At 76.4% G+C, this 55688-nt stretch carries 56 protein-coding genes, 1 pseudogene and 1 riboswitch (1 of these 58 running past the window's edge); of the genes and pseudogenes, 36 read left to right on the forward strand and 21 right to left on the reverse strand.

Features of this window, described 5'->3' with window-relative positions; all coding sequences use genetic code 11:
* Positions 1–190: 190 nt before the first annotated feature.
* Positions 191–814: a hypothetical protein gene (locus tag E9529_RS06750; RefSeq protein WP_236830367.1), complete on the reverse strand. Its 624-nt coding sequence runs from the start codon at positions 812–814 to the stop codon at positions 191–193.
* A 171-nt stretch (positions 815–985) separates the two neighbouring features.
* On the opposite strand from E9529_RS06750, the gene E9529_RS06755 reads away from it, so the two are divergent.
* Positions 986–1660, forward strand: coding sequence for a hemerythrin domain-containing protein (locus E9529_RS06755; RefSeq protein WP_236830369.1), 675 nt, complete (start codon positions 986–988; stop codon positions 1658–1660).
* A 1-nt stretch (position 1661) separates the two neighbouring features.
* Here the strand turns inward: E9529_RS06755 and E9529_RS06760 are convergent, their stop codons facing one another.
* Positions 1662–4916: a BTAD domain-containing putative transcriptional regulator gene (locus E9529_RS06760; protein ID WP_236830371.1), complete on the reverse strand. Its 3255-nt coding sequence runs from the start codon at positions 4914–4916 to the stop codon at positions 1662–1664.
* Positions 4917–4979: 63 nt separating this feature from the next.
* Here E9529_RS06760 and E9529_RS06765 point away from each other — a divergent pair, with 63 nt between their 5' ends.
* From E9529_RS06765 to E9529_RS06775, 3 genes are all read left to right on the forward strand, one after another.
* Complete coding sequence (locus E9529_RS06765) at positions 4980–5453, forward strand: NUDIX domain-containing protein (RefSeq protein WP_236830373.1); 474 nt, start codon at positions 4980–4982, stop codon at positions 5451–5453.
* A 67-nt stretch (positions 5454–5520) separates the two neighbouring features.
* Positions 5521–6519 carry a diguanylate cyclase gene (locus tag E9529_RS06770; protein ID WP_236830375.1) on the forward strand — a complete coding sequence of 333 codons (999 nt, stop codon included), beginning with the start codon at positions 5521–5523 and terminating at the stop codon, positions 6517–6519.
* Positions 6520–6711: 192 nt separating this feature from the next.
* On the forward strand, positions 6712–7812 hold the full coding sequence (locus tag E9529_RS06775; RefSeq protein WP_236830376.1) for a ScyD/ScyE family protein: 1101 nt from the start codon (positions 6712–6714) through the stop codon (positions 7810–7812).
* A 70-nt stretch (positions 7813–7882) separates the two neighbouring features.
* On the opposite strand, the gene E9529_RS06780 is transcribed toward E9529_RS06775, so the two are convergent.
* Positions 7883–8782 (reverse strand): SMP-30/gluconolactonase/LRE family protein, encoded by a 900-nt coding sequence (locus tag E9529_RS06780; RefSeq protein ID WP_236830377.1) that lies wholly within the window; start codon positions 8780–8782, stop codon positions 7883–7885.
* A 101-nt stretch (positions 8783–8883) separates the two neighbouring features.
* Between E9529_RS06780 and E9529_RS22625 the strand changes: the two genes are divergently transcribed.
* On the forward strand, positions 8884–9822 hold the full coding sequence (locus E9529_RS22625) for a Rieske 2Fe-2S domain-containing protein (RefSeq protein ID WP_236830378.1): 939 nt from the start codon (positions 8884–8886) through the stop codon (positions 9820–9822).
* Positions 9819–10301: a hemerythrin domain-containing protein gene (locus tag E9529_RS06790; protein ID WP_236830379.1), complete on the forward strand. Its 483-nt coding sequence runs from the start codon at positions 9819–9821 to the stop codon at positions 10299–10301. The genes E9529_RS22625 and E9529_RS06790 overlap by 4 nt, the downstream gene beginning before the upstream one ends.
* A 45-nt stretch (positions 10302–10346) precedes the next feature.
* Here the strand turns inward: E9529_RS06790 and E9529_RS06795 are convergent, their stop codons facing one another.
* Both E9529_RS06795 and E9529_RS06800 read right to left on the reverse strand, forming a co-directional pair.
* Positions 10347–10865 (reverse strand): C40 family peptidase, encoded by a 519-nt coding sequence (locus tag E9529_RS06795; protein ID WP_236830380.1) that lies wholly within the window; start codon positions 10863–10865, stop codon positions 10347–10349.
* A gap of 16 nt (positions 10866–10881) precedes the next feature.
* A riboswitch (cyclic di-AMP (ydaO/yuaA leader) is annotated at positions 10882–11038 on the reverse strand.
* A gap of 323 nt (positions 11039–11361) precedes the next feature.
* Positions 11362–12015, reverse strand: a complete 654-nt coding sequence (locus E9529_RS06800; RefSeq protein ID WP_236830381.1) for a helix-turn-helix transcriptional regulator — start codon at positions 12013–12015, stop codon at positions 11362–11364.
* A 385-nt stretch (positions 12016–12400) separates the two neighbouring features.
* On the opposite strand from E9529_RS06800, the gene E9529_RS06805 reads away from it, so the two are divergent.
* The 5 genes from E9529_RS06805 (at position 12401) to E9529_RS06825 (ending at position 17812) form a co-directional block, all read left to right on the forward strand.
* The gene (locus E9529_RS06805) at positions 12401–15568 is read left to right on the forward strand and encodes a carboxyl transferase domain-containing protein (RefSeq protein WP_236830382.1); all 3168 of its coding nucleotides are present in this window, start codon (positions 12401–12403) and stop codon (positions 15566–15568) included.
* Positions 15569–15669: 101 nt separating this feature from the next.
* Positions 15670–15831 (forward strand): hypothetical protein, encoded by a 162-nt coding sequence (locus tag E9529_RS06810; protein ID WP_236830383.1) that lies wholly within the window; start codon positions 15670–15672, stop codon positions 15829–15831.
* Positions 15832–15974: 143 nt separating this feature from the next.
* Positions 15975–16565 (forward strand): hypothetical protein, encoded by a 591-nt coding sequence (locus E9529_RS06815; RefSeq protein WP_236830384.1) that lies wholly within the window; start codon positions 15975–15977, stop codon positions 16563–16565.
* A 63-nt stretch (positions 16566–16628) separates the two neighbouring features.
* Positions 16629–16802, forward strand: coding sequence for a hypothetical protein (locus E9529_RS06820; RefSeq protein WP_236830385.1), 174 nt, complete (start codon positions 16629–16631; stop codon positions 16800–16802).
* 53 nt (positions 16803–16855) lie between these two features.
* Positions 16856–17812: a D-2-hydroxyacid dehydrogenase family protein gene (locus E9529_RS06825; RefSeq protein ID WP_236830386.1), complete on the forward strand. Its 957-nt coding sequence runs from the start codon at positions 16856–16858 to the stop codon at positions 17810–17812.
* Between the two features lie 5 nt (positions 17813–17817).
* Here E9529_RS06825 and E9529_RS06830 read toward each other — a convergent pair whose 3' ends face one another.
* Genes E9529_RS06830 through E9529_RS06840 form a run of 3 tightly spaced genes read right to left on the reverse strand, consistent with a single transcriptional unit; the run spans position 17818 to position 19876 of the window.
* A complete protein-coding gene (locus E9529_RS06830) occupies positions 17818–18126 on the reverse strand; it encodes a TIGR02611 family protein (protein WP_236830387.1) in 309 nt (102 codons plus the stop codon).
* 5 nt (positions 18127–18131) lie between these two features.
* On the reverse strand, positions 18132–18914 hold the full coding sequence (locus tag E9529_RS06835; protein ID WP_236830388.1) for a hypothetical protein: 783 nt from the start codon (positions 18912–18914) through the stop codon (positions 18132–18134).
* The gene (locus E9529_RS06840) at positions 18911–19876 is read right to left on the reverse strand and encodes an ABC transporter ATP-binding protein (protein WP_236830389.1); all 966 of its coding nucleotides are present in this window, start codon (positions 19874–19876) and stop codon (positions 18911–18913) included. The genes E9529_RS06835 and E9529_RS06840 overlap by 4 nt, the downstream gene beginning before the upstream one ends.
* A 162-nt stretch (positions 19877–20038) precedes the next feature.
* On the opposite strand from E9529_RS06840, the gene E9529_RS06845 reads away from it, so the two are divergent.
* The gene (locus tag E9529_RS06845; RefSeq protein WP_236830390.1) at positions 20039–21322 is read left to right on the forward strand and encodes a sensor domain-containing protein; all 1284 of its coding nucleotides are present in this window, start codon (positions 20039–20041) and stop codon (positions 21320–21322) included.
* Positions 21319–21966: a response regulator transcription factor gene (locus E9529_RS06850; protein WP_236830391.1), complete on the forward strand. Its 648-nt coding sequence runs from the start codon at positions 21319–21321 to the stop codon at positions 21964–21966. The genes E9529_RS06845 and E9529_RS06850 overlap by 4 nt, the downstream gene beginning before the upstream one ends.
* 94 nt (positions 21967–22060) lie before the next feature.
* On the opposite strand, the gene ilvA is transcribed toward E9529_RS06850, so the two are convergent.
* Positions 22061–23347 (reverse strand): threonine ammonia-lyase IlvA, encoded by a 1287-nt coding sequence (gene ilvA, locus E9529_RS06855; protein WP_236830430.1) that lies wholly within the window; start codon positions 23345–23347, stop codon positions 22061–22063.
* Between the two features lie 126 nt (positions 23348–23473).
* Between ilvA and E9529_RS06860 the strand changes: the two genes are divergently transcribed.
* Positions 23474–24013, forward strand: coding sequence for a hypothetical protein (locus E9529_RS06860; RefSeq protein WP_236830392.1), 540 nt, complete (start codon positions 23474–23476; stop codon positions 24011–24013).
* Positions 24014–24038: 25 nt separating this feature from the next.
* On the opposite strand, the gene E9529_RS06865 is transcribed toward E9529_RS06860, so the two are convergent.
* Positions 24039–24470, reverse strand: coding sequence for an ATP-binding protein (locus E9529_RS06865; protein ID WP_236830393.1), 432 nt, complete (start codon positions 24468–24470; stop codon positions 24039–24041).
* A gap of 84 nt (positions 24471–24554) precedes the next feature.
* Here E9529_RS06865 and E9529_RS06870 point away from each other — a divergent pair, with 84 nt between their 5' ends.
* The 3 genes from E9529_RS06870 (at position 24555) to E9529_RS06880 (ending at position 28355) form a co-directional block, all read left to right on the forward strand.
* Positions 24555–24905: an STAS domain-containing protein gene (locus E9529_RS06870; RefSeq protein WP_236830394.1), complete on the forward strand. Its 351-nt coding sequence runs from the start codon at positions 24555–24557 to the stop codon at positions 24903–24905.
* Positions 24906–24915: 10 nt separating this feature from the next.
* On the forward strand, positions 24916–27129 hold the full coding sequence (locus E9529_RS06875; protein WP_236830395.1) for a SpoIIE family protein phosphatase: 2214 nt from the start codon (positions 24916–24918) through the stop codon (positions 27127–27129).
* A gap of 341 nt (positions 27130–27470) precedes the next feature.
* Complete coding sequence (locus E9529_RS06880; protein WP_236830396.1) at positions 27471–28355, forward strand: DUF3048 domain-containing protein; 885 nt, start codon at positions 27471–27473, stop codon at positions 28353–28355.
* A gap of 432 nt (positions 28356–28787) precedes the next feature.
* Here E9529_RS06880 and E9529_RS06885 read toward each other — a convergent pair whose 3' ends face one another.
* Positions 28788–29405, reverse strand: coding sequence for a hypothetical protein (locus E9529_RS06885; RefSeq protein WP_236830397.1), 618 nt, complete (start codon positions 29403–29405; stop codon positions 28788–28790).
* A 103-nt stretch (positions 29406–29508) separates the two neighbouring features.
* Positions 29509–35430, reverse strand: a complete 5922-nt coding sequence (locus E9529_RS06890) for a DUF4011 domain-containing protein (RefSeq protein WP_236830398.1) — start codon at positions 35428–35430, stop codon at positions 29509–29511.
* A gap of 348 nt (positions 35431–35778) precedes the next feature.
* Here E9529_RS06890 and E9529_RS06895 point away from each other — a divergent pair, with 348 nt between their 5' ends.
* The 4 genes from E9529_RS06895 to E9529_RS06910 all read left to right on the forward strand — a co-directional run bounded on the left by E9529_RS06895 (position 35779) and on the right by E9529_RS06910 (position 38614).
* Positions 35779–36570, forward strand: coding sequence for an enoyl-CoA hydratase/isomerase family protein (locus E9529_RS06895; RefSeq protein WP_236830399.1), 792 nt, complete (start codon positions 35779–35781; stop codon positions 36568–36570).
* Positions 36571–36717: 147 nt separating this feature from the next.
* Positions 36718–36936, forward strand: a complete 219-nt coding sequence (locus tag E9529_RS06900; RefSeq protein WP_236830400.1) for a hypothetical protein — start codon at positions 36718–36720, stop codon at positions 36934–36936.
* Between the two features lie 150 nt (positions 36937–37086).
* The gene (locus tag E9529_RS06905; RefSeq protein ID WP_236830401.1) at positions 37087–38061 is read left to right on the forward strand and encodes a ferritin-like domain-containing protein; all 975 of its coding nucleotides are present in this window, start codon (positions 37087–37089) and stop codon (positions 38059–38061) included.
* 139 nt (positions 38062–38200) lie between these two features.
* Entirely contained in the window at positions 38201–38614 is a 414-nt protein-coding gene (locus E9529_RS06910) for a hypothetical protein (protein ID WP_236830402.1), read from the forward strand.
* Positions 38615–38632: 18 nt separating this feature from the next.
* On the opposite strand, the gene E9529_RS06915 is transcribed toward E9529_RS06910, so the two are convergent.
* The gene (locus E9529_RS06915; protein ID WP_236830403.1) at positions 38633–38914 is read right to left on the reverse strand and encodes a DUF427 domain-containing protein; all 282 of its coding nucleotides are present in this window, start codon (positions 38912–38914) and stop codon (positions 38633–38635) included.
* Positions 38915–39046: 132 nt separating this feature from the next.
* Here E9529_RS06915 and E9529_RS06920 point away from each other — a divergent pair, with 132 nt between their 5' ends.
* A complete protein-coding gene (locus tag E9529_RS06920; protein WP_236830404.1) occupies positions 39047–39283 on the forward strand; it encodes a hypothetical protein in 237 nt (78 codons plus the stop codon).
* 9 nt (positions 39284–39292) lie between these two features.
* On the opposite strand, the gene E9529_RS06925 is transcribed toward E9529_RS06920, so the two are convergent.
* Both E9529_RS06925 and E9529_RS06930 read right to left on the reverse strand, forming a co-directional pair.
* On the reverse strand, positions 39293–39448 hold the full coding sequence (locus E9529_RS06925) for a thioesterase family protein (RefSeq protein WP_236830405.1): 156 nt from the start codon (positions 39446–39448) through the stop codon (positions 39293–39295).
* A gap of 2 nt (positions 39449–39450) precedes the next feature.
* Positions 39451–39675: a PaaI family thioesterase gene (locus E9529_RS06930; RefSeq protein ID WP_236830406.1), complete on the reverse strand. Its 225-nt coding sequence runs from the start codon at positions 39673–39675 to the stop codon at positions 39451–39453.
* Positions 39676–39859: 184 nt separating this feature from the next.
* Between E9529_RS06930 and E9529_RS06935 the strand changes: the two genes are divergently transcribed.
* Positions 39860–40486, forward strand: coding sequence for a hypothetical protein (locus tag E9529_RS06935; protein WP_236830407.1), 627 nt, complete (start codon positions 39860–39862; stop codon positions 40484–40486).
* Positions 40487–40544: 58 nt separating this feature from the next.
* Here E9529_RS06935 and E9529_RS06940 read toward each other — a convergent pair whose 3' ends face one another.
* Both E9529_RS06940 and E9529_RS06945 read right to left on the reverse strand, forming a co-directional pair.
* Positions 40545–41237, reverse strand: coding sequence for a hypothetical protein (locus tag E9529_RS06940; protein WP_236830408.1), 693 nt, complete (start codon positions 41235–41237; stop codon positions 40545–40547).
* 41 nt (positions 41238–41278) lie between these two features.
* Positions 41279–41623, reverse strand: coding sequence for a hypothetical protein (locus E9529_RS06945; RefSeq protein ID WP_236830409.1), 345 nt, complete (start codon positions 41621–41623; stop codon positions 41279–41281).
* 92 nt (positions 41624–41715) lie between these two features.
* Here E9529_RS06945 and E9529_RS06950 point away from each other — a divergent pair, with 92 nt between their 5' ends.
* Genes E9529_RS06950 through E9529_RS06975 form a run of 6 tightly spaced genes read left to right on the forward strand, consistent with a single transcriptional unit; the run spans position 41716 to position 47815 of the window.
* Positions 41716–42729 carry an iron ABC transporter substrate-binding protein gene (locus E9529_RS06950; RefSeq protein WP_236830410.1) on the forward strand — a complete coding sequence of 338 codons (1014 nt, stop codon included), beginning with the start codon at positions 41716–41718 and terminating at the stop codon, positions 42727–42729.
* An 8-nt stretch (positions 42730–42737) separates the two neighbouring features.
* Positions 42738–44339, forward strand: a complete 1602-nt coding sequence (locus E9529_RS06955) for an iron ABC transporter permease (protein ID WP_236830411.1) — start codon at positions 42738–42740, stop codon at positions 44337–44339.
* Positions 44336–45445 carry an ABC transporter ATP-binding protein gene (locus tag E9529_RS06960; RefSeq protein ID WP_236830412.1) on the forward strand — a complete coding sequence of 370 codons (1110 nt, stop codon included), beginning with the start codon at positions 44336–44338 and terminating at the stop codon, positions 45443–45445. The genes E9529_RS06955 and E9529_RS06960 overlap by 4 nt, the downstream gene beginning before the upstream one ends.
* 20 nt (positions 45446–45465) lie before the next feature.
* Positions 45466–46269: an aldolase/citrate lyase family protein gene (locus E9529_RS06965; protein WP_236830413.1), complete on the forward strand. Its 804-nt coding sequence runs from the start codon at positions 45466–45468 to the stop codon at positions 46267–46269.
* Positions 46266–47117, forward strand: a complete 852-nt coding sequence (locus tag E9529_RS06970; protein WP_236830414.1) for an NAD(P)-dependent oxidoreductase — start codon at positions 46266–46268, stop codon at positions 47115–47117. Before E9529_RS06965 ends, E9529_RS06970 begins: the two co-directional genes overlap by 4 nt.
* 26 nt (positions 47118–47143) lie before the next feature.
* Positions 47144–47815, forward strand: coding sequence for a glycosyltransferase (locus E9529_RS06975; protein ID WP_236830415.1), 672 nt, complete (start codon positions 47144–47146; stop codon positions 47813–47815).
* 10 nt (positions 47816–47825) lie between these two features.
* Here the strand turns inward: E9529_RS06975 and E9529_RS06980 are convergent, their stop codons facing one another.
* Together E9529_RS06980 and E9529_RS06985 are read right to left on the reverse strand one after the other, a co-directional pair.
* On the reverse strand, positions 47826–49271 hold the full coding sequence (locus E9529_RS06980; protein ID WP_236830416.1) for a glycosyltransferase family 39 protein: 1446 nt from the start codon (positions 49269–49271) through the stop codon (positions 47826–47828).
* A 65-nt stretch (positions 49272–49336) separates the two neighbouring features.
* A complete protein-coding gene (locus E9529_RS06985; RefSeq protein WP_236830417.1) occupies positions 49337–49795 on the reverse strand; it encodes a GNAT family N-acetyltransferase in 459 nt (152 codons plus the stop codon).
* A 105-nt stretch (positions 49796–49900) separates the two neighbouring features.
* On the opposite strand from E9529_RS06985, the gene E9529_RS06990 reads away from it, so the two are divergent.
* Positions 49901–50140, forward strand: a complete 240-nt coding sequence (locus E9529_RS06990; protein ID WP_236830418.1) for a hypothetical protein — start codon at positions 49901–49903, stop codon at positions 50138–50140.
* Between the two features lie 14 nt (positions 50141–50154).
* On the opposite strand, the gene E9529_RS06995 is transcribed toward E9529_RS06990, so the two are convergent.
* Together E9529_RS06995 and E9529_RS07000 are read right to left on the reverse strand one after the other, a co-directional pair.
* Positions 50155–50655: a PGPGW domain-containing protein gene (locus E9529_RS06995; protein ID WP_236830419.1), complete on the reverse strand. Its 501-nt coding sequence runs from the start codon at positions 50653–50655 to the stop codon at positions 50155–50157.
* Positions 50656–50803: 148 nt separating this feature from the next.
* Positions 50804–51082, reverse strand: a complete 279-nt coding sequence (locus E9529_RS07000; RefSeq protein WP_236830420.1) for a DUF2277 domain-containing protein — start codon at positions 51080–51082, stop codon at positions 50804–50806.
* A gap of 77 nt (positions 51083–51159) precedes the next feature.
* On the opposite strand from E9529_RS07000, the gene E9529_RS07005 reads away from it, so the two are divergent.
* The 6 genes and pseudogenes from E9529_RS07005 to eutC form a co-directional block, all read left to right on the forward strand.
* Positions 51160–51561 carry a hypothetical protein gene (locus E9529_RS07005; protein WP_236830421.1) on the forward strand — a complete coding sequence of 134 codons (402 nt, stop codon included), beginning with the start codon at positions 51160–51162 and terminating at the stop codon, positions 51559–51561.
* Between the two features lie 79 nt (positions 51562–51640).
* On the forward strand, positions 51641–52540 hold the full coding sequence (locus E9529_RS07010) for an SDR family oxidoreductase (RefSeq protein ID WP_236830422.1): 900 nt from the start codon (positions 51641–51643) through the stop codon (positions 52538–52540).
* Between the two features lie 111 nt (positions 52541–52651).
* Positions 52652–52972: pseudogene (locus tag E9529_RS21895) on the forward strand (ethanolamine permease); the annotation flags it as partial.
* Positions 52973–53072: 100 nt separating this feature from the next.
* The gene (locus tag E9529_RS07015) at positions 53073–54116 is read left to right on the forward strand and encodes an amino acid permease (protein ID WP_308195257.1); all 1044 of its coding nucleotides are present in this window, start codon (positions 53073–53075) and stop codon (positions 54114–54116) included.
* Positions 54113–55528: an ethanolamine ammonia-lyase subunit EutB gene (locus tag E9529_RS07020; RefSeq protein ID WP_236830423.1), complete on the forward strand. Its 1416-nt coding sequence runs from the start codon at positions 54113–54115 to the stop codon at positions 55526–55528. The genes E9529_RS07015 and E9529_RS07020 overlap by 4 nt, the downstream gene beginning before the upstream one ends.
* On the forward strand, positions 55525–55688 hold the beginning of the coding sequence (gene eutC / locus E9529_RS07025; protein WP_236830424.1) for an ethanolamine ammonia-lyase subunit EutC. It continues 565 nt past the right edge of the window; the window shows 164 of its 729 coding nt (coding positions 1–164); its start codon is at positions 55525–55527; its stop codon lies beyond the right edge, outside the window. Before E9529_RS07020 ends, eutC begins: the two co-directional genes overlap by 4 nt.

A 55688-nucleotide genomic window follows, 5' to 3' on the forward strand; every position in this document is an offset into this window, starting at 1 on the left:
CTGTGAGGGAGCTGGCACCGACGGTAGGTGGACCGCGTCCCGGCGAACAGGGACCGACGTCCCGAACCCGGACGGGACCGTTCCGCACGACGGGGTGCGGACGAGGGCCAGGAGCCGCACGAAAGGCGCCGAACGCCGGGCTTCCCGGACGCACCGGCGCCCGGGAAGCCCGGGCGCCGGTGGCGAGGGGTCAGGCGGAGGGGCGGGACACCCACCCGGCGGCGGCCATGCCCAGCCCGAACAGGACGGTGCCCGGGATGATGCTCCAGCCCTCGGCCGGCATCGCGGGCACCAGCAGCGCGCCCGCGGTGATGCCCGGGATGGCCAGCGCCGCCCACAGCGGCAGCAGCCGGTGGCGGACCGCGGCGACCGCGACCAGCGCCGGGCCGATCAGGTTCGAGAAACCGGCGACCATCGTGAACGGCAGCATCGCCTCCTCGATCGCGTGGAAGGCGGAGTGGTCGAACAGCGGCCGGACCCACGCCTCCACCACCGCGCCGGCGGGGATGAGCACCATCCCCAGCCACAGCACGCCGAGGCCGACGACGCCGAGCCGCGACCCGCGGAAGCGGCGCAGCAGCACGCCCAGCGAGGCCGCGATCAGCAGCGCGCCGATGCCGAACAGCACGTGCGCCAGCTCCCAGGTGGCGGCCTGCGTCGCGGCGTCGTCGTGGGTGAGCGGGTGCAGGGCGTTGCCGACGGCGAACAGCACTCCGCCGGCGACCAGCGCCATCGCCCTCAGCGCGTCGGAGGGGCGGTGGTCGCGGAGCGCGGGGGATGTGGTCGGGGTGGTCAGGGGCAAGGCGGTGGTCATGGCGGTCCTCGGACTCGGGGTGCATCGGGTCGGGCGACCCGGTCGGCGCCGACGCTCGCGCCCGCCACTTGCCGGTCGCTGACGGCCGGCTTGCCGCCCCGGCGGCAAGTGGCCCGCAAGTGCGCCCGCGCAGGGTCGGCGCCGACCCCGATCCCCACCGAGGAGCACGCCATGACCCCCGTCACCCCGCGCACCGAGGGCGACCCGCGCCCCGACACCCTCGGCATGCGCCTGGCCCACCGCGCGATGCTGCGCGACGTCCGCCGGCTGACCGACCGGCTCCAGCAGGTCGCCGCCGGCCGCACACCCGTCGACGCGTGGCGGGCGCGAGGCATCGCCGGCTACGTCGCCGACTACTGCGACTCCGTGCACCACCACCACTCGGCCGAGGACGACGTCCTGTGGCCGGTGCTCGCCGCCTCCGCCGGGCCGTCGGTCGACCTCGGCGAGCTCAGCGACGACCACGCCGCGCTCGACCCGCTGCTCGAGCGCATCCGCGCCGGCGCCGCCGCCTTCGCCGCCCGCCCGGCCGACGAGGACACCGCCACGGCGCTCGCCGTCGACCTCGCCGAGCTGCGCGACACCCTCGAGGAGCACATCGCCGACGAGGAGGCCTCGGTGCTCCCGGCCGTCGAGGAGCACGTGTCGGTGCGCGACTGGGCCGCGGTCGAGGCCCGCATCCGGAAGCGAGCGAAGCTCTCCTTCGAGGTGCCGCGGGTCGTCGACGTCGTGACGCCCGCGGAGCGCGCCGTCCTCGTCGCCGAGGGCGGGCTCGCCGTCCGGCTGATGCTGGCGCTGCTGGTGCCGCCGTTCCGCCGCCGGGAGCGCCGCGTGTTCGGGAGCTGAGTCAGAGGCCGACGGCGGCGAGCTCGGCCGCGAGCCGCCGCCGCACCTCGGCCGCCCCCGCGCGGTGCGCCGCGGCCGCCCCGTCGTCGCCCACCAGCCCGGCGACCTCGGCCAGCGCGTCGTCGACCGGGCCGAGCACCAGCGTGCCCGAATCCAGCCCGGCGACCCGGCCGGCCCACGGCAGCAGCGCGTCGCGCGCGGCCACGGCCACCGCGACGTCGCCGAGCCGGACGGCGGCGTGCGCGCGCAGCGTCGTCGTCACCAGCCAGTAGTAGTCGCGGGCGATCGGCCGGCGCCGCGCCCACACCGCCCGGGCGTCGGCCTCGCGCCCGGCGTCCAGGAACGCGAGGACGACGGCGTCGCCCAGCGCCCCGGGCATCACGCTGTCCAGCCACTCCAGGTCGGGCACCGACGGCGTGAGGTCCCCGCGGGCGAAGCCGGCCACGAACCGGCCGATCAGCGCCATCAGCCCGCCGTTGGTCTGCCCGGTCTCGGCCAGCCGGGTCGCGATCTCCTCGTAGCGGGCCAGGCCCTCCTCCACCCGGCCGGCCAGCACCAGCAGCGCGCCCGCGTGCACGCCCAGCGCACCGAGCACGTGCCCGAGCTGGCCGCTCCCCGACAGCGCCACCGCCCGGTCGCCGTGCCGCCGGGCGAGCGCCAGGTCGGTGCGCGCCGAGGCGGCGAGGAACAGCAGCCAGTGCGCGACCGCCTGGTGGTCGGGGGCGACGGCCGCGGTCGCGGCAGCGAGCAGCTCCTCGGCCAGCTCCTCCCGCCGGTCGGCGAGGTCGGGGCCCAGCGCCGCGTACGCCCGCGCGTTCAGCGCCAGGCAGAGCAGCCGCGGCTGGCCGGGCACCCGACGGGCCAGGGCCAGCGCCTCGGCGCTCGCCCGCTCGGCCCGCGCGTCGTCGACGCCCTCGACCTCGCGGAACAGCGCCACCCAGAGCCGGGCGCGGACGTCGTCGGGCAGGTCCTCGCCGGCGGGGGTCTCCAGCAGCGCCAGCAGCGGGTCGAGCAGCTCGGGGTCCTGCGCGCCGTCGTCGCGGACGGTCCACACCAGCGGCGCGTCCCACGTGGCCAGCGCGGCGACGTGCAGGTCGCGGCGGCCCAGCCGGGCGGCGGCCCGCACCGCCAGCCGCTGCTGCTCCCGGGCGACGACGGCGTTCCCGGCCCGCGCGTGCGCCGGGATCGAGGGCAGCAGCAGCGCGAGCAGCGCCTCGTCGCCGCCCGCCCGCGGCCCGGCCAGCTCGTGCAACCGCAGCGCGGTCGCCCACTGGCGGGCGGCGTCGGCGTGCGCGCCCAGCCCCTCGGCCTCCCGCGCGGCGGCGACCACGTACCGGACGGCGTCGGCCGCGGTCGCGGGCCCGGCCGCGGCGACGGCGTGGTGCGCCAGCGTCGTCGCGTCGGCGCCCCGCGCCTCCAGGGCGGCCAGCGCGGCGGCGTGCACGCGGGCGCGGCGCATGAGCGGCAGGTCCTCGTAGAGGGTGTCGCGCACCAGCGCGTGGCTGAACCGCACCTGCCCCGGCGCCGGCTCCACCAGCAGCCCGGCGAGGACGGCGGTCTCCAGCGCGTCGAGCAGCTCGTCGGGGTCGTGCCCGGTGACCGCGGCCAGCAGGTCGACGTCGGTCTCGCGGCCCAGCACCGCCGCCTGGCGCAGCGCGGTCACCGCCGGGCCGGGCAGCCGCTCCACCCGCCGGCGCAGCACCTCCCGCACGCCCGCCGGCACGCTGGTCCGCGCCGCGGCCGCGCCCTCGGAGACGATCAACCGGGTCAGCTCGCGCACGAAGAGCGGGTTGCCGCCGGTGCGCTCGCGCAGCAGCGCGACGACGTCCGCGGCCGGCTGCTCCAGCCCGTGGGCGCGGGCGAGGACGGCGACCCCGGCCGCGTCGAGCCCGCCCAGCGACAGGTGCGCCGCGGTCGCGGTGGCCAGCGCCGCCCGGGTCGCGGCGAGCGCGTCGTCGTCCTCGGTCGTGCGGTGGGTGGCCAGCACCAGCACCGGCTGCCCGCCGAGACGGCCGACCACCTGGCGCAGCAGCTGCAGAGTGAGGTCGTCGGCGCGGTGCACGTCGTCCAGCACGACCAGCAGCGGCTGCCCACCGGCCGCGGCCGCGAGCCGGTCGGCCACCGACCGGGCCAGCTGGAACGGGTTGCCGTCCTCGGGCAGCGCGGCGTCGTCCAGCTCGCGCACGACCTCGCTCCACGGCCAGGCCGGCGGCGCCCCCTCCACCTCGGGGCAGCGGCCCCACGCGGTGCGCCAGCCCCGCCGGCGCAGCTCGCCGGTCACCGCCTCGACCAGGGTGGTCTTGCCCGCGCCCGCCTCGCCGCCGATCCAGACCACCCGGGCGCCGGAGCGCGCCTCGCCGGCCGCGGCGAGCAGCCGGCCCAGCTCGGCGGTGCGGCCGACCGACGGGGGAGCGGGTGCCGGTGCCGGCGTCGGGGGAGCCGGCGCGGGCGGGGGCACGACCGCGGCCGGCGCGTCGAGCCCGGGGTCCTGCGCGAGAAGCGCCGCCTCCAGCTCCCGCAGCTCGCGGCCGGGGTCGACGCCGAGCTCGTCGGCCAGGTGCTCGCGGGCCCGGCGCAGCACGCCCAGCGCGTCGCCCTGCCGCCCGCCGCGGTAGAGGGCCAGCGCCAGCAGCCGCACCGCGCGCTCGCGGCCGGGGTGCTCGCGCACCAGCCGGTCGAGCTCCGGGACGACGGCGCCGGCGCGGCCGAGGTCGAGGTCGGCCTCCGCGCGGGCCTCCAGCGCGGTGAGCCGCAGCTCGTCGAGGCGGGCCACCTCCGGTGCCGCCCACGCGGTGTCGGCGACCTCGGCGTAGGCCGCCCCGCGCCAGCAGGCCAGCGCCCGGTCCAGCAGGTCGCGGCGGGCGGCGGCGCCGGCCCCGCCCTGCGCCCGGACGACCAGGTCGGCGAAGCGCCAGGCGTCCACCGCCTCGCGCGGCAGGTGCAGCGCGTAGCCGGGGGCGCGGCTGACCAGCACCGTCGCCTCGGTCCGGGTGCGGCGGCCCGGCTCCAGGGCCCGGCGCAGGTGCGAGACGTGCACCTGCAGCGAGGCCAGCGCCTTGGGCGGCGGCTCGCCGTCCCACAGGTCGTCGACGATCCGGTCGGTGGAGACGACGTCGCCGCCGGCCACCGCCAGCCGGGCGAGCACCGAGCGCTGCCGCGGCCCGCCCAGCACCGCGGGCGCGCCGGCCACCGCCGCCCGCAGCGGGCCCAGGAACGAGAGCTCGACGGGGGGCGCGTCGGGGAGCGGCGAGGCCATGGCGGGGGGCAACGTAGCCGATCCACGGCCGGGCGTCCCACGGTTTCTGCCAGGCTGACGCTCGTGCCGCCCGTCCGCAGCTCCGGGATCCTGCTGTACCGCCGCGGCGCGGGCGGCGTCGAGGTGCTGCTCGGCCACATGGGCGGGCCGTTCTGGGCGCGCAGGGACGAGGGCGCCTGGTCGATCCCCAAGGGCGAGCACGAAGCGGGCGAGGAGGGGGAGGCCGCCGCGCGCCGGGAGTTCGCCGAGGAGCTCGGCCTGCCGGTGCCGGACGCGGAGCTGCACCCGCTCGGCGAGCTGCGCGGCCGCAAGCTGCTCGCCGTCTGGGCGGCCGAGGGCGACCTCGACCCCGGCGCGGTCACCAGCGGCACCTTCCCGCTGGAGTGGCCGCCGCGGTCGGGGCGCGTGCAGGAGTTCCCGGAGATCGACCGGGCCGCCTGCTTCGACCTCGCCGCCGCGCGGGCCAAGCTGGTGAAGGCCCAGCTGCCGTTCCTCGACCGGCTCGCTGCGCACCTGGCCGTGCACCCCGCCGGCTGACCACTGCGAGGGGGGTCACCCCCTGCCGGGTCTCAAGGTCGGACCGCGCGGTTCCGATGTCCTGGCCGTGAGCCGGTCCCGAGCGCCCGAGGTGGCGACGCTGCGCGTCATGGCGCAGACGCTCGCCATCTTCTACGGCTTCGGCGGCGTGGCCGGGCTGCTCGTCACGGCCGGCGCCGGGCCGGGCCCGCACCGCCCCGTCCTGCTCGGCCTGGCGCTCTCCGCCCTGGCCGGGGCCGCCGTCGTCGCCCGGTGGGGGGCCCGGTGGCCGCGCCCGGCCTTCGACGTCGTCGTCGGATCGGCGACCGTGCTCGTCTCGGTGGGCATCCTGGTCAGCCCCGACCCGGCCACCGCACTCGCCGCCGCGGCGCTCATCACCTTCGTCGTCGTCGACGCGCACCTGTTCTTCTCCGGTCGCCGGGCCTGGCTGCAGCTGGCCTTCGCCGTGGGCGCCGTCACCGCCGCGCTGCAGGCCTCCGGCGAGGTGCCGCCGGCCACGGCGCTCGCCCTGGACGCGGTCCTGGTCGGCCTGGGCGTCGTCATCCGCCGGCTGGTCATCCGGGCCTCGGGCGCCAGCCGCGACCCGCTGACCGGGCTGCGCAACCGCCGGGGCTTCGACGAGGCCCTCGACGAGCTGCTGTCGGAGGCGGCCCGCACCCGCGAGCCCCTCTCGGCCGCGCTCCTCGACGTCGACCACTTCAAGCAGGTCAACGACACCTACGGCCACGAGGCCGGCGACCGGGTGCTGCGCCGGGTCGCCGACGTCTGGCGGGCCGAGCTCCCGGCCGGCTCGGTGCTGGCCCGGCACGGCGGTGACGAGTTCTCGCTCCTGCTCCCGGGGATGCGCGGCGTCGACGCGCTCGCCGTCGTCCGCCGGATCTGCGCCCTGCACCCCGACGTCCCGCTCTCCTGCGGGGTCACCCAGCACGCGCCCGGCGACAGCGCCTCCCAGCTCATGCGCGGCGCCGACCGGGCGCTCTACGACGCCAAGCTGCTCGGCCGCGGCCGGACGGAGCTCTTCGACGGGCCCGCCGGCCGCCCCACCGGCGTCCGGCCGCGCGGCTGACGAACCCGCAGGTCAGACTTCCGTCGCGGACCGGTTCCCGAACCGGGTCACGCAGGAAACCCGGGTGCGTCGCGGTCGGTGACGGCGCGCAGATCCGTGATCTCGGCGAGACGAGATGCTTGCCTCCCGCACCGATCTCCCTGGCAGGTTCCCCCGCGTTCCACGGGGGAGTCGATCGAGGGAGAACGAGGGATGCGGTACTTCAAGGCGGCGGCGGGTGCAGCCGCGGCCATGGCGCTGGTCGTCGTGTCACCGACGGCGGCCGGTGCCGACGACGGCACGGGGCACGCCCCGCACGGGGACGTCACCACCGTCGTCGGTGGGCTCGACGGACCACGGCAGCTGAGCGAGTACAAGGGGCGCCGGCTGATCGTCGCCGAGTCCGACACGGGGGAGGTGAGCTGGATCGACCCGCGCGGGGGGCGGTCCGCGACCATCCTCTCCGGCCTGGGCAACGCCCAGGGCGTCGACTACGTGCGCGGCCTGATCTACGTCGCGATCGGCGAGTTCGCCGGTCCGCCGGAGGCCGGCGAGGGCCTGCCCAGCCAGCAGGTGGTCGAGGCGACGCCGGGCGGGGAGATCCTCCGCACCTGGGACCTGCTGCAGTACGAGCTCGACAACAACCCCGACGGCCAGGTCCAGCTGGTCGACGGTGAGCCCGTCGACGCGCTGTCCAACCCGTTCTCGGTGCTCGCCCAGCCGCACCGGATCCTCGTCTCCGACGCCGGGGCGAACGCCGTCCTCTCCATCGACCGCAGGTCCGGGGAGATCAGCACCTTCTTCGTCCCGCCGGTGGTGGACGACGTCGAGGGGTGCGTGGGCGCGCCGAACAACCCCGGCACGACCGGCTGCGACCCGGTGCCCACGGAGATCACCGAGGGGCCGGACGGGAAGATCTACGTCGGCACGCTGGGTGCGGAGGTGCCCGGGGCGGCCCGGGTCTACGTGCTCGACCAGCACGGCAACCAGGTCGGCGCGATCGAGGGCCTGACCAGCGTCACCGGGGTGGCCGTGGACCGGAAGGGCACGGTCTACGTGTCCAACGTGCTCGAGGGCGCGCCGATGGGTGAGGGCCCGCCGCCGGAGGGCTTCGACCCCTCGTCGGTCGGTGAGCTGACCCGCATCGAGCGGAACGGCGACCGCGCCACCGCCCAGGTGACCATGCCGACCGGCCTGGAGATCGAGGCCGGCGACCTGTACGCCTCGGCGTGGAGCATCGCCGCGTTCCTCGGCATCCCGTCGGCCGGGGAGATCCAGAAGGTCGGGCCGGGGGCGTTCACCCCGGCACCCTGATCCGCCGGTAGGGCCGTCGAGGGCGGTCGGGGGTGGTCCCCGGCCGCCCTCGCGGTCGTCCGGGGCGGGGTCAGGGCAACCCGGCGTGCGGGACGGCGACCTCGGTGGACAGCAGCACGGCCTCGCGCGCGGCCGAGCGGGTGTGCTCGTAGAAGTCGGGCGCGCAGCACAGCAGCAGGGTGCGGCCGTCGTCGCCACCGAGCGCGCAGGCGTAGACGCCCAGGCCGTCGGGTGCGGCGATCTCGTCGACCACCTGGCCGCCGGGCGCGACCCGCAGCAGGCGGGAACCCAGGCCGTCGGCCACCCACACGTGCCCCTCGGCGTCCAGCGTGCAGCCGTCCGGGGCGACGGCGACCTGGGCGATCAGCTCCTCGACCGACCCGCCCTCGGGGACCGGGCCGAACTCCGCCCACGTGCGCCGCGGGCCGAGCGAGCCGTCGGGGGCGATGTCGAAGGCGGAGAAGCGGTTGCCCCAGGTCTCGCCGACGACCAGCGTGCCGCCGTCGGGGGTGATGACCGAGCCGTTCGGGAAGCGCAGCCCCTCGGCGGCGACGCTCACCGTGCCGTCGGGGTCGACCCGCTTGAGCGATGCCGGGGCGGGCGCGCCACCGCCCATGAGGTCGAAGCCGAAGTCGCCGACGTAGGCCCGGCCGGCGGCGTCGACCACCATGTCGTTGAGCAGCCCGCCGCAGACGGCGGAGAGGTCGGCGTGGGTGCTCACCTCGCCGTCGGTGACCCGCAGCAGCCGCTGGTCCTTCATGGACACGACCAGCAGCGAGCCGTCGGGCAGCCAGCCCAGGCCCGACGGCTGGTTCTCCACCTCGAGGACGACGGTCTCCGGGCCACCCGGGGCCACCCGGCTCACGGTGCGACGGTAGAAGTCCGACACCCACCACTGCCCGTCGCGCCACCGCGGACCCTCGAAGAAGGAGCCGCCCTCCAGCACCGTCCGGAACGCTCGATCAGCCATGCCGCGGGACGCTACGACCATCCGCCCCCGCCGACCACCTGCCGTTTTCCCCTCCGCCGTCCTGGGCACGGTCGGTCCATGGCGACGGAAGACGTGCACCGGTGAGCGTCCGCGGCCTGCTGGAGCGCCTGACGAGCCGGGTGGAGGCGCTGCAGGTGCTCGACACGCCCGGCTACCAGCTGGAGCACGGGGTCTCGCTGACCTTCCTGCTGGCCGGCCGCTGGGCCCGCCCGCTGCAGGACCTGCTGCACGGCGTCTGGCTCGGCCACCCCCTCCACCCGGTCCTGGTCACGGTGCCGGTCGGTGCGTGGAGCGCGGCGGCCCTGCTCGACGGCCTGGACGCCTCCGGCCGTGGCGGACCGGGTGCGGCGCAGGCGGCCCGCGCGGTGGTGGGGCTGGGCATCGCCGGCGGGGTCGGGTCGGTCGCGACCGGGTTGACCGACTGGCAGCACGCCCACGACGAGGCGCGCCGGGTCGGGATGGTGCACGGTGCGCTCAACAGCGCAGCGCTGGCGCTCTACGCCTGGTCCTTCGCCGACCGGGGCCGCGGGCGCGCCGGGCGGGCGCGGGTGACAGCCGCCGCCGGCTACGGCCTCGTGCTCGCCAGCAGCTACCTGGGCGGGGTCCTCTCCTACCGGCACCGGCTCGGCGTCGACCACTCCGCGGCCGGCCGCGAGCCGCGCGTGTTCACCCCGGTGGCCCGGCTCGCCGACCTGCCCGACCGCGAGCCGGTCGAGGTGGCGGCCGACGGGGTCCCGGTGGTGCTGGTCCGCACCGACGAGGAGGTGCGGGCGCTCGCCGGGCGCTGCCCGCACCTGGGCGGCCCGATGGCCGAGGGGTGGCTGCACCGCGACGAGCTGGTCTGCCCCTGGCACGGGTCGCGGTTCGACGTCGGCACCGGGGAGCCGGCGCAGGGGCCGGCGACGGCGCCGCTGCCCTGCTACGACACCCGGGTCCGCGACGGCGCGGTCGAGGTGCGGCGGCGGGCCCGCTGGCGCACCCCGACGGCGGTCACGACGGTGGAGGAGGCATCCCGGTGAAGGCCGACGAGGTCCTGATCGCGCACCACGACGTGCTGCGCGGGCTGCTCCGCGAGCTGGCGGAGACCCGCGACGACGAGACCGGACGGCGGGAGGAGCTGCGCGACCGGTTCCTGCGCGAGATCGAGGTCCACGCGCAGATCGAGGACGAGCTGTTCTACCCGGCGGTGCCCGACGTCTCGCCGCTGCTGGCGCTCGCGCACGCCGAGCACCGGCAGATCGACGACCAGGTCGCCACCGTCATGCGCATGGACGTCGCCGACCCTGAGTTCACCACCGAGGTGCGGATGCTCGAGAACACGGTGCGCCACCACACGATGGAGGAGGAGCAGCGGATGTTCCCCCAGTCGCACGCGCTGGGGGAGGAGCGGCTCGAGGAGCTCGGCGAGCAGTTGCGGGCCCGGAAGCGGGAGCTCGAGGAGTCCGGCGGGATGCGGCTGATCGTGCGGCTGAAGCGGGCCACGCTGCGCCACGTGTAGGGGCGGTCCCCCGGCCGCGCGGGCACGGCCGGGGAACCGGGCCCGTCAGACGACGCGACGCGCGGTGTTGTAGCCCCACATGGAGTCCACCGGCACGACCGCGACGGGGTTGCCGTAGGTCGAGGAGTGGACCATCAGGCCGTCGCCGATGTACATGCCGACGTGGCCGACCGGGTCGTAGAAGAAGATGAGGTCGCCGGGCTGCAGGTGGGCGCGGTCGACGTACACCCCGGCCGTCGACTGGGCGCGCGAGGTCCGCGGGATCTCCACGCCCGCCGCCTGGTAGGCCGACCAGGTCAGGCCGGAGCAGTCGTAGCCGCCCGGGCCGGTGCCGCCCCAGACGTAGGGCTTGCCCTGCTGGGCCAGGGCCGTGTCGACGGCGACCTGCGCGGCGTGGTTGGGGGCGACGACGGTGCTGGTGACGACGGTGCCGGTGCCGCCGCCCCCGTCACCGGTGGAGGCGGTGGCGGCGAACGGGGTGAGGGCGATGCCGGCACCGGTGAGCAGGGCGAGGACGGCCCCGCGGGCGGAACGACGGGTCGTGGACGTGCGAGTGGTCGTCATGGACGACGGTTTCTCCTTGTTCTCCGTGACCGCCTACCGGGTGAGCTGACGGGTTCGGGCGGGGAACGCGCCCGGCGCCCCGGACAGGCCGGTGGCGCTTCACCCCAGAACTGCGGTGGGTCCCCGGTCCGGGCGACGGCGGGTGCCGGCGCACGGTTCGGCGGTGTCCGTCCGGGTGTCACCAGGGGCGGTGACGGCGTGGGCCCGGCCGGACCGCGGGGAACGCTAGGTCGGTCACGAGAAGGTCACAACGCGGCCGACACGCCGCTCGCCGGGGGCACGCGGGGGCTGCCTCGCCGGGCCTCGCCGAGGGCGACTCGCGAGCCGACCACCGGGCTTGCGCCGGGCGCCGGGAAGTGGGACCCGCCGTCCGTGACGGAGCGCGGTCGACCGTGTACTTCCTCCGACGACGGCGATCCCCGACGCTGCGTGCGCGACCCCTCGCGCGACCGTAGCCGGGTGCCGGCCGGGATCCCGCCGACCGGGACCCTGGTTGTCAGCCGACATCGCAGCGGCACGGGCAGTCCTCCGCGTGCACCGGCCGGCCGTTCCCGTCGTCGAGGTCGTCGCACTCCGGCGGGCACGTGCAGGTCCACCCCTCGTCGAGGTGCCGGAAGGCGCCCGCCTCGAAGAGCCGCTGCCGCTCCTCCTGCCGCCGTCGCGCGGCGGCGGCCCGCCGGGCCGCGGCGCGCTCCTCCGGGGCGTCGCCGGGCTGGGGGAGGAGGTGGTCGTCCGGGCGGTCGCGGGCGCGGTCTGCGGCGTCCTCCCAGGGTCTGCGCCGGTCGAAGGTGTACGTCGGCTGCCGCAGCCGCGGCCGGTGCTCCCACCGCCACACGCGTTTCTCGCTCAGCATCGTGTCGAGGTGGGCGGGGAACCGCCGTCCGGCCCGGTCGCGGACGGCGGCCGCTGACATGCCGGCGACCGGCCGCCCCGCGTCGTCGAGCAGGCCGAGGTGGAGACCGGCCAGCGCCGCGGCCGTCGCGAGCACCGTGGCGTCCATGCCGCGGGCGCCGGACTCCACGGCGGCGACGGTCGACTTCGAGACGCCCAGCCGCTCCGCCATCTCCCGCTGGGAGAGGTCGGCCCGGCGGCGGATCCGCCGCAGCAGGCCGCACAGGTCGAACTGCGCTGGTGCAGCGTCCTCGGGCACCGGCCGAGCCTGTCGGTCGAGGGGGCAGGGCTCGACCCCATGTGCCTACCTGTGGACAGTCGCCCTCTGCCCACACCCGCGGGGCAGAGCGCGACTGTGCTGGCGGTATACCGCTCTCGGACTAGGTCATTGCCCACACTCGCGGGGCAGAGGGCGACTGTGCTGGCGGTATACCGGTCCCCGACTAGCGTTCTGCCCACTCCGGCGGGGCAGAGGGCGACTGTGCTGGCGGTATACCGGTCCCCGACTAGCGTTCTGCCCACTCCGGCGGGGCAGAGCGCTACTTGCCCCGGAGAACCTGTGGCGGTGCGGAGACGGGCGACCGCCCCGCCCCTCGCGGTGACCGGCACCACAGCGCCAGCATCGTGCATGGCAGCATCGCCGGGTGGCCCGTCTGCTGATCGCCAACCGCGGCGAGATCGCCGTCCGCATCGCCCGCGCCGCCGCCGCCGAGGGCTGGACCTCCGTCGCCGTCACCGCCGCCGACGAGTCCGACGCGCCGCACCTGTCCGCCGCCGACGAGGCGCACGTCCTCCCCGGCACCGGACCGGCCGCCTACCTCGACGCGGCCGCGATCGTCGCAGCCGCGCTCGCCACCGGATGCGCCTTCGTGCACCCCGGCTACGGCTTCCTCTCCGAGACGCCCGACCTGACCCGCGCAGCCGCAGAGGCCGGCCTCACCGTCGTCGGACCGGATGCCGACGACCTGGCCGTCCTCGGCGACAAGGCGCTGACCCGCACCCGGGCCGCCGAGGCCGGCGTGCCCGTCCCGCGCGCGGCCGAGGGCGACCCCGCCGCGGTCGCAGCGCTCCTCGACGAGGTCGGCGCGGTCATGCTCAAGGCCCGCTTCGGCGGCGGCGGCCGGGCCACCCGCGTGCTCCGCCGGGGGGACGACGTCGCCGCCGCGCTCGAGGCCGTCCAGCGCGAGGCGCACGTCGCCTTCGGCAGCGGTGAGGTGCTCGCCGAGGAGATGGTCGAACAGGCCCGCCACGTCGAGGTCCAGCTGATCGGCGACGGGCGGGGGAGCGTCATCGCCCTCGGCGACCGCGACTGCTCGCTGCAGCGCAACCGGCAGAAGGTCGTCGAGATCGCCCCCGCCCCCGGGCTGCCCGCCGGCGTCCGTGCCGCACTGGCCGAAGCGGCACGCGCCGTCGTCGGGACCGGCTTCCGCGGCCTGGCCACGGTGGAGTTCCTCGTCCCCGCCGACGAACCCGGCCGGTTCGTCTTCCTCGAGTGCAACCCGCGGCTGCAGGTCGAGCACACCGTCACCGAGGAGACGCTCGGCCTGGACCTGGTGCGGCTGCAGCTGCGGGTCGCCGCCGGCGCGACCCTGTCCGACCTCGGCCTGGCCGACGGCGCACCGCGGCCGCTCGGCACCGCCGTCCAGGCGCGGGTCGTCGCCGAGACCGTCACCGCCATCGGCGCCGTCCCCTCCGCCGGCACGATCACCGCCCTCGCGCTGCCCGGCGGCCCGGGTGTCCGCGTCGACACCGCCGCCCGCCCGGGCGCCGAGCAGAGCCCCCGCTACGACCCGCTGCTGGCCAAGGTCGTGGTGCACGAGCGCTCGGGCTCGCTCCCCGACGCCTTCCGCCACCTGCACCGGGCGCTCGGCGAGGTCCGGGTCGACGGCGTCCCGACCAGCACCGAGTTCCTCCGCGCCCTGCTCGCGCACCCCGGGGTCACCGACGCGACCACCACCTTCGTCGAGGACCACCTCGCCGAGCTCGCACCCGGCGAGGCGCCCGCGCCCGAGACCGGCGAGGGGCTGCGCGCGCCCGTCCCCGGAACCGTCGTCGCCGTCGAGGCGGCCGACGGCGCGACGCTGGAGCCCGGCGCGGCGGTCGTCGTCCTCGAGGCGATGAAGATGGAGCACGTCGTCGCGCTGCCGGCCGGCGGCACCGTGCGGCGCCTCGCGGTGCGGATCGGCGAGACGGTCCGGCAGGGACAGCTGCTCGCCGAGGTCGCGCACGCCGACGGCGACGCCGCGGCCGACGTCGCCGCGATCGACCCCGACGCCGACCGCGCCGACCTCGCCGAGGTCCGCCGCCGCCACGAGCAGGGCCTCGACGAGCACCGCGCCGAGGCGGTGGCCAAGCGGCACGCCCAGGGCCGCCGCACCGCGCGGGAGAACCTCGCCGACCTCGTCGACGAGGGCAGCTTCCTCGAGTACGGCCCGCTGGTCTTCGCCGCCCAGGAACGCCGCCGCAGCCGCGAGGAGCTGCAGGAGCGCACCCCGGCCGACGGCGTCGTCGGCGGGCTGGCCGACATCGACGGGCACCCCGCCGTCGTCGTCTCCTACGACTACACCGTCCTCGCCGGCACCCAGGGCATGCGCGGGCACCTGAAGAAGGACCGGCTGTTCGAGCTCGCCGAGAAGCGCCGGCTCCCGGTCGTCCTCTTCGCCGAGGGCGGGGGCGGCCGGCCCGGCGACGTCGACCACCCGGTCGTCTCCGCGCTCGACACCGCCGCCTTCACCCTCTTCGGCCGGCTCTCCGGCCTGGTGCCCACCGTCGGCATCGCCAGCGGCCGCTGCTTCGCCGGCAACGCCGCGCTGCTGGGCACCTGCGACGTCGTCATCGCCACCGAGGACGCGAACATCGGCATGGGCGGCCCGGCGATGATCGAGGGCGGGGGCCTCGGGGTGGTGGCCCCCGAGGAGATCGGGCCGATCGACGTCCAGCACGCCAACGGGGTCGTCGACATCCGCGTCGCCGACGACGCCGCCGCCGTCGCCGCGGCCCGGCAGTACCTCTCCTACTTCGCCGGCCCGGTCGAGGGCTGGGCCGCCCCCGACCAGCGGCTGCTGCGCCACCTGGTCCCGGAGAACCGCAAGCGCGTCTACGACGTGCGGTCGGTGCTGCACGCGCTCGCGGACGAGGGCAGCGTGCTGGAGCTCCGGGACGGCTGGGGCGCCGGCATGGTCACCGCGCTCGCCCGGGTCGAGGGCGCGCCCCTCGGCGTCGTCGCCAACGTGCCCACCCACCTCGGCGGCGCCATCGACGCCGACGCCGCCGACAAGGCCGCCCGGTTCCTGCAGCTCTGCGACGCCCACGGCCTGCCGGTGCTCTCGCTCTGCGACACCCCGGGCTTCATGGTCGGCCCCGAGTCGGAGCGGACGGCGACGGTGCGCCACTTCTCCCGGCTGTTCGTCATCGGCGCCAACCTGTCGGTCCCGATCGGCACGGTCGTCCTCCGCAAGGCCTACGGCCTCGGCGCGCAGGCCATGGCCGGCGGCAGCACCAAGGTGCCGCGGTTCACGGTCGGCTGGCCCACCAGCGAGTTCGGCCCGATGGGCCTGGAGGGCGCGGTGCGGCTCGGCATGCGCCGCGAGCTCGCCGCCATCGGGGACGACGACGAGCGGGCGGCCGCGTACGAGGCCGCCGTCGCCGCCGCCTACGAGAACGGCCGCGGGCTCAACGTCGCCGCCCACTGGGAGATCGACGACGTCATCGACCCGGCCGACACCCGCCGCTGGATCGCCACGCTCACCCGCGAGGTGGCGGACAGCCCGCGGCCGGCGGGGCGGGTGCGACCGCACGTCGACACCTGGTGAGCCACCCGGTCGTGTGGTTGACGGGCCGCCCTGCGGGGCACGGAGGATCTCGATCACCGCGCCGGGAGCAGCCGGTGCGACGACGACGAGGAGGCAGAACCATGGGCATGATGCGGAAGCTCATCGCGTCCGGTGTGGCGGCCAAGATCTTCCAGGAGGCCAAGAAGCCGCAGAACCAGGCGAAGATCAAGAAGTTCATCGCGGACTTCCAGAACAAGAGCGGCGGCGCCGGCAGCGGCAAGGGTCGCGGCGCCGTCCGCTGACCCCCCGCCGCACCGTGCGGAACCGCGGCGCGACCCCCGACCCCGAGGCCGACACCTCGCGGTCGGGGGTCGCTCCCGTTCCGCGGTCCGCCTCCGAGGCCCGGGGGCGGACCCGCGAGGAGCGCTGGCAGGAGCGGCTGGCGTTGCCCGTCCTCGTGGCGGCGCTGGCCTCGATCCCGGCGATGTTCCTCACCGTCGCCGAGGGTGCGCTGGGCACCGCCGGGCACGTCGTCGACCTGCTCAGCGGGATGGTGCTGGTCGCCGAGACCGTCATCCTGCTCGTCGTCGCCGAGGACAAGCGTGCCTGGATCCGCGGCCACCTCGGGCTGCTCGCGCTCACTGCGGCGGTCGTCGTCGCCGTCGTCTTCGCCCTCGGCCCGGTGCAGGTGCTGCGGCTGGTCCGCACCGTCGGCGCGCTGCGCATCCTGCGCGCCGGCCGCATCGTCAAGGCCGCCCGCAGCGTCAGCGACCGCATGGGGTTCACCGGGCGGCTCGCCCACGTCGCCGCCGGCGGGGCGGGTGTGCTGGTCGCCGTCTTCGTCGGGGTGGTCCTCGCCGACCCGACCTCCCGCTCGCGCGACCTGCTGACCGCCGTCCTCGGCGACGTCGGCACGCCGGCGATCCTGGTCCTCTCCGCGGTCGCCGGGCTCGTCCTCGGCGTGGCCACCTACCTGCTCGCCCGCGACCCCGGGGCGGGCGCGGACGCCGGCGAGGAGCCCCGGCCCGCGGCATGACGCATCCGGAACACCTCCGGCCGCACACGCATGGACGCCGCCCCGGCGGGCACCCACCCCCGCATGGGAATCCTGAGCAAGCTCGCCAAGGGCGGCATGGCCAAGAAGGTCATGGACGAGGCCCGCAAGCCGCAGAACCAGCAGAAGATCAAGGACGCGATCTCCAGCTTCACCGACAAGCGGAAGGGTGGCGGCACCAGCGGCACCAACGGCACCAGCGGCAGCACGCCGCGTTGACCGGCGCCGACGCCAGCAGGCCGCAGGGTTGAGCATCCGGTAGACCATCGGACGTGCCCCGCATCGCCGTCCTGGACGACTACCAGTCCGCCGCCGCCGAGTACTGCGACTGGTCGCTGCTACCCGGGCCGGCGGAGGTCGTCGAGTTCCACGACACCGCCGCCGGCCCGGATGCGCTCGTCGCCCGGCTGCGCGGGTTCGACGTCGTCCTGGCCATGCGCGAGCGCAGCCGGTTCGACCGCGGCGTCCTCGAGCGGCTGCCCGACCTGCGGCTGCTCGTGACCACCGGCATGCGCAACAAGTCGATCGACGTCGCCGCGGCCGCCGAGCTCGGCATCACCGTCTGCGGCACCGCCTCCTCGGCCACCTCGACCGTCGAGCTCACCTGGGCGCTGGCGCTGGCCGCGCTCCGCCACCTGCCGCAGGAGGACGCCTCGGTCCGCGCCGGCGGGTGGCAGACCACCGTCGGCGGCGACCTGCACGGCGCCCGGCTCGGCGTCGTCGGCCTGGGCCGCATCGGCGCGCAGGTGGCCCGCATCGGGCAGGCGTTCGGGATGGACGTCGTCGCCTGGAGCCAGAACCTCACCGACGAGCGCGCCGCCGAGGTCGGCGTGCGCCGGGTGGCGCGCGACGAGCTGTTCGCGACCTCCGACGTCGTGACGGTCCACCTGCTGCTGTCCAAGCGCACCCGCGGGCTCATCGGCGCCGACGACCTCGCGCTGATGAAGCACACCGCGGTGCTGGTGAACACCAGCCGCGGCCCGATCGTCGACGAGGCCGCGCTGGTCGACGTCCTGCGGCGCGGCGCGATCGCCGGTGCGGGCCTCGACGTCTACGACGCCGAGCCGCTGCCGCGCGACCACCCGCTGCGCGAGCTGCGGCGCGCGGTGCTCACCCCGCACCTGGGCTACGTCACCCGCGGCACCTACGAGGTCTTCTACCGCGAGTCGGTGGAGGACGTCGCGGCGTGGATGGCCGGCGCCCCGATCCGCGTCGTCCACCCCGGGTAGCCGGCTCACCACCGCCGGGCGGCCATCCAGCGGGTCCACCGGGCGACCTGCCGGCGGGCGACCGCCAGCAGGCGCTCGGCCCAGCTGAACTCCGACGCGAGGAGCGCCAGCCCCGCCAGCACGGTGAGCCAGCCGGGCCCGGGCAGCGGCACGGTCACCAGACCGACCAGGACGACGGCGGTCCCGACCACGGCGACACCCGCCCGGTACGCCTGCTCCAGCGGCGGCGCGGTGGCCAGCCGGCGCCGCCACGCCCGGCGGGGCGCCCGCCCGGCCGCAGCCGGCGGGCGCCCCAGCCCGAGCCTGGCGCCCACCCCGGTCACCCGGCGTCGCGGCGGAGCAGCGCCCAGCCGCCGGCCACCAGGGCCGCCGCGGACCAGCCGACGAGCAGCGTCGTGGCGTGCCCCGCGGTGATGCCCAGTGCGTCGATGAGGACCCAGACCGCGCCCGTGCCCGGCAGGAGCTCGCCGACGTCGGCCGCCAGCTCGCCGAAGGCGGGCAGCAGCGCCGGCAGGACCAGCTGCAGCAGGAAAACCGTGGCGAGGGCGGCGGCCGTGCTGCGCATGAGGAAACCCAGCCCGGCGGTCAGCACGCCACCGGCGACGAGCACGGCGGCGACCCCGCCGAGGCTCCCGGTCAGCTCCCCGGAGGAGAGCACCAGGTCCGGCGCGAGCAGCTTCGCGAGGACGTCGGCGACGAGGGCGAGCAGCACCCCGACCGCGGTGGCGACGGCGATCGGCACGGCCACCCGCGCGGCCAGCAGCACGCCCCGGCGCGGGGTCCACTGCAGCGTCGGCGCGATCGCCCCGCTGCCGTACTCGGAGGTGACCGCGAGCAGCACCACCAGCAGCAGCGCGAACTGCCCGACCATCGTCCCGTACTCCCCGGCGACCGTGGCGGCCGCCGTCGACCCGATGGCGGCCGCCATCTCGGCCTCGTCCAGCGCGGCGAGGGTGCCGATGCCGACGGTCGCCACTGCGGCCGCGAGCAGGCACCACCACGTCGTCCGCACGGTGCGCAGCCGCACCCACTCGGCACCGGCGGCCCGCGCGAGGACGGTCGCGGTGCCCGGCTCGGCCACCCGGGCGGTCGCGGCGGTCATGCCCGCACCTGCCCGGCCGGCTCGGGGGCGCCGGCCACCCGGTACTGGACGCTGTCCCCGGTGAGGTCGAGGTAGATCTCCTCCAGGGAGTGCTGCTGCTCGGCCAGCCGGTGCACGGCCACGCCGGTCTCCAGGGCGACGTCGCCCACGGTCTCGGCGGTGGCGCCCTCGACGAGCAGGTCGCCGTCCCCGGTGGGGTGGACCTGCAGCCCGCGGCGCAGCAGCGCGCCCGCCAGGTCGTCGGTCGACGGCGTCCGGACGACGACCTTCCGGCCGGCGTGCTCGCCCCGCATGACCTCCGCCATCGGGGCGTCGGCGATCAGCCGTCCGCGGCCGATGATGACCAGGTGGTCGGCGGTCTGCTCCATCTCGCTCATCAGGTGGCTGGACAGCAGCACGGTGCGCCCCTCGTCGGCCAGCCCCCGCACGAGCCGGCGGACCCAGCGGACGCCGTCGAGGTCCAGGCCGTTCATCGGCTCGTCGAACAGCAGGACGGCGGGGTCGCCCAGCAGCGCGCCGGCGATGCCGAGCCGCTGCCGCATGCCGAGGGAGTAGCCCTTCACCCGCCGCCGCGCCGCAGGGCCGAGCCCGACCTGGTCGATCACCTCGTCGACCCGGCGGGCCGGCAGGCCGTGGGTGCGGGCGGCCACCCGGAGGTGGTCCCGCCCGCTGCGGCCGGGGTGCACCGCCTGGGCGTCGAGCAGCGCACCGGCGGCGCGCAGCGGCTCGGCGAGCGTCGCGAACGGCCGGCCGCCCACCAGCGCCTGCCCGGAGGTCGGCCGGTCCAGGCCGAGCACCATGCGCATCGTGGTGGACTTGCCCGCACCGTTGGGGCCGAGGAAGCCGGTCACCTTGCCCGGCTGCACGTCGAAGGTCAGGTCGTCGACGGCGCGGACCGCGCTGGACCCGTGCGCCAGGGGGCGAGCGCCGTAGGTCTTCGTGAGGCCGCGGACCTGGATCATGCCGGGCTCCGCAAGAAGGATGAGGTCATGGCAGCGAGCGTTCCGGGACCGGGGGTGCGCGCGGATCACCCCGCAGCGCCGACCTGGCTCCCCCGCGCGGGGGAGGGGCGGAGAGCACCGGAGGGGGAGCCGCGCGGCGGCGCGGTCGGCCAGGATCGGGACGTGCCTCCCTCGACCTTCCCGCGGACCGCCGCCGAGATCGTCGCCCGGCTGCGCGCGGTGGTCGCCACCGCGGCGGGCCCGGGCTGGCCGGGACGCGTCCTGTACGCGTTGGCGACCCTGCCGATCGGCGTGCTGTGCGTGGCGCTGTACGCCGCCCTGGTGGGGTCGGTGGTGGCGGTGGTCTACGGCATCGGGGTGCTGCTGATCCTGCTCGTGCTGGCCGCCGTCCGCGGGTTCGCCGGCCTGGACCGGCGGCTGGCCCGCACGCTGCTGGCCGTCGACATCCCCGACGGCGAGCGGGTGCGCCGGCTGCCCGGTGTCCTCGCCCCGCTGCGCCGGCTGGTCGTCTCGGCGAGCACCTGGCGGGCGCTGGGCTGGGTGGGGGTGCGGGTGCTCCTGGGCGTGGCCACGCTCGCCACCGCGTTCTTCGGCACCGCCGTCCTCCTCGGGCTGTTCTACGAGGTCGACTGGAACCTGGTCAACGCGTTGCCGCTGCTGGCGCTGGTCGCCCTCGACGTCGTCGTGACGCTCGTGGTGCTCGACCTGGTCGTCCGGCTGGCCGCCTCGGTCGCGCCGCGCCTGCTCGGCGCCGGGGCCGAGCAGCAGATCGCCGCGCTGCAGCAGAGCAGCCGCCGGCTCGCCGACCGCAACAAGCTCGCCCGCGACCTGCACGACACGATCGGGCACTCGCTCACCGCCAGCCTGCTGCAGGCCACCGCCGCCCGCCGCACGCTCACCCCCGCCGAGGGGCGCCCGGTGCAGCCCGAGTTCGCCCGCCAGGCGCTCGGCCACATCGAGACCAACACCCGCGCCGCGCTCGCCGAGCTCGACCGGGTGCTCACCGTGCTGCGCGACGGCGACGGCCCGGCCGAGGGCCCCGCCTTCGCCGCGCCGTCCCTGGCCGACCTCGACGACCTGCTGGGGAGCCTCCGCGACGGCGGCCTGCCGGTCGCCCTCGTCGTCGACGGCGAGGTCGACGACGTGCCGCCGGCCGTGCAGGAGCTCGCCTACCGGGTCGTGCAGGAGGGGACGACGAACGTGCTGCGGCACGCCGGCACCCCGCTGACCGTCGCCCAGGTCGTGCGCAGCGGCGACACCCTCGACGTCCGGGTGGTCAACGAGCGCGCCTCGCAGCTGGACAGCCGCCCCGGGCCCGGCGGTGGCCGCGGGCTGGCGGGTCTGCGCGAGCGGACCGCGGCCGCCGGCGGGACGCTGCGCGCCGAGCCCACGCCGACCGGTGGCTTCGAGCTCTGCGCCACCCTGCCGCTGGCGGGGGCGGCGTGACGCTCCGGCTGCTCCTGGTCGACGACGACGTGCTGGTCCGCTCCGGCCTGCGGGTGATCCTGGAGAGCGAGCCCGACCTCACCGTCGTGGGCGATGCCGGCACCGGGCGGGAGGCGCTGGACGTGGCGGCGGGCACCGACCCCGACGTCGTCCTCATGGACGTGCGGATGCCCGACATGGACGGCATCGCGGCCACCCGCGAGCTGGTCGCCCGGGACGCCCAACGCCCCCGCGTGCTGGTGCTGACCACCTTCGAGGACGACGACTACCTGTTCCGATCGCTGCAGGCCGGGGCGAGCGGGTTCGCGCTGAAGCGGGCGGACCCCGACGAGCTCGTCGACGCGATCCGGGTGGTGGCGCGCGGCACCTCGCTGGTGCTGCCCGACCTCACCCGCCGGCTGATCGCCTCGCACGCGCCGGCCCGCGCGCGGGGTGACGCCGCGCTGCCGGAGCTGACCGGGCGGGAGGCCGACGTGCTGCGGCTGGTCGCCGGCGGGCTGTCCAACGCGGAGATCGCCACCGAGCTCTACCTGTCCCGCGAGACGGTCAAGACCCACGTCAGCAGCGTGCTGCTGAAGCTGCGGGCCCGGGACCGCACGCAGGCCGTGATCGCCGCCTACGAGAGCGGCTTCATGACCACCTGACGCCGCCGACTGCGCAGTTGATGCCACCGACACGGGGCGACGCGCCGGCGGGTGCGGCACCGACCGCGCACTCGGCGCGGCCGCGCGGCGGGGGTCAGACGAGGAAGCGGTAGGCGGTCGTCCCCGGTGCCACGAGCTGGATGCGCAGCGGGCTGGCCTCGCACCGGGCGAGCAGCGCGGGCAGCCCGTCGGCGTCGCCCAGCTCGATGCCGGTGAGCGCGGCGCCGGTCTCCCGGTTGTCCCGCTTCACGTACTCGAACAGCACGATGTCGTCGTCCGGGCCGAGCACCTCGTCGAGGAAGCGGCGCAGCGCACCCGGCTCCTGCGGGAACTCCACGAGGAAGTAGTGCTTGAGCCCGCGGTGCACCAGCGAGCGCTCGACCACCTCGGCGTACCGGCTCACGTCGTTGTTGCCGCCGGAGAGCAGGCAGACGACGGTCTGCCCCGGCTCGACGTCGACGAGCCCGCCGCTGACCGCCGCCGGCGACAGCGCGCCCGCGGGCTCGGCGATGATCCCGTCGGCCTGGTAGAGGTCGAGCATCTCGGTGCAGATCTGCCCCTCGGGCACGGTCAGCAGCTCCGCGCCGGAGTCGCGCACCAGGGGCAGCGTCACCGCGCCCACCTTCCGCACGGCCGCGCCGTCGACGAAGGTGTCGAGCTCGGGGAGCTCCACCGGCTCCCCGGCGGCCAGCGCCGCGGCCATGCCCGCCGCCCCGGCCGGCTCCACCCCCACCAGCCGGGTGCCGGGGGAGTGCCGGCGCAGCCACGTGCCGCACCCGGCCAGCAGCCCGCCCCCGCCCACCGGCAGGACGACGACGTCGGGTGCGGCGCCCAGCTGCTCGAGCACCTCCACCGCCACCGTCGCCTGCCCGGTGACCGTGCTCAGCGCGTCGAAGGCCGGCACCAGCGTCGCCCCGGTCGTCGCGGCGTCGTCCGCGGCCGCCGCGGCCGCCTCGTCGTAGGAGTCCCCGACGACGACGAGGGTCACCATGTCGCCGCCGAGCGCGGTGATCCGCTCGCGCTTCTGCCGCGGCGTCGTCCCGGGGACGTAGACCCGCCCGCGCACCTGCAGCGCGCGGCACGCGTAGGCCACGCCCTGCCCGTGGTTGCCGGCGCTGGCGCACACCACCCCGGCCGCGCGGGCGGCGCCGTCCAGCCCGGCGATGGTGTTGTAGGCGCCGCGGATCTTGTAGGAGCGGCCGACCTGGAGGTCCTCGCGCTTGAGCCAGACGTCGGCGCCGGTGAGCCCGGAGAGGCGGGCGTTGCGCTGCAGCGGCGTCCGCTCGGCCACCCCGGCGAGCCGGCGGCCCGCCTCCCGCACCGCGGCGGAGAAGTCGTCGGGCGACGCGTCGTCGCGAGGAGTACCGCTCACACCGCCCATCGTCGACGACACGCCCCGCGCCCGGCGCAGCAGGTCACGATCCGGGCGGTGATGTACCCCACGGGTCGCGCACGGGCCTACGGTCGGCGTCCCCTCCTGGAGGCGGCGCGCGAGGCGGTGAGGTCGGTGGCCGGAGCCCTGGTCGTCTACGAGTCGGTGTTCGGCGATGCGCGGCGGGTCGCCATGGCGGTGGCGCACGGGCTGTGCAGCCGGCTTCAGGTCGACGTCGCCTGCGCGCGCGAGGCCCCGATGCTGGTGCCGTCCGACGTCTGCCTGCTGGTGGTCGGCGGCCCGACGCACGCGTTCGGAATGCCGCGCCCGTCCACCCGCGAGGGCGCCGTCCGGGACCACGCCGCGGTGATCCCCGACGTCACCTTCGGCCTGCACGAGTGGCTGGACGCCGTCCGCCTGCCGCGCGGCATCCAGGCCGCGGCCTTCGACACCCGCATGGACCACCCGGTGCTGATCACCGCGCTGGACCACGCGGCGCGCACCGAGGAGAAGCTGCTCCGCCGGCTGGGCGCCACCCTGGCCGCACCCGCCGAGCACTTCCTGGTCGCCGACGTCGCCGGCCCGCTGGTCGACGGCGAGGAGGACCGCGCCCGGCTGTGGGGGCAGGCGCTCGCCGAGTTGGTCGCCCCGCACCGGATCCCGGTCCGCGGCTGACCGGCAGGGCGAGGGGGACGACCGGTCAGCGCGGGTCGAGCAGGCGCAGGTGCGGTTGGGAGACCAGCCGCTTCTCGAAGGTCACCCGGTGCCGGCCGTCCTCGTCCTGCACGAACTGCAGCTGGTCGACCAGCGCGCGCATGAGCACCAGCCCCCGGCCGCGGTCGTCGAGGGGGGAGGCCGGGGCGTCGGCGGCGCTGGCCGGGTCGAAACCCTCGCCGTCGTCCACCACGCTGATCCGGCACGCCTCGTCGTCGATCGAGACGTCCACCTGGTAGGCCTCGTGCTCGGCGGCGTGGTCGACGACGTTGGCGCAGGCCTCCGTCAGCGCCAGCACGATCTCGTCGATCACCGACTGCGAGACGTCCAGGTGCTCCAGCGCCTGCCGCAGCAGCCCGCGCACCAGCGGCACGCTGTGCGCGTCGGTCGGCAGGCGCACGCTGAAGTCGATGTTCATGGCCGTTCAGCCTCCTCCTGCCCGGTGGCCTACCCTCGGACGACTGGGACGACGCGCTGAGGGAGGTGAACGGTGCACTTCGACGTGGAACGTACGACGGTCGCCGGGCGTCCGGCCCTCACCGTACGGGGTGAGCTGGACCTCGCCACGGCGCCGCGGCTCGCGGAGGACGCCGACGCCCTGCTCGCCGCCGGTCCGGCGGGGATCGTGGTCGACCTGACGCCGACGGTCTTCCTCGACTCCTCCGGCGCGCGCACCCTCATCGCCATCGCACGCAAGGCCGCCGCCGCGGGAGCGGAGCTGCACGTGGTCGCCCCGCGGGCCAACCGCCCGGTGCGGCTGCCGATCGACCTGCTGGAGCTCGGCACGGTGGTGCCGATCGTGAACTCCGCCGGCGAGGTGCCCAGCCCCGCCGTCAACCGCGACGCCACGTAACGTCGCCGGGGTGACCAGCCCCGCGCCCGGCCCGGCGCCCACCGTCGACGACGAGGCGCTGGCCCGCTGCGCCGAGGAGCCGATCGCCGTCCCGGGTGCGGTGCAGCCGCACGGCGCGCTGCTGGCGGTCACCGAGCCGGACCTCGCGGTCGTCGTCGCCTCCGGCAACGCGGCGGAGCTCTTCGGGGGCCCGGTCGCCGGCCGCACCCTGGACGCGCTGCTCGACCCCGCCGGCGCCGGCCGCCTGCGGGCCGGGCTCGCCGGCGACCTCGCCGAGCTGAACCCGCTGCGTGTATGGGTGGCCGGGGCAGAGGTCGACCTCGTGGTGCACCGGGCCGACGGGCTGCTGGTCACCGAGTGGGAGCCGGTCCGGGGCGCGGGGGAGGCCGGCACGGCCTGGCACCGCCGGCTGCCCACCGTGCTGCAGCGGCTGTCGGCCAGCGCGACGCTCGACGATCTCTCCGCCGTCCTGGCCCGCGACGTCCGCGCGCTGACCGGCTTCGACCGGGTGATGGTCTACCGCTTCGACCCGGAGTGGAACGGCGAGGTCATCGCCGAGGACCGGCGAGCGGACCTCGAGCCCTTCCTCGGCCTCTGGTTCCCGGCCAGCGACATCCCGGCCCAGGCGCGGGCGCTGTACGCGACCAACTGGATGCGGCTGATCCCCGACGCCGGCTACCGGCCGGTGCCGCTGGAGCCCCCGACGGTCGGCGGGCGCCCCCTCGACCTCTCCGGCGCCATGCTGCGCAGCGTCTCGCCGGTGCACCTGGAGTACCTGGCCAACATGGGGGTGCGCGCCTCCATGTCGATCTCGCTGGTCGACCGCGGGAAGCTGTGGGGCCTCATCGCCTGCCACCACTACGCCGGCCCGCACCGGCCCTCCTACACCGACCGCACCGCGGCGGAGTTCCTCGGCCGTACCGCCTCGCTGCTGCTGCCCACGCAGGTCGTCACCGGGGAGCAGGGCGACGTCGTCGAGGTGGCGCAGCGGCAGGCCGAGCTGGCGGCGGTGGTCGGCCGCACCCCGCGCAGCCTGGCCGCCGCGCTCACCGACGGGGAGGTCACCGCGCTGGACCTGCTGCCCGCCGCGGGCGTCGCGGTGCGGCTCGGCGGCCAGCTGCACCTGCTGGGGACGACGCCGCCCGCCGAGCGGATCGGCCCGCTGGTCGCCGACCTGCTGGCCGCCGGGGTCCGGGCCACGGACGCGGTCAGCCGGGTCGTCCCGGCGGCGGCGGACCTCGCCGCCACGGCCAGCGGCGTGCTGGTCGCCGAGGTGGCCGGCGGCCGCGGCGACTACCTCGCCTGGTTCCGGCCGGAGACGCTGCGCGAGATCACCTGGGGCGGCAACCCGTACACCTCCAAGACGGCGCAGACCGACGCCGGGCCGCGGCTGAGCCCGCGCCGCTCGTTCGACGCGTGGAGCGAGACGGTGCGGGAGCGCTCCCAGCCGTGGCTCGACCACGAGGTGGAGGCGGCCCGCGGCCTGGCCGCCCTGCTCACCGAGACCGCGGCCAGCCGCGCGACGGAGGACAACCGGCTGGCCACCGCCCTGCAGCGCACCCTGCTGCTCGACCAGCTGCCGAAGGTGCCCGGCCTGGACCTGGCCGCCCGGTACCTGCCCAGCGCGGACGACGTCGTCGGCGGTGACTGGTACGACCTGGTGCCGCTGCCGGGCGGCCGGGTGTCGGTCGTGGTGGGCGACGTCGCCGGGCACGGGCTGGCCGCCGCCGCGATCACCGCCCAGCTCCGGCACGCGCTGCGCGCCCACCTGCTGCGCGCCGTCGGCCCGGCCGCCGCGCTCGACGGGCTCAACGAGGTCATCGGGGCGCTGCTGCCCGGCGAGCTCGCCACCGCCGTCGTCGCCGAGCTCGACCCGGCCACCGGGGAGGTGGTGATCGCCAACGCCGGCCACCTGCCGGTGCTGCACGCCACCGGCGGCGGGGCCGAGTACCTGCACGAGGGCCGGGGGCCGGCGCTGGGGCTGCTGGACGCCGCCGGTTACCGGGAGCTCCGGCTGACCCTGGCCGGCGACGACCGCCTGCTGCTGGTCAGCGACGGGCTCGTCGAGCGCGGCCGCGGCGGGCTGAGCGCCGGCCTGGACGAGCTGCGGGCCGCCGTCGCCGGTGGTCCGGTGGCGCCGCAGGCGCTGGTCGACGCGGTGCTCGCCGCCCTCGACCCGCCGCGCACCGACGACGTCACGCTGCTGGCGCTCGCCCGCACCTGAGGCGGGTCACGGCCGCGACACGATCCCGGCGGCGGCGCAGCGCCGCGGCCGTGGGCACCGTGCTCGGGCCTAGCGTTCCGCGGACGACCGCGCGTCCGCCGGTCGTCCCGCCGACCGGGGAGCCGTCCGTGCCACCGACCGCCGCCCGAGCGCAAGGCCGTCGGGGGCGCCGGGGTCGCCGGCTGGCGGCGGCGCTGCTCGCCGCGGTGGCGCTGACCGCGTGCGGCGCCCCCGCCGCCCCGGCCCCGGTCGCGGCACCGACGACGAGCCCGACGCCGACACCGACACCGGCCCCACCGCCTCCGCCGCCGCCCCCGCCCGTGCTGTGGCCGCTCACCGGCGTGGACAGCGCCGGTGCCTACGCGGAGCGGCCGGCCCTCGCGGTGAAGATCGAGAACTCGGTGGACGCCCGCCCGCAGACCGGGCTGAACGCCGCCGACCTGGTGTGGGAGCAGGTGGTCGAGGGCGGCATCCCGCGCTTCGTCGCCGTGTACCACTCCACGGTGCCGGCGGAGATCGGGCCGGTGCGCTCGGTGCGGCCGATGGACCCGGCGATCGCGGCCCCGCTGCGCGGCGTGTTCGCCTTCTCGGGTGGACAGCGGCCCTACGTGGACGCGATCGCCGCGGCGGGCTTGCAGGTGATCAGCCGCGACCGTGGTGCCGGCGGCTTCCACCGGCTGGCCGGGCGATCCGCGCCGCACGACGTCTACGCCGACCCGCAGGCGCTGCTGGCCCAGGCCGATCCCGCGCACCTGGCCGCGCCGCCCGGCCAGTTCCTGCTCGCGCCCGATGGTGCGCAGGCGAGCGCCGTCGTCGCCGGTGCACCCACCGGCGTGCTGGACCTGAGGCTCTCGGGCATCAGCCGGCCGAGCTGGACCTGGAGCCCGCCCGACGGTCGCTGGGTGCGCGCCGAGGCCGGAATCCCCGCGGTCGAGGCCGACGGGACGCCGCTGCGGGCCACGAACGTCGTGGTGCTGCGGGTGGAGGTGGTGAACACCTCGGCCACCGACCCCGCGGGGAACCCGGTGCCGGAGACGGTGATGGTCGGCGGCGGAGAGGCGCTGGTGGCGACGGGTGGGAAGACGCTCGCCGCGACGTGGGCGAAGGGCTCGGCGGGCGAACCGGTGGCGCTGGCCGGGGCGGACGGCACCCCGGTGCTGCTCGCGCCGGGCACGACCTGGGTGGAGCTGGTGCCGGTGCGGACGGGCGCGGTCGCCGTGCGCTGAGCCCCGTGCGGTCGAACGCGCGGCGTGCGGTGCCAGTCGCCGCGGCGAGGGAGGACCACCTACCACCCGGGGGATGTAGGGCTGTGCCCACTCCGGCGGGGCAGAGCGCTACTGCGGTAGGGGGAGGTGCCTGGTGCGCTCGCGTTGTGCCCACTGCGGCGGGGCAGAGGGCTACTGCGGTAGGGGGAGGTGCCTGGTGCGCTCGCGTTGTGCCCACTCCGGCGGGGCAGAGGGCTACTGCCGTAGGGGGAGGTGCCTGGTGCGCTCGCGTTGTGCCCACTCCGGCGGGGCAGAGCGCTACTGCGGTAGGAGCAGGTGCGTCTGGTGGGGGCTTCCCGCGGAGGCTCCGCCTCTGGGTGCACGCCCACCCAGAGGCAGAGCGGCCGGGGGAGGTGCGCCACCTCGGGGCCGCAACCTCCCCGCCGCCGGGCCTCACACCGTCTCGGGCACCCGCAGGTGGGCCAGCACCATGTCGAACTCGGCCATGCCGGTCACCTCCATGCCCAGCTCGCGGGTGATCTGCTCCCGCATGCCGCGCACCGTCTCCGCCGAGGCCTCCATGTCGTGCCGGCTGGCGTACGTGGCGGCCAGCGCACCCAGCCCGGTCCGCCGGTCGACCAGCAGGCTCACGCTGCAGAATCCCGGCAGCTCGTCCAGGCGCGGCAGCACCCCCGTCCGCACCGCGTCCACCGAACGGTCGGTCTGCGCCGGGTCCCCGCGCGTCCAGGTCACCCGGGTGCAGGCACCCTCGGGCGCCGAGGTGCGGCGGTGCAGCAGCGCGATCTCCCACTCGTCCACCTCGGCCACGGCCCCGAAGACCTCCGCGGCGTGGTTCCGCATGTCCCGGACGCTCTCGGCGCTGGCGTGCATGGCGCTGTCGTCGGCCCACGCCGTCGTGACGATGCACCGGGCACCGGGCCGGTCGCAGATCATCGACATGCCGACGCAGCCGCTCATCCCCTCGATCGCGGGCATCACGGTGTCCCGGACGTAGGTGATCCCGTCGTCCATGTCGCGGACGTTGCTCAGGGTGGTGGACCGGGCGTACATGCCACCCACTCCTCTCGGATCAGGCGACGCCCCTGCGGCATCGCCGCGACCCCTACTGTCCTCGCCGCGGACCCGGCTGTGAACCGGCCCCGGCGCGGACCGGTCAGCCGGTGAGCAGGCCGTCGGCGGACTCGGTGAGCCGGCCGGCGTCCAGCGCTGCGGCCAGCGCCTTCTCCAGCACCGGGGTCGCCGATGCGGCCCGCCGCTTGTAGCCGAACACCGTGGCGGTCGCGGTGAGCAGCTCCTCGCGCCGCATCCCGGCCGCGGCCCGGCACAGCGCCGCCATCGCGTTGGCGATCTCCTCCGGCGCCACGTGCTCGATCGGCCGGTCGGTGCTCGACACCTGGCGGCGGAACCCCGTCCAGGTGGCCCGGTCGACCCCCTCCGGCCACAGGTGGTCGCCGTCGACGGCCGAGGGCGGCAGCAGCGAGAGCAGCACCTGCTTGCGCGCCTCGGTGGCCCGGTTGAGGCCGAACGCGCCCACGGTCAGCTTGGCCAGCCGGTCGACGTGGATGGGTCCCTCGGCCTTGATGCCGGCGACCATCACCCGCCGCACCGCGCGCGCCGCCTTCGACACGGGCAGCTCGTCGAGCACCGACTTCTCGCCCGCTGTCTTCGGGATCCACGGGACGAACGGCGTCTCGCCCTCCAGCACGGGGGCGGCCGCGGGCTTCGCGGCGGCCGCCGGCTTCGGCGCCGGGCGCGCGGTCACCGCGGGCACCGCCATCGACGTCACCGAGGAGCGCAGCGCCGCCACGCCCTTGAACGACTCCACCGCGGCCGTCGGCAGCGGCACCGGCGCCACGGCCGCCCGGCTGGGCGCCGGGGCGGCGTCGACCGCCGCCACCAGCCGGTCGAGCACGGGCGTCGGGTCGGCCAGCCACGCCGGCAGCCACACCCGCTGCACGACCGGCCAGCGCAGCATGTCGCCGAGCACCTCCGGCGGCAGGCCGTCGCGGTCGCCGACGGTGCCCCGGCGCGCCCAGGCCGGCCCGTCCAGCAGCACCGCCATCAGCGGCGTCGCCGGGTCGGCGGCGCGGCTCACCGACAGGTCGACGCGGAACTCCGACAGCCCGACGTCGGTGCGCACCACCAGCCCGCGCTCGCGCAGCCCGGCCGCGATCTGCTCACGGTGCCGGTCGACGACGGCGGCCGACCGCGGCGAGCGCGGCAGCACGTCGGTGCCCTGCTCGGCCATGTCGAGGTAGGCCCGCAGGTGCTTGATGCCCACCGACGAGGTCTCCTCGGCCCGCAGCTGCGCGGGGTCGAAGGAGGAGAAGACGACGACCTGGCGGCGGGCCCGGGTGATCGCCACGTTCAGCCGCCGCTCGCCGCCCTGCCGGTTGAGCGGACCGAAGTTCAGCGGCAGCGTGCCGTCGGCGGTGGGGGAGAAGCCGGTGGAGAAGAAGACGACGTCGCGCTCGTCGCCCTGCACGTTCTCGAGGTTCTTGACGAACAGCCCCTCGCCGTCGGTGCGGTCCAGCGCGGCGGCCAGCCGGTCGTCGTCGGCGTCGCGCAGCAGCGCCTCGATGTAGGAGCGCTGCTGCGCGTTGAAGGTGACCACGCCGATCGAGGGGACGGCGTCGATGCCGTCCCACTGCGGCACCGCGTCGAACCGGCGGCGGATCTCCGCGACGATCGCCTTGGCCTCGATCGGGTTGGTGCGCAGCAGCCGGCCGGCCCCCGAGCGGTGGAACGTCCCGGGCACCCGCACCAGCGAGACGCCGCGCCCGTCCGCGTCGGCCGCGGCGCGGCCGTGCGTCGGCGCGGGGAAGGAGGAGAGCCGGCTGTCGTAGTACTGGGCGTTGGAGAAGGCGATGAGCGACTCGTCCTGGCTGCGGTAGTGCCAGGAGAGCCAGTGCCGCGGCACCCGCGCCTGCACGCACTCGCCGAGGATCGACTCCTCGTCCTCGACGGCGGTCTCCACGACCTCCACCGAGTCCTCGCTCGCGGGCGCCGTCGGCTCGAGGAACGACGTCGGCGGCATCTGCTTGGAGTCGCCGACGACGACCGCGGCCCTCGCCCGGCCCAGTGCGCCGATCGCGTCGGCCACCCGGATCTGCGAGGCCTCGTCGAAGACCACCAGGTCGAACTGGCCGGCCTTCGCGGGGAAGAAGCGGGCCACCGAGTCCGGCGACACCAGCACGCACGGCATGACGGCGGTGACCAGTTCGCCGTACTGGGCCAGCAGTTGCCGCACGCCCAGCCCGCGGCGCTGCTTGGCCAGCTCCCGCTGCAGCGCGCCGACCTGCCCGGTGCCCATCGCGGCGTCGAACGGCCGGGCGGCCAGCACCGACGCCGGCAGCGCCTCGGTCAGGTGCGCGCGCACGGCCCGCGAGGCCTCGGTGAAGCGGACGATCGCCGCCTCGTGGGCCTCGACGTCGAAGAGGTCCAGGCCGGTGGCCCCCAGCCGCTCGGCGACCGACGCCGTCGCCAGGCCGCGGTCCAGCGCGCGCACGGCGTCGTCGGCGGCGACCTCGCCGGTGATCAGCATGGTGCGGGCGTCGAAGAGCCCGGCGTAGCGCAGCGGCTCCAGGGTGTCGAGGAAGGAGACCCAGCGGCGCAGAGACATGAGCACCGAGTTCTCGACGCCGCGCTCGGGGCGGGTCATCGACCAGCGCAGCACCAGGCCGTCGTCGCCGGCCCACGTCGCGAGCTGGTCCGACGAGCTGCGGCAGACGGCGAGCAGCGCGACGACGGCGTCGCGCAGCCGGGCGACGGCCGCGGCGGGCGCCGGCGCGGCGGGCGTGCCGGCGACGATGAGCTTGCGCAGCGCCACGTGGAAGGCCGAGGAGCCGTCGACGGCGGCCCCGGCGCGGCGCAGCCACTCGACCTCGCGCTCCAGCAGCCCCGGGTCGGTGAACGGGTTCCACCCCTCGGGGACCGACAGCCCGGGCACCGAGTCGGCCCGGCCGGCGATCCCCTGGACAGCCGTCCGCACCCGCCAGAGGTTCTCCACCAGCAGCGGGACGTCCTTGGGGCGGACCTTGGCCCCCGGGCGCAGGCAACCGGCCAACTCGTCCCGGACGGCGACGAGCCGCTTGCGCCGGCCCCACCAGCCCGAGGCCGCCGCCGTCTGCGCGCGCACGTAGATCTCGGCCAGCGGCAGCCCCAGCGCCTCCGGCCCGGCGACGTCGAGACCCGGGTGCCGGAAGGCGGTGAACGCGGCCACCTCGCCGAGCACCGCCCCGGTCGCGGTCGTCCAGCGACCGCTGAAGGTCTCGTCGAGCACGTCGAGGCCGACCGGGGGGCCGGAGAGCAGGTGCACCAGCCCGTCGAGGTCCTCGGGGGTGCGGGCGTGGCGCAGCACCCCGCCGAGCTCCGGGAAGCCCGCGGCCTCGCGGACCGCCGCGTCCACCTCCGACGCCGCCTCGCGGGCCGCCGGCAGGTCGATCTCGGGGGAGTCGACGAACGCCCACGGGTGCCGTCGCGAGGGCCGGGTGAGGTCGGCGATGTCGGGCAGCAGGGCCAGCGCCCGGCGGACCGCGGTGAGCACCTCGGCCGGCGCGTTGGCCACGAACGGCTCCGGCACCGGGAGGGCCGGGACGTCGGTGCCGGCGGTGAGCTCCGCGGTGCGCGCGGTGTAGAGCGACAGGCCGGCGGCGTTCTCGGCGTGCAGCCGGTCGGCGTAGCGGGCCAGCTGGCGGCGGGCCGAGCGCAGCCGCTCCCCGTCGGCGGCCAGCCCCTGCTCGTCGACGGCGACGGCGTGCTCGAGCGCCAGCCGGATCTGCGCCCGCACCATCGACGCGCGTGATCCCTTGTCGTGCAGGTCGAGGGCGAACATGCCCATGCCCACGGCGTCCAGCCGGCGGGCGACGACGTCGAGCGCGGCGCGCTTCTCGGCGACGAACAGCACCCGCTTGCCGTCGGCGACCGCGCGGGTGAGCAGGTTGGTGATGGTCTGCGACTTGCCGGTGCCGGGCGGGCCCTCCAGCACGAAGGTGCGCCCGGCGGAGGCCTCGGCGATCGCGCGCAGCTGCGAGGCGTCGGCGGGCACCGGCAGGCGGGCGGCGAGGTCGTCGAGGTCGACGTGGGCGCCGGAGTCGCGGGCCGGGTCGAGGAAGGGCTCGGTCGGCTCGTGCACGAGGTGGTGCACCAGCGGGTTGCCCGCGAAGTCGCCCCAGTGCTCGTCGAGGTCCTTCCACAGCCGGTACTTGGCGAACTGCAGGATCGCCAGGTCCGCCGTCGCCTCGACCCGGTAGGGCAGGCCGTGGCCGACCAGCGCGACCCGCACCGCCTCGAGGGCGCGCTCCAGGTCGGGGGTGCTCTCCGCGGTGTCGCTGAGCGCCGGCACCACCAGGCCGTGCAGCTGGCGCAGCTTCTCCAGCAGGCAGAAGTTGGGGGTGCTCGCACCGGACTCGTCAAGCGCCAGCCGGTAGGAGCCGGTGCGCCCCACCGGGGCGAGCACGACCGGCACCAGCAGCAGCGGCGAGCGCAGCGGCCGGCCGTCCAGCTCCCACACCAGCGAGCCCAGCGCCAGGTACAGGTTGTTGGCGCCGGTCTCCTCCTGCACGGTCTTCGCGCGGTAGGCGAGGTTGCGCAGCCGCGGCAGGTACCCACCGGTGGTGACGTCGGCGTGCACCTCCCGGCGCTCGACGAGCTTCTCGGTCAGCTGGTCGGCGGGCAGCTCCGCGGCGCCGGTGAGCCCGCGCTCGGTCTGGACCGCGGCCAGCTGGTCACCGGGGAGCAGGGTGACCGGGGTGCCGTCGTGGAGGAAGTTGTCCAGGATCGGCAGCGCGCTCGCGGGGAGGGTCAGCGGCAGCCCGGCGCGCGCGGTGTAGTTGATCAGCCGGTTGCGCAGGCTCAGGTCGAGCAGCGCGTTCTTCCACTGCTGCACCCGCGGCGGGGCCTCGGGGCGCTGCGGGCCCGTGCCCGCGGCCGGGGAGGGGAGCGCCGCCGGGGCGCTGTGCTCGGCCGGGCGGTACTCGACGACCTGCAGCAGCCCCTCCGGCGTCCGGGCGCGCGCCGGCAGCGGCAGGATGCCGTCGCGCCGGGCCCGGTGCACGTCGGTGACGCCCAGGACGCGGTCGAGCTCGCCGGACAGCCAGCCCGCGTACGCCGGGGCGTGCAGGTCGGGAGCGGGCTCGCCGCCGCCGGTGAGCAGCGTGGTCTCGACCAGGCCGATCAGCCCGAGGTCGACCAGGTTGACCAGCGGGGCGGCGTCGGTGGTGGCGGCGGACTCGGAGCTGCGCTCCTCCCGCCAGTAGCCGAGGAAAGCGTGCGCACCGCCGGCCCGGCCCCCCGCCGACCCGTCGGCCAGCCACAGCAGGGGCCGGATGCCGGCCTGCTCCAGCGCGGCGGCGAGGAGGACGACGGCGTCCAGCGGCGTCGCGACGCGCCAGGTGAGGACGTCACCGGGGGAGCGCACCTGCTGGCCGAGGTCGGCCCAGCTCAGCGGGGGCTCGGAGTGGCGCACCCCGCGGCGGCGCAGCGCCTCGGCCAGCGCGGCGACGACCTCGTCCACCCGCTCGGCGGTGGCGGCGTAGCCGACCAGGGCGCCGCTGCCGGTGCGCTCCTCGAGCAGCCCGGCCGCCTCGGCGACCAGCCCGGTGACCGCCGGGTGGTTGGGCATGACGTGCGCGGCGAGCATCTCCAGCGCCAGGGGCAGCGGGCTGGCCAGCCACTGGTTGGCGGCGAGCACCTGCACCGGGGCGGTGGCCTCGCCGACCAGCACGTCGTCGTGCCACACCTCGACGTCGACCACGCCGGGGCGCTGCTCCTCGACGTGCAGCATCGCCGCCGGGTCCATGACCAGCCCGATGCCGGTGAGCACGGTGGTGCGGCCGGCGTCGACGTCGGCGAGCAGCTCGACCGGCTGCGCGATCGGCCCCTCGGCGTCGCGCACCACGAGCCGCACGGTGGCCCCGCGCAGGGTGCCGGCCGAGGTGAGCGCCAGGCGCGACACGACCGGGATGCGGTTGTGCGCGAGGGCGTAGCTGAGCACCGGGGTGGAGGTCAGCTCGATGGAGACCACCGTCGGCGGCGCGACGACATCACCGAGCTGGATGTCGGCAGGGCTCTCCATGTCACCTGTCTACCGGGTCGGACGGACTGGTCCGCCCATGGTCCCCGACGGGTGGGGCGGGTGTGACGGGAGGTGCCGGACGTTGCCCGGGATCACTGACCGGGAGGCGGCCGGCGGTTCCGGTCCCGGCGGGTCCTGCCGATGGCGCGCGCGGCGGGTGGGCAGGGGGGGCGTCGTGGGTCGCGTCCTCCCGGCGCGAACGGGTGGCGCGGGGCTCCGGCGCAGGACGGGTCGTGCTTCCGAGAACCTCGCGCTCTGCCCACTCCGGCGGGGCAGAGCGCAACGTGCCTGGAGGTGTGACCGAGGGCCGGCTTGCCGCCGGGCGGCCGGCGGGGGAGGTTGCCCGGCATGGACGCCACGCGACGGCACGACTCCGGACTCGTCGTCGAGGAGCGCGGGCACGTCCGCGTGCTCACCCTCGACCGCCCCGAGCGGCGCAACGCCCTCTCCACCGAGGTGCAGGCCGACCTCGTGGAGGAGCTCCTCCGGGTGGTCGAGGACGGCGTGCGCGCCGTCGTCCTCACCGGCACGGGGCCGGCGTTCTGCGCCGGGCTCGACCTCAAGGAGATCCGCGCCGCCGACGAGCGGGGCGAGCGGTTCCGGCCGCCGATGAACCGGTCCGGGCGCTCGCTGTTCGAGGTGGTCACCGAGACGCCGGTGCCGGTGCTCGCCGCGCTCAACGGCCCGGCCGTCGCCGGCGGGTTCGAGCTCGCGCTCGCCTGCGACCTGCGGATCGCCTCACCTGCGGTCCGGTTCGCCCTGCCGGAGGCCGCGATCGGCATGGGGGCCAACTTCGGCTCGGTGGTGCTGCCCAAGCGGATCCCGGTCGGCATCGCGCTGGAGATGCTGTTCACCGGCGACCCCGTCGACGCCACCGAGGCGCAGCGCTGGGGCCTGGTCAACCGGCTGGTGGAGCCCGCCCGCGTGCTGCCCACCGCGCTCGAGCTCGCCGACCGGATCGCCGCGAACGCGCCGATCTCGGTCCGCCGGATGAAGGAGACCGCGGTCAAGGCCCTGGAGCTCCCGCTCTGGCAGGGGCTGCGGCTCGACGTCGGCCCCAACCCCTACCTCAGCGAGGACCGCCGGGAGGGCATCGCCGCCCGGCTGGAGAAGCGCGCGCCCCGCTGGACCGGCCGCTGATCCCGGCGGTGAGCGCAGATTGCGGAACCGCGACGTTCATGACTTTCGCGTAACGGCTCGTCCCACCCGTCAGACGGGGGCGACGGCGGGGGGTGCCGGCTGCCAGGGTCCCCCTGTCCGTGCCGGTACCGACCCCGAGGAGACGACATGAACTGCGCGCACTGCGGAGCCGTGCACCAGCGAGGCCGCTTCTGCGTCGGCTGCGGCAGGACCATGCCGCCGTCGTCGCTGCCGCCCCGCCCGGTCCGCCTCGCCCCGCGCCCGCCGTACGAGGTCACCGACGACATGACCCAGCCGGTGCTGCGCTTCGACGTCCAGCAGCGCCGCTCCCCGGCCGCCGAGCGGTTGCAGACCCGCGTCGGCTGACGCCGGTCCGCCCCCGAGGGCGCCGTTCCCCCGCGGGAGCGGCGCCTTCTCGCGGGCGGGACGCGTTCACCCGTCCGGGTGACCAGGGTCACTGCTAGCAATCCGCTTGCAGTTGTTAGCACCGGGGGGATCCGGGGCACACACAGACCCATGACCGACAGCAATGCCAAGATGATCAACCAGCTGCGCGCCCTCGTCCTGCTCACGCAGACCGAGGAGCAGATCGCGCGCACCCGGATCAGCCAGGCCCGCACGGACGCCGTGCGCCGCGAGCTGACCCAGAACGCCGACAACGCCGCGGCCCGCTCGCTGGAGATCACCGAGCGGCTGCGCGCCCTCGGCGGTGTCCCGGACGTCGTGACCCCGGTGGTCGGCCGCCTCTCCGCCGCCCTCAAGGCCACCTTCGAGCAGACCACCTCCATCGAGGAGGCCCTGCTGCAGGACCTCCAGCTGGAGCACCAGCTGCTCGACCGCGCCACCTACCTCAAGGTGCTGGCCGAGACCGCCGAGGACACCGGCACCCGGCGCCTGGCCGAGAAGCTCGTCGAGGCGCACAGCGCGACCGTCGAGTGGCTCACCGTCGTCCTCGCCGAGGAGGCCCTGGGCGGCCCCGCCGCCCTGCAGCCGACCCCGGTGCAGAAGGTGGCCGGTGGCGTCGCCCGCGCGGTCAACGCCCCGGTCCGCTTCTGGGCGAACACGGTGAACAACGCCGTCGACACCGTGCGCCACGCCGGCGAGGAGACCTCCGAGCGGTTCTCCGCTGTGGGTGACCGCGCATCCGCGATCAGCGGCGCGGTCCGCGAGACCCTCACCGTCGGCCGCGCCGCCTCGCTGCGCCGCGCCGAGCGGATCGCGCAGCGGGAGGGCAACGACGAGGCCGCCGAGACGGCCCGCGCCGCCCGCGAGGAGCTCGGCGACGTCACCGCCGACGAGCTGCCGATCAAGGGCTACGACTCGATGTCGGTGCAGGACGCCGTGAAGGCGATCAAGCAGCTGCAGACGCCGCACGACATCAACGTGATCATCCGCTACGAGGAGACCCACAAGAACCGGTCGAACGTGGCCAGCGCCGCGCAGACCCGGCTGGCCGCCCTGGCCAAGGAGGCCGTGGGCGTCAGCGAGTGAGGCATGGGCCCCGTCCGGACCGAACGGGGCCGCGCACGCGGAGGGCCCGCATCCCCACGGGGGTGCGGGTCCTCCGCGTGGGTGGGATCGCGCGCCTCCCGCGTTTGGCGCGCCGACGACGAAGGGGAAGCCTGCACCCATGAGCATCACACCTGAGGCCCTCGAGGCGGAGTTCTCGCTGACGACGGCCGCGACCCGGCTCGACTTCCTGAGCCGCCGCGACGACGGCGACACCGCGCTGAACACCGTCAGCGACCACGACGAGGACGACTGGTCGGCATCCCTGCGCGACACCGGGACCCAGCTCGACGTCTACGAGGCGCTCGAGCTCCTGGCCCTGGGCGAGGTGGTCTCGCGCCGCGCCCACGACAGCCAGCTGACCGGTATCCGTGCCGCGCTGCGCGGCGGGGCGGAGTGGGAGCAGATCGCCGCCGCGCTCGGCGTCACCCCGCAGCAGGCGTGGGACTCCTTCGCCGAGTCGATCGACCGACAGCTCGACGCCACGTCGGCCGAGAAGGCCCGCGAGCTCGCCGGCGCCCGCCCCGGCCGCTGAGCCGGGGGAGCGCAGTCGTCAGCGCACGTCGACGCCCCGCCAGAAGGCCACCCGGCCGGTGATCTCCCGCGCGGCGTCCTTCGGCTCGGGGTAGTACCAGGCGGCGTCCGGGTTCTGCTGCCCGTCGACCTCCAGCGTGAAGTAGGAGGCGGTGCCCTTCCAAGGGCAGACGGTGTGCTTGTCCGACGGGCGCAGCACGTCGGCGCGGACGGCGTCGCGGGGGAAGTAGGCGTTGCCCTCGACGGTGACGACGTCGTCGGACTCGGCGATGACGACGCCGTTCCAGGTAGCGGTGGTCATGCCCCGATCGTCCTCCGCCCGCGGCCCGCGTGCCGGTCGCGATCGAGGGGCGTGACGAGCGGCCGCCTAGGCATGGAGGAGAGGGTGGCCGACCGGTCGCCGACCCGTTCCCGGACCGCAGGAGGACCTCCCATGGCGCAGCCCCACCAGCGCGGTGACGACGACCGGAGCGGGGGAGAGGGCTCCCCGGAGGGGCGTCGCCGCGCCAAGATCCTGATCCCGTTGGCCGTCCTGCTGGTGATCCTCGGCATCTTCACCTACATCCTCGTCGTCTCCCTGGGCACCACCGGCGACGACGAGGAGATCGTCGAGAACGAGGGGGCGGGGCCCGCCGTCGTCCTGGAGGTGCCGGCGCCGCTGCCCGGCTGACCACCGCGGTCAGGAGTGCAGCAGGGCGAAGGTCGCCACGGCGTGCACCAGGGCGCGGCCGTCCTGCTCCACGTCGGCCTCGCAGACCGTGAGGTGCTCCCCGCGGGTGCGCAGCCGGGCGGCCACCTGCACCTGCCCGGTGGTCCCCGGCCGCAGGTAGGTCACCGTCAGCTGGCTGGTCGCGGCACCTCCCCGTCCTCGGTGGTGGTGCGGACCGCCTGGCCCATCGCGGTGTCGACCAGCGTCGCCAGCACCCCGCCGTGCAGCGTGCCGGCCGGGTTGAGGTGCTCGTCGGTCACCTCGAACACCATCCGGGCCGCGCCGTCCCCGTCCGGTTCGGGCCGGGCGCCCAGCCGCTCGGCGAACCCGCTGGAGGTCACGTCGTCGCTCATCCCGGGCGGCTACCCCGCCGGGGGAGGGCGCACGCCCCGGACCGCGGGTCGCCGGGACGGGTGGGGTGCACGTCGTCCGCCGTGACCCGTCCGGGGCACCGGTCGCACCACCGGCGCTCCCGCGCGGCGCCGATGAGCAAGGATCCCCGGGTACGCACCACGTCCAGTGAACTCAGGAGCACCCATGAGCCACCCCGGGAACGGCCCGGACCAGAACCCGTCGGGCCAGCAGCCGGGCCAGCCCGGGCCGTTCGGCCAGCCGGGTCAGCCGGGTCAGCCCGGTCAGTTCGGCCAGCAGCCGGGTCAGCCGGGTCAGTTCGGCCAGCCGGCGCAGCCCGGCCAGCCGTACCAGCCCTTCGAGCAGACCGGTCAGCAGCCGTACCAGCCCGGGCAGCCGTACCAGCCCGGGCAGCCGGGTCAGCCCGCCGGCGGCTGGGTGCCGCCGCAGGGCGGCGCGACGCCGTGGGGCCAGCCGGAGAAGAAGGGCGGCGCGGCCAAGAAGGTGCTGCTGGCCGTGGGTGGCGTCCTGGTGGCCCTCGTCGCCGTGGGCCTGCTGTTCAGCATGCTCGGCGGTGGTGAGCCCGAGGTCGGTGACTGCGTGGCCAACCTCGAGGGCGAGGAGGTCGAGACCGTCGAGTGCGAGGCGGCCGAGGCCGAGGCCCGCATCGTCGGCATCGACGAGCAGGAGCTGAACTACGCCGACTTCCTGGCCGAGGACGTCTGCCTCGACTTCGAGTCCGCCGTCGGCGCCATCTGGGTGGGTGCCGACGAGGCCGAGCCCGGCACGATCTACTGCGCCGAGCCGGTCTGACCCCGGTGCGTCCACGGGTGCCCCGCCGGTCCGCCGGCGGGGCACCCGTCGTGGGCGGTCACGCCTGCCGTGCGGCACCGTCGTCGCCGCCGCGCCGCTCCAGGTAGTAGGCCCCGAGCGCGCCGGCCAGCGTCGCGAAGACCGCCACCGAGTAGGTCGCCAGGGCGATGTCGAGGACGCGGGCCAACCCGCCGTCGGCGGTGAGCGGCTGCCCGACGATCGTGGCCAGGGCCGCGTCGTAGAGGGCGGTGCCGTAGGAGTCGTAGGCGCCGAGCACGTACAGCAGCTGGCTGGTCGCCAGCACCACCACGGTCGTCACCGCGCCGAGCCAGCCGATCCGGCCGCTGAGCAGACGCCCCGCCGACCGCGAGCCGCGGACCGCCGCGGACACCACGCCCCCGACGCGCGCCGCTCGCAGCAGCACCAGCGCGCGGGCGAACCGCAGGAACGGCACCGCGAGGAAGACCACCTGCCACCAGTTCCGCTTCCAGAACCGGCGCCGGTCGCGGGCGCTGACCGCCCGGTAGGCGAACTCGGCGACGAACACCGCCCAGAGCACCCAGCCGACGACGCTCAGCGTGGTGGTCAGCCAGGGCTGCCGGGCCAGCGACTGCCCCAGGACGACGAGCACGAACACCAGGCCGAGCGCGCCCATCGGCTTGTCCAGCCGCCGGGCCAGCCCGGTCCGCTCCGGGGCGTCGTCGACCTCGGGGACGGGGTGGTGCGGGGGACCGGCGTGCGGGGGCTGCATCGGCGTCCCCTACCCCGCGGGCACGGAGGTGCCTCCCCGGATCAGGGCAGCCGCTGCAGCAGCACGCGGGCGACCGCGGCCGCCTCCGGCGAGGGGTCCCCGGCCGCGGCCGCGCGCAGCCACGCCGCCAGCGGGCCGGCGACCGCGGGGGAGAGGGCGGTGATCCACGCAGCGCTGCGGGCACGTGCCTCGGCGACGTGCTCGGTGCCGCCGCCGGGGCCGTGGGCCACGACCTCCGGGCGGCTGGCCAGCAGTCCGCCCAGGTGCCAGTCGCCCCCGGTCGTCCGCGCGGCGATCGCCTCCAGCCGGTCCGCGGCCTCGCGGAGCAGCGCGGCGTCGTCCTCGGGCGGGCCGGGGCGTCCTTCTCCGGCGGCGGGGCGCGTCACGTCGTCCATCGAAGCGCACGGCGCGCGGAGGTGGGCGGCTCGTCGGCGCGGGGCGGGGCATGCTTAGGTATGCCTCGCCTATCTCCAGGAGGATGCACGTGACCAGGCCCGGGCGCACGACCGTCGTCGTCTCCACCCTCACCCTCGCGGCCTCGCTGGCCGCCTGCAGCTCCGACGCCGACACGCTCACCGTCTACAGCGCCCAGCACGAGAGCCTGGTCCGCACGATGCTCGAGGACTTCACCGAGGAGACGGGCATCGAGCTGGAGTTCCGCGACGCCAACGACTCGGAGCTGGCCAACCAGATCATCGAGGAGGGCGAGGCCTCGCCGGCCGACGTCTTCCTCACCGAGAACAGCCCCGCCATCTCCGCCGTGGACCGGGCCGGGCTGCTCGCGCCGCTGGACCAGGCCACCCTGGACCAGGTAGACGCGCAGTTCCGCCCCTCCTCGGGCAACTGGGTCGGGTTCGCCGCCCGCTCGACGACGCTGATCTACAACCCGGCGGAGATCGGCGAGGAGGAGCTGCCGGCCTCGATGCTGGAACTGGCCGACCCCGCGTGGGAGGGCCGCGTCGGCATCGCCGCCGGCGGTGCGGACTTCCAGGCGATCGTGAGCGCCGTGCTGGCGCTGGAGGGCGAGGAGGCGACCCGGGAGTGGCTCGCCGGTCTCGAGGACAACGCCGAGATCTACGCGAGCAACACCGCCATCATGAAGGCGGTCGACGAGGGCGAGGTCCCGGTCGGCATCACCTACCACTACTACTGGTTCCGCGACCAGGCGCAGGACGGGCTCATCGGGGACGACGCCGCCCTCCACTACTTCCGCAACCAGGACCCGGGCGCCTTCCTCAGCGTCTCGGGCGCCGGGGTGCTGGCCTCCTCCGACCAGCCCGAGCAGGCGCAGCAGCTGGTCGAGTACCTCACCGGCCGCGCGGCCCAGGAGCGGCTCGCCGGGAGCAGGGCCCTCGAGTACGCCGTCGGGTCGGGCGTCTCCTCGGCCGAGGCGCTGCCCCCGCTGGCCGAGCTGCAGGCGCCCGACGTCGACCCGGGTTCGCTCGACGCGCCGCAGGTCACCGAGCTCATGCAGGAAGTGGGCCTGCTCTGACCCCTCCCGTGCTCCGCAGCCCGAGCCCCGGGGCGCCGGTCCTGCCGGTGGTCCGGGGCTCCGGCGCGTCCGCGGGCACGGCGCGGCGACCGCTGCGCCGCTCGCCGGTCACCCTCGCGCTGGCCGCCTGCGTCGCGGCCCTCTCCCTCCTGCCGCTGGCCCACATCGCGGGGTACACCGTCGAGGTCGGCTGGTCGGGCGTCCGCGAGCTGGTGCTCCGGCCCCGGGTCGGCGAGCTGCTCTGGAACACGACCCGGCTGGCCGCGGGGACGGTGGCGGTCTGCGGGGTCCTCGGCGTCGGGGCGGCGTGGCTGGTGGCGCGTTCCTCGGTTCCGGGCCGCGGGCTGTGGCACGTGCTGCTGGTGGCCCCGCTGGCCGTGCCGGCGTTCGTGAACAGCTTCGCGTGGATCTCCCTGCTGCCGGGCCTGGACACCTACGCGGGGGCGCTGCTGGTCGTCTCGCTGTCGTACTTCCCCTTCGTCTACCTGCCGGTCGTGGCCGCCTTCCGCGGCCTGGACCCGGCGCTGGAGGAGACGGCCCGCGGGCTGGGCCTCTCCGGGTGGGCGGTCTTCCGGCGGGTGCAGCTCCCGCAGCTCCGGGTGGCCCTGCTCGGCGGCTCACTGCTCGTGGCGCTCCACGTGCTGGCCGAGTTCGGGGCGCTGCAGATGCTGCGCTACCCGACCTTCACCACCGCCATCTACGACCAGTACCGGGCCACCTTCAACGGCCCGGCGGCGACGATGCTGGCCGGCGTCCTGATCCTGCTGTGCCTGCTCCTGCTGCTGGCCGAGGTCCGGCTGCGGGGGCACCGCGGCTACGCCGGCAGCGGGCGCGGGGCGGCCCGCCCGGTCCGGCCGGTGCCGCTGCGGGCGCTGACCACCCCCGCGCTGCTGGCGCTCGCCGGGCTCGTCGGCCTGGCGCTGCTGGTCCCCCTGGGGGCGCTGGCCTACTGGCTGGCCGAGGGCACGTCGGCCGGCGCGGACTGGGCGGGGCTCGCCGTTGCGACCGGGACGACGCTGGCCCTGGCCGCCGCGGCGGCCGCGGTCACCACGGCCATGGCGCTGCCCACCGGGTGGCTGGCCGTCCGCGCCCGCGGGCGCACGGCGACGCTGCTGGAGCGGGCCACCTACCTGGGCAGCTCGTTGCCCGGCATCGTCGTGGCGCTGGCCCTGGTGACGCTGAGCATCCGGGCGACGCCGTGGCTCTACCAGACCGTCCCGGTGCTGCTGGCCGCGTACGCGATCCTCTTCCTCCCCCGGGCGATCGTCCCCGTCCGCGCGGCGGTCGAGCAGTCCCCGCCCCTGTACGACGACGTCGCCGCCTCCCTCGGGTCCTCCGGGCTCGACCGGTTGCGCCGCATCACCCTGCCGCTGCTCGCGCCGGGCCTGGGCGCGGGCGCGGCCCTGGTCTTCCTCGCGGTGGTCACCGAGCTCACCGCCACCCTGCTGCTCGCGCCCACCGGCACGGCCACCCTCGCCACCGCGTTCTGGTCGGCGAGCAGCGCGCTGTCCTACGGGGGCGCCGCCCCCTACGCGGCCGTGATGGTGCTGCTCTCCGCGCCCGCCACCGTGCTGCTCTCCCGCGACACCCGACGAGGTCCGACCCCATGAGCTCCCTCACCGTGACCGGCCTGACGAAGGCCTTCGGCGCCACCCCGGTGCTCACCGGGGTGGACCTGCACGTGCCGGCCGGCGGGTTCACCGCGCTGCTCGGCCCGTCCGGCTGCGGCAAGACGACGCTGCTGCGCCTCGTCGCCGGGTTCGACGACCCCGACGGCGGCACCGTGGCCCTCGGCGACCGCGTCGTCGCGGGCGCCGGGCGGGGCGTGCCGGCCCGGCAGCGGGGGATCGGCTTCGTGCCGCAGGAGGGCGGGCTCTTCCCCCACCTCAGCGTCGCCGGCAACGTCGCCTTCGGCCTGCCCCGGCGCCGGCGCGGCGACCGGGGCCGGGTGGCGGACCTGCTGGCCCTGGTGGGCCTGGACGCCGGGCTGGCCGACCGGTCGCCGCACCAGCTCTCCGGCGGGCAGCAGCAGCGCGTCGCCCTCGCCCGGGCACTGGCTCCCGAGCCCGCGCTCGTCCTGCTCGACGAGCCGTTCTCCTCCCTGGACGCCGCGCTGCGCGAGGACACGCGGCGGGCGGTCGTCACCGCGCTCGCGGCCGCCGGCGCGACCGCCGTGCTGGTCACCCACGACCAGGCCGAGGCGCTGTCCACGGCCGACCAGGTGGCGGTCCTGCGCGGCGGCCGGCTGGTGCAGCTCACCGACCCGCGGACGCTCTACCGGCGCCCGGCCGACCTCGACGTGGCCGCGTTCGTCGGCGAGTCGGTGGTCCTCGACGCCGAGATCCGGGACGGCAGCGCGCGCTGCGTCCTGGGCGACCTCCCGGTCGCCGGCGCGGTGGCCGACGGGCCGGCCCGCGTCCTGCTCCGCCCGGAGCAGCTCCGGCTGGGCCCGCCGCTGGGCACGGGGACCCGGGCGCGGGTGCACGCGGTGGACTTCTACGGGCACGACTCCCGCGTGTGGCTCACGCTGCCCGACGGGGGGACGGTGACCGCCCGCCTGGAGGGCGCGGAGCTGCCCGTGGCCGGGCAGGAGGTCGCGATCGAGGTGGCCGGCGCGGCGCTGGCCTACCCGGACCCCGCGCGTGCCGGCCGTGTCGTCGTCGCTGATCCGGCGATCCGAGGGACGCGCCGCGCCCCGGCCGCGCGTGCTGGTTAGGAAAGCCTAAGCTACCGCGCATGGACCTGTTCCTCTTCACCGTCGACCCCCGCTTCGGGCACGACGTCGTGGCCGCCGGTGCGGCGGGGATCGTCGTCGACTGGGAGCGGCGCGGCAAGCTGCGTCGCCAGGCGGGGGAGGGCACCCAGGTCAACGAGGACACCCCGGAGGACCTGTCGCGGATGCGGGCGGCGACCCCGGGCCGCGTGGTCTGCCGCATCAACGGGTTCGGTCCGTGGACCGCCGACGAGGTCGCCGACGCGGTCGCCCGCGGGGCCGACGAGCTGCTGCTGCCCATGGTGCGGGACGCGGAGGAGGTCGACCGGGCGCTCGAGCTCGTCGCCGGGCGGTGCGGCCTGGGGATCCTGGTCGAGACGCAGGACGCGGTCGACCGGATCGCGGAGCTCGCGCGCCGTCCCCTCTCGCGGATCTACGTCGGCCTCAACGACCTGCGCATCGACCGCCGGTCCACCGCGTTGTTCGCCCCGCTGGTGGACGGCACGGTGGACGCGGTCCGGGCGCAGGTGACCGTGCCGTTCGGGGTGGGCGGCCTGACGCTGCCGGGCGGTGGGTTCCCCGTGCCCGGTGACCTGCTGGCCGCGGAACTGGTCCGGATCGACGCGCAGTTCACGTTCCTGCGCCGCTCGTTCACCGCGGACATGGCCGGCCGCGACCCCTTCGTCGAGGTGCCGCGCCTGCTCGACGGCCTCGACCGGCTCCGCCGGGCCGGTGCCGAGCGCGCCGCCGCGTCCCGCCGGGCGTTCGTCGACGCCGTCGGGGCGGTGGCGCAGGAGGTCCCAGCGCGGGTCGCGCAACCGGCGTGAGAGCGCTCGTGACCGGCGCCGGCGGGTTCGTCGGCCGGCACCTGGTGACGCGGCTGGAACGCGACGGCTGGCAGGTCACCGGGCTGACCCGCCGGGACGTCGACCTGGCCGACCCCGTCGCCGGCGCGGCCGCCGTGCGGGCCGCGGAGCCGGACGTCGTCTTCGCCCTCGCCGCCGGCCGCGCCAAGGCCACGCCGGAGGAGCGCGCCGCCACCACGGCGGTCAACACCAGCCCCTGGCTGGTCGACGCGCTGCCCGACCGGTGCCGGGCCGTCGTCCGGCTGGGCTCTTCCACCGAGTACGCCGCCGCCCCGCACCCGCTGGCCGAGGACGCGGCGCTGGAGCCACGCGGCTTCTTCGGCGCCACCAAGGCCGCCGGCTCGCTGCTGCTGCAGGCGGCGGCGGCCGAACGCGGGGTCCGGGCGGCGGTGCTCCGCGCCTTCCAGGTGTACGGGCCCGGTGACCACCCCACCCGGCTGGTCCCCGTCGTGATGGCCGCCGCCCGCACCGGCGGCACGGTGCCGCTGCCGGCCCACGTCAGCCGGCGCGACTGGGTGTGGGTGGGGGACGTCGTCGAGGCCTGCGTCCGCGCAGCGGTGGCCGACGACCTGCCCCCCGGCGCCGTGCTGAACATCGGGACGGGTGTCCAGACGGGCACCGCCGAGCTGGTGGCCCTCGCCGAGCGGGTGACCGGCCGCCCGATCGCGACCGCGCCGGGCGCCCACCCGGGGCGTGGCTGGGACACCGCCGACTGGGTGTGCGACCCCGCGCTGGCCCGGCGGCTGCTGGGCTGGACCCCCGAGGTCGACCTGGCCGACGGCCTGGCCCGGACCTGGGCGGCGGCGTGACCGACGGCGGGGGAGCCGGTCCCCGCGTGGCCGTGGTCGTCCCGGTGCACGGCAACGAGGCGACCCTCGCGGAGCTCGCGGACCGGCTCGCGGTCGCGCTCGCCGGCCGGCCGTGGCGGCTGCGGCTGGTCGTCGACGCCTCGCCCGACGACAGCGCCGCCGTGGCGTGCGCACTCGCCGCGCGGGACGCCCGGATCGCGGTCACCGAGCTGGCGGTGAACGTCGGGCAGCACGCGGCGCTGGCGCGGGGGCTCGACGAGGAGGCGGCCGCCGACGTCTGGGTCTGCCTGGACGCCGACCTCCAGGACCCGCCGGAGGCGGTGCCGCTGCTGCTCGACCGGCTGGCCGCCGGGGACGTGGCGGCGGTCTTCGCCGGGCGGCGTGGCCGCTACGAGTCGCCGCTGCGGCGGCTCACCGGCACCCTGCACCGGCGCGTGGCGGGGCGGCTGACCGGCCTGCCGCCGGACGCCGGCGCCTTCCTCGCCATGGGCCCGGCCGTGCGGGCCGCCGTCGTCCCGGCCGTCCGGGAGCAGGGGGCGCCGAGCGTGGTGCTCGCCGTCGGCCGTTCGGGCCGGCCGGTCGCGAGCGTGCCGGTCGTCCGGGACCGGAGACCGGTGGGCCGGTCGGCGTGGACCGCCCGGGCCCGGGTGCGGCAGTCGCTCGGGTCGCTGGCCTGGGCGGCGCGGGCCCGCCGCTGACGGCGGGCGGTCAGCGGGTCCAGAGCTGCAGGACCAGGTGGGTCCTGCTCGCCGGGAAGTCGTGCTGCTCGACCATCTGCAGGCCCGCCGTCCGCAGGATCTCGTCGTCGTCGGTGGGCTCGGGCTCGCCGTCGATGAGGCGGCGCACCACCCACACCCGGTCCGCACCCGGTGGCGCGTCGTCCGGGGGCAGGACGACGTCCGGGCGCAGCCGGGGGGCCAGGTCGCGGACGTAGTGGTCCAGGCCGGTGGCCGACCGCTGGTCGGCGGCGACGACGGGCTGGCCGGGCTCGTGGACCCCGGCCAGCACCGCGACCAGGTCGTCGGCCCGCTCCCGCGGACCCCGGTCGGCCAGCGGGGCGGAGGCCAGCAGCGCGCAGGCCAGCAGGAGGGCGCCCACCGGCGCCCGGGCCGGCCGCGGCAGCGACATCGCGCCGGCCGCCGCGAGCACGCCGAGGCCGAGCAGCCCGGCCAGCAGGTAGCGGGGGTGGTAGACCGGCCGCACCAGCTCCGCGACCAGCAGCAGGGCCAGCGGCACCAGCAGCCAGCAGGTGCCGACCACCCGCGCGCCGGTGGACCGGACGGCGCCGACCACGGCCAGCCCCACCGCCAGGTACAGCAGCGGGTTGCTGCCGCCGGCCCACGCCTCGGCGGCCCGCACGACGAACTCCCCGTCGGAGTCGGTCAGGTGCTCGGCGTTGCGCGCGCCGGTGCCGTTGAGCACGGCCAGAGCCACGAACCCCACCGCGGGCAGCGCGCCCAGCGCGCCGGTGAGCACGACCGGCAGCGCACGCCGGCGGCGCAGGACCACGGCGGCGGTGACGAACGCGGCCAGCACGGTCACCGCGTACCAGTGGGCCAGGCCCATCCCGGCGCCGGCCAGGCCGAACAGCAGCAGCCCGCGCGGCGGCTCCTGCAGCCAGCGCACCAACCCCAGCACCGCGCCGCCGGTGGCCAGCACCGCCAGCCCGTAGCTGCGCGCCTCCACCGAGTGCTCGAGCAGCAGCGGGCTGGCGGCCAGCACCAGGCCCGCCAGCACCCCGGTGGCCCGATCCGCCAGCCGGGTCAGCGCACGGGTGATCAGCGCGAGGCCCCCGGCCGTCGCCAGCAGGGACAGCACGCGCAGCGAGGTGTCGCCGCCCAGCCCGGGCACCGACGTCCAGAGGTGCGTGACCAGGTAGTAAGGGGCGTTGTAGGACGGCGGCACCCCGGCCAGGTAGCTGGTCGTCCCCTCGCCGGTGGCGATGGCGGTGACGATGTCGCCCAGCGGCAGGCGGGAGACCTCTGCCGTGAACAGCTCGTCGAACCACAGGCCGTGGCCGGGGAGCAGCAGCCGGCCCCCGAGGAGGGCCACGAGGACGGCGGGCAGCAGCTCCACCGGCGACCAGCGCTGCGGCCCGGCATCCCGGACGCCGGCAGCGGTGGTCGGGGAGGGGCGCTCCGTCACCGTCGGCACCCCAGCAGGTTAGGCGACCCTGACCGGACCGCCGTCCACGGCACCGCGGGCTGCGGTCCGGCCGGTCAGGCGGGTTCCCGCCGCATGGGCACGTGCGGGATGCCGTCCTCGAGGTAACCCGGCCCGCTCCGGCGGAAGCCGAACCGGCCGTACCACTCCTCGAGGTGGGCCTGCGCGCCCATCGTCAGCGGCCCGTCGCCGTAGCTCGCCAGCGCGGCCTCGATGAGCCGGCCGGCCAGCCCGCGCCCGCGCGCCGCCGCGGCGGTGGCGACCCGGCCGACGGCCCGCGTCCCGCCGTCGTCGAGCACACGGATGGTGGCCAGCACCGCGCCGTCCTCCTCGATCCAGAGGTGCTCGGTGGTGGGCTCGGTGTCCCGGCCGTCCAGCTCCGGGTACGGGCACTCCTGCTCGACCACGAAGACGTCGACGCGCAGCCGGCACAGCGCGTAGACCTCGAAGGGCGTCAGGTCGGCGAACCGGGCGCGGCGCAGCAGGGGCTCGGGGGCGGTCCCGGCGGAGGTCATGCAGCAGTTGTAGCCGGGGCACCCGGCCGCCCGAGCGCCCGGGGTGGTCGGCGAAAACTCCGCGGTGCCCGGGAGTGGGCCACCGACGCGGGGTAGGGGCACGGCATGTCGATGATGGACCCCCTGGACCCCTTCTCCGGCCGCGAGGCCGATGACGGCATCCCCGCAGCCGACCCGGGCGCCGGTGCGCCGCCGACCGCCGACGGGTTCGGCATCGGCGGCGAGGAGCCCGACCGCGCGCCGGAGACCGATCGCGCCGGGGCGGGCGGGAGCGCCGACCAGGCCGAGGACCCGCCCTTCCGCACGCCCGATCCGCACGACGTCGGACCGGCCTCGGAGAGCTGACCCCCGCCGGGCCGTCAGCCGCCCAGCGCGGCGACGGCCCGGTCCACCAGCTGGAAGTGGCCCACCGCCCAGAAGGCGGCCCCCGCCAGGACGAGCCCGCCCACGGTCACCGCGACCGAGCTGACCGGGTGCTGGCGGGCGTGCTGCCACGCCTCCTGCGCCTTGCGCTTGAAGGTGGTGAAGAAGCGGCGCGCCCAGGCGAACTCGGTCGACCACACCCACAGGCCGGCGAGGACCGGCGGGATCGTCAGCGGCCCGGGCAGCACCGTCAGGGCGAGGCCGAGGAGCACCAGCAGCAGCCCGGCGGTGAACACCGCGACGCGGTAGGCGATCGCGACGCTGGGGTTGCCGTGCACCCGCGCGCGGAAGGAGCCGGGTTCGATCTCGCGCGGGCGGCCCAGCCCGTCGGTGCAGTGCGCGCACCGGGTGCTGCCCGCGCCGGCGGGCGGCTCGGCCGCCCGGTTGCCGGTGAACCGGTGGTCGGCGGTGCGGGTGGACGGCACGGGGGCTCCCACGGAGTGCTCCTCGGAGGCGGCGAGGAGCGGCTCCTCGGCGGACGGGCGTCGTGCGGGGGTACCCGCCCGCCGGCCGGTCATGCCGATGGTGTGCAACCCGGTTGCGTCGTTCCCACCCTGGGCAGGCCCCTCCCGGGCGGTATGTGCACTAAAGGCCCTGAGGGGCGTAGCGGGCGGCGGACCGGGCGCGCGTCTTGGCGGCCTCGACCTCCCGGTCCTTGGGCGGCGCGGCGGTGACCAGGGCGTCGAGCAGGCGGGCGGAGGCGGCGGCCACCTCGGCGACGGCCTGCTCGAAGACCTCGGCATTCGCCCGGGACGGCCTGGTCGTGCCGCTGATCTTGCGCACGTACTGCAGGGCCGCGGCGTGGATCTCCTCGTCGGCCGCCGGGGGTGCGAAGTTGGCCAGCGGGCGGATGTTCCGGCACATGCCGGGCAGCGTAGGGGTGGAGCCGCCCGGCGGGGCGGGCGCGGAGCACGGTCGGTGAGACGGAGGAGGACGGCGCGATGGCGGTGCTGCTGGTGGACGTGGCGAACGTGGTCGGCGCCCGCCCCGACGGCTGGTGGCGGGACCGGGCCGGGGCGGCCACCCGCCTGCTGGACCGGCTGGCCGGCCTCGCCGGAACCACGGTGCCCGGCCCCGACGGCGGGGAGCTACCCGGGACCAGGGTCGTCGCCGTCGTCGAGGGCCGCGCGCGGGACGTGCCGGCGCCCGAGGGCGTGGACGTGGTGCGCGCCCCGGGAAGCGGGGACGACGCCCTCGCCGCGACGGCCGCCGAGCACGCGCGCGCCGGCGAGGAGGTGCTCGTCGTGACCGCCGACCGCGGGCTCCGCGCCCGGCTGCCCGGCGGCGTGGCCGTGACCGGGCCGGGTTGGCTGCTCGCCGAGCTGGACCGGCGCACCGCATGACCACGTGGCCGGTCGGGTAGCCGGTTGCGGACAACCGGTGTCCTCGGGCACCGGCCGCCGCCGCAGCGAGGAGCACCCCGTGCCGATCCCCGACCCCAGCGGGTCACCCCTCACCGTGCTGATCACCGGCGCGTCCAGCGGCATCGGCCGGGCGACGGCGCTGCGGCTGGCCGGCCGCGGCGCGCGCCTGGTCCTGGTCGCGCGCGGCCGGTCGGCGCTGGAGGAGACCGCCGAGGAGCTGCGCGCCGCCGGTGCCGCCGCCGTGACGGTGTGCCCGGCCGACGTGCTCGACGAGCAGGGGATCGCCGCGGTCGTCGACGCCGCGGTCCGCGAGCACGGCCGCCTCGACGTCGTCGTGCACTCCGCCCAGGTCATGGCCTACGGCCGCATCGAGGACGTGCCCAAGGAGGTCTACGAGCGCGTCGTCGACACCTCCCTGCACGGCACCGCCACCCTGGCCCGGCACGTGCTCCCGGTCTTCCGCCGCCAGCGCGCCGGGCACCTGGTGATCGTCAACTCGCTGCTGGGCACCGTGACCACGCCCGTGCTGGGCAGCTACGCCGTCGCCAAGTGGGGGCAGCTGGCGCTCGCCCGGGTGCTGCAGCAGGAGACCCGGGACGAGCCGGGCATCTCGGTCTCGGTGGTGCACCCCGGCGGCGTGAACACGCCGATCTACTACCAGGGCGCCTCGTACGCCGGCTCGACCGGCCGCCCGCCCCCGCCGGTGTACTCCGCGGCCCGGGTGGCCCGCCGGGTGCTCGCCACGGTGGACCGCCCGCGGCGGGCCGTGCAGGCCGGCGCGTTCAACCACGTGGTCACCGCGGGGTTCCGGCTGCTGCCCGGGCTGTACGACCGCCTCGTCGAGCCGCTGCTGCGCACCTTCGCCCTGGCCGGGGACGACGCGCCGCCCACCGAGGGCAACGTGTTCCGGTCGCGGCCCGAGGGCAACGCCGTCGAGGGGCGCTGGCGCAGCATCTGAGGCGGGCGCGTGAACAGCCTGTTCCGTCCCGTCGCAGGGCATTGCCCCGGCGACGGCGCAGGGCCAGGCTTACCCCACCCGACCTGCGGGGGCTCACCCGGAGGCCGGCCCATGACCGCGGAACCGCAGGAACACCACCCCCGGCCGGTCGCCCGGCACGGCGTCGAGGCCGAGGCGGTGGAGGCCGGTTACCACCAAAAGCGGCAGCTGCGCACCGGCACCGCCGGCTGGGTGCTGCTGGCGGGTCTCGGTGTCGCCGCGGTCATCTCCGGTGACTACGCGGGCTGGAACTTCGGGCTGGCCGAGGGCGGCTTCGGCGGGCTGCTGATCGCCGTCGTCCTCATGGCGGTCATGTACTCGGCGATGGTGCTCGGGCTCGCCGAACTGGGCTCCGCGCTGCCGACGGCGGGGGGCGGCTACACCTTCGCCCGCCGCGCGCTGGGCCCGTGGGGCGGGTACGCGACCGGTGTCGCGGTGCTGATCGAGTACGCCATCGCACCCGCCCGCGATCGCCACCTTCATCGGCGCCTACGTGGAGTCGCTGGGCCTGTTCGGCATCACCGACGGCTGGTGGGTGTACCTGGCGGTGTACGCCCTGTTCATCGGCATCCACCTGATGGGCGTCGGCGAGGCGCTCTCGGTCATGCTGGTCATCGCGGGCATCGCCGTCGCCGGCCTGGTCGTGTACCTGGCGGGGGCGATCCCGGCGTTCGACTCGTCGAACCTGCTCGACATCGCGCCCACCGTCGCCGCCGGCGCCTCGGACTTCCTGCCCTTCGGGCTGATGGGCATCTGGGCGGCGTTCCCGTTCGCCATCTGGTTCTTCCTGGCCGTCGAGTGCGTGCCGCTCGCCGCCGAGGAGGCCCGCGACCCCGCCCGGGCGATGCCCCGCGGCATCGTCGCGGCCATGGGCCTGCTGCTGGTGCTGGCGCTGCTCATGCTGGTCTTCACCGCGGGCGCCGGGGGCTCGGCGGCGATGTCGGCCAGCGGCAACCCGCCCGTGGAGGCGCTGGAGGTGGCCGGCTCGCCCTCGGCGCTGGTCACGGTGGTGAACTACGCCGGCCTCTTCGGCCTGGTGGCGAGCTTCTTCTCGATCATCTACGCCTACTCGCGGCAGACCTTCGCGCTCTCCCGCGCCGGGTACCTGCCGCGGGCGCTGTCGGTGACCAACGGCCGCAAGGCCCCGGTGCTGGCGCTGCTGGTGCCCGGCGCGATCGGCTTCGTCCTGTCGCTGACCGGCCAGGGCGCGATGCTGCTGAACATGGCCGTCTTCGGCGCCACCGTCTCCTACGTGCTGATGATGGTCAGCCACATCGTGCTGCGCCGCCGAGAGCCCGGCCTGCACCGCCCCTACCGGACGCCGGGCGGCACGGCGACCACCGGCGTCGCGCTGGTGCTGGCCGCCGCGGCCGTCATCGCCACCTTCCTGGTCGACGAGGTCGCCGCGTTCTGGACGCTGGGCGCCTACGCCCCATTCCTCGGGTACTTCGCCGTCTACAGCCGCCACCACCTGGTGGCCTCGGCCCCCGAGGAGGAGTTCGAGCTGCTCGCCGCGGCCGAGGAGGAGGTGCGATGACCGTCCGCAGCACCACGCTGGGCGGGCACACCTACGAGTTCGCGTCGCTCGCGGACCTGCTGGCCAAGGCGACGCCGGCCCGCTCCGGTGACGTGCTGGCCGGGTGCGCGGCGGGGTCCGCGGCCCAGCGGGTCGCCGCGCAGGTGGTGCTCGCCGACCTGCCCCTGGCGACCTTCCTGGAGGAACAGGTCGTCGGCTACGACGAGGACGACGTCACCCGGCTGATCCTCGACACCCACGACCCGGTCGCCTTCGCGCCGGTGGCCGGGCTGACCGTGGGGGAGTTCCGGGACGAGCTGCTCACCTGGGCCGCGGAGGGCGACGAGACCGCGATCAGCTCGCTGGCCCGCGGCCTCACACCGGAGATGGTCGCCGCCACCTCGAAGCTGATGCGCAACGCCGACCTGGTCGCGGTCGGCCGGCGCGCCCGGGTGGTGACCGGCCTGCGCAGCACCCTGGGCCTGCCCGGGCGGCTGGCCTCCCGGCTGCAGCCCAACCACCCGACCGACGACCCGCTCGGGGTGACGGCGTCGATCGTCGACGGGCTGCTCCAGGGCTCCGGCGACGCGGTCATCGGCATCAACCCCGCCACCGACTCCCCGGCGCGGACGGTGGCGCTGCTCGAGCTCGTCGACGCCGTGATCCGCCGCTACGAGATCCCCACCCAGTCGTGCGTGCTCGCCCACGTGACCACCACGCTGCGCGCCCTGGAGCAGCGGGCGCCGGTGGACCTGGTGTTCCAGTCGGTCGCCGGCACCCAGGCGGCCAACCGCGGCTTCGGCGTGACGCTGGACCTGCTCGCCGAGGCCCGGGCGGGCGCGCTGGAGCTCGGCCGGGGCACGGTCGGCCGCAACGTCACGTACTTCGAGACGGGGCAGGGGTCGGCGCTGTCGGCCGACGCGCACCGGGGGATCGACGGGGTGCCGGTGGACCAGCAGACCCTGGAGTGCCGCGCCTACGCGGTGGCCCGGCACTTCGAGCCGCTGCTGGTGAACACCGTCGTCGGCTTCATCGGGCCGGAGTACCTCTACGACGGCAAGCAGGTGGTGCGGGCGGGGCTGGAGGACCACTTCTGCGGCAAGCTGCTCGGCCTGCCCATGGGCGTCGACGTCTGCTACACCAACCACGCCGAGGTCGACGCCGACGACACCGACACCCTCACCCTGCTGCTCGGCGCGGCCGGCTGCTCGTTCGTCATCGCCGTCCCCGGGTCCGACGACGTGATGCTGCACTACCAGTCGCTCTCGTTCTCCGACGTCCTCACCACCCGGCGGGTGCTCGGCCTGCGCCCGGCCCCGGAGTTCGAGGCGTGGCTGACCCGGATGGACCTCCTGGACGCCGACGGGCGGGTGCGCACGCTCGCCGCGGACGCCCCCGCGGCCAGGGCGCTGCTCGCGGCGGCCCGGCCGTGACCGTCACCGGGAGCGACCCGTGGGCGGTGCTGCGGGCGGCGACCCGGGCCCGGGTGGCGCTGGGCCGGGCCGGCGACGGGCTGCCGACCGCCCGCGAGCTGGAGTTCCGGCTCGCCCACGCCGTCGCCCGCGACGCGGTGCACACGCCGCTGGATCCGGC

Source organism: Blastococcus sp. KM273128, from assembly GCF_021698975.1.
In the GTDB taxonomy this organism is placed as follows: domain Bacteria; phylum Actinomycetota; class Actinomycetes; order Mycobacteriales; family Geodermatophilaceae; genus Blastococcus.

Bases quoted from the DNA above. Each gene is read 5' to 3' on its own strand.
- E9529_RS06750 (WP_236830367.1), bottom strand. From the start codon at position 814: ATGACCACCGCCTTGCCCCTGACCACCCCGACCACATCCCCCGCGCTC.
- E9529_RS06755 (WP_236830369.1), top strand. From the start codon at position 986: ATGACCCCCGTCACCCCGCGCACCGAGGGCGACCCGCGCCCCGACACC.
- E9529_RS06760 (WP_236830371.1), bottom strand. From the start codon at position 4,916: ATGGCCTCGCCGCTCCCCGACGCGCCCCCCGTCGAGCTCTCGTTCCTG.
- E9529_RS06775 (WP_236830376.1), top strand. From the start codon at position 6,712: ATGCGGTACTTCAAGGCGGCGGCGGGTGCAGCCGCGGCCATGGCGCTG.
- E9529_RS06780 (WP_236830377.1), bottom strand. From the start codon at position 8,782: ATGGCTGATCGAGCGTTCCGGACGGTGCTGGAGGGCGGCTCCTTCTTC.
- E9529_RS06795 (WP_236830380.1), bottom strand. From the start codon at position 10,865: ATGACGACCACTCGCACGTCCACGACCCGTCGTTCCGCCCGCGGGGCC.
- E9529_RS06810 (WP_236830383.1), top strand. From the start codon at position 15,670: ATGGGCATGATGCGGAAGCTCATCGCGTCCGGTGTGGCGGCCAAGATC.
- E9529_RS06820 (WP_236830385.1), top strand. From the start codon at position 16,629: ATGGGAATCCTGAGCAAGCTCGCCAAGGGCGGCATGGCCAAGAAGGTC.
- E9529_RS06835 (WP_236830388.1), bottom strand. From the start codon at position 18,914: ATGACCGCCGCGACCGCCCGGGTGGCCGAGCCGGGCACCGCGACCGTC.
- E9529_RS06840 (WP_236830389.1), bottom strand. From the start codon at position 19,876: ATGATCCAGGTCCGCGGCCTCACGAAGACCTACGGCGCTCGCCCCCTG.
- ilvA (WP_236830430.1), bottom strand. From the start codon at position 23,347: ATGGGCGGTGTGAGCGGTACTCCTCGCGACGACGCGTCGCCCGACGAC.
- E9529_RS06865 (WP_236830393.1), bottom strand. From the start codon at position 24,470: ATGAACATCGACTTCAGCGTGCGCCTGCCGACCGACGCGCACAGCGTG.
- E9529_RS06885 (WP_236830397.1), bottom strand. From the start codon at position 29,405: ATGTACGCCCGGTCCACCACCCTGAGCAACGTCCGCGACATGGACGAC.
- E9529_RS06890 (WP_236830398.1), bottom strand. From the start codon at position 35,430: ATGGAGAGCCCTGCCGACATCCAGCTCGGTGATGTCGTCGCGCCGCCG.
- E9529_RS06895 (WP_236830399.1), top strand. From the start codon at position 35,779: ATGGACGCCACGCGACGGCACGACTCCGGACTCGTCGTCGAGGAGCGC.
- E9529_RS06900 (WP_236830400.1), top strand. From the start codon at position 36,718: ATGAACTGCGCGCACTGCGGAGCCGTGCACCAGCGAGGCCGCTTCTGC.
- E9529_RS06905 (WP_236830401.1), top strand. From the start codon at position 37,087: ATGACCGACAGCAATGCCAAGATGATCAACCAGCTGCGCGCCCTCGTC.
- E9529_RS06910 (WP_236830402.1), top strand. From the start codon at position 38,201: ATGAGCATCACACCTGAGGCCCTCGAGGCGGAGTTCTCGCTGACGACG.
- E9529_RS06915 (WP_236830403.1), bottom strand. From the start codon at position 38,914: ATGACCACCGCTACCTGGAACGGCGTCGTCATCGCCGAGTCCGACGAC.
- E9529_RS06920 (WP_236830404.1), top strand. From the start codon at position 39,047: ATGGCGCAGCCCCACCAGCGCGGTGACGACGACCGGAGCGGGGGAGAG.
- E9529_RS06930 (WP_236830406.1), bottom strand. From the start codon at position 39,675: ATGAGCGACGACGTGACCTCCAGCGGGTTCGCCGAGCGGCTGGGCGCC.
- E9529_RS06935 (WP_236830407.1), top strand. From the start codon at position 39,860: ATGAGCCACCCCGGGAACGGCCCGGACCAGAACCCGTCGGGCCAGCAG.
- E9529_RS06940 (WP_236830408.1), bottom strand. From the start codon at position 41,237: ATGCAGCCCCCGCACGCCGGTCCCCCGCACCACCCCGTCCCCGAGGTC.
- E9529_RS06950 (WP_236830410.1), top strand. From the start codon at position 41,716: ATGCACGTGACCAGGCCCGGGCGCACGACCGTCGTCGTCTCCACCCTC.
- E9529_RS06960 (WP_236830412.1), top strand. From the start codon at position 44,336: ATGAGCTCCCTCACCGTGACCGGCCTGACGAAGGCCTTCGGCGCCACC.
- E9529_RS06965 (WP_236830413.1), top strand. From the start codon at position 45,466: ATGGACCTGTTCCTCTTCACCGTCGACCCCCGCTTCGGGCACGACGTC.
- E9529_RS06985 (WP_236830417.1), bottom strand. From the start codon at position 49,795: ATGACCTCCGCCGGGACCGCCCCCGAGCCCCTGCTGCGCCGCGCCCGG.
- E9529_RS06990 (WP_236830418.1), top strand. From the start codon at position 49,901: ATGTCGATGATGGACCCCCTGGACCCCTTCTCCGGCCGCGAGGCCGAT.
- E9529_RS07000 (WP_236830420.1), bottom strand. From the start codon at position 51,082: ATGTGCCGGAACATCCGCCCGCTGGCCAACTTCGCACCCCCGGCGGCC.
- E9529_RS07005 (WP_236830421.1), top strand. From the start codon at position 51,160: ATGGCGGTGCTGCTGGTGGACGTGGCGAACGTGGTCGGCGCCCGCCCC.
- E9529_RS07020 (WP_236830423.1), top strand. From the start codon at position 54,113: ATGACCGTCCGCAGCACCACGCTGGGCGGGCACACCTACGAGTTCGCG.